We start from the raw sequence: 54,667 nt of genomic DNA, 5'->3' as shown, positions 1-54,667 counted from the left end.
GCGAGGCTGCCTGCACGCTGGGCATCAACGAACTGCCGGTTGGCATCAAGTCGATCGAGCACGCGATCATCGACAAGGCCTGGGAAGAAGGCTGGGTGGCGCCGCAGGTGCCGAAGCACAAGACCGGCAAGACCGTGGCCGTGGTCGGCTCGGGCCCCGCCGGCATGGCAGCCGCGCAGCAACTGGCGCGCGCCGGCCACGACGTGACCGTGTTCGAGAAGAACGACCGCATCGGCGGCCTGCTGCGCTACGGCATCCCCGACTTCAAGATGGAGAAGGACCTGATCGACCGCCGCATCGAGCAGATGCAGGCCGAAGGCGTGACCTTCCGCGCGGGCGTGATGGTGACCGACGGCGCGCTGCCGGCCGGCATCAAGAACTACGCGCGTGAAACCATCTCGGCACAGGCGCTGATGGACCAGTTCGACGCCGTGGTGCTGGCGGGCGGATCGGAAGTGCCGCGCGACCTGCCCGTGCCGGGCCGCGAGCTGGCCGGCGTCCACTACGCGCTGGAATTCCTGATCCCGCAGAACAAGGAAGTGGCCGGCGACGGCGCCAACGACATCCGTGCCGAAGGCAAGCACGTGATCGTGATTGGCGGCGGCGATACGGGTTCGGACTGCGTGGGCACGTCGAACCGCCATGGTGCCGCATCGGTCACGCAGTTCGAACTGCTGCCGCAGCCGCCGGAGGAAGAGAACAAGCCGCTGGTGTGGCCGTACTGGCCGATCAAGCTGCGCACGTCGTCGTCGCATGACGAGGGCTGCTCGCGCGACTGGTCGGTGGCCACCAAGGAACTGATCGGCGAGAACGGCAAGGTCACGGCGCTGAAGGCCTGCCGCGTGGAATGGAAGGACGGCAAGATGCAGGAAGTGCCGGGCAGCGAATTCGTGCTGAAGGCCGACCTGGTGCTGCTGGCCATGGGCTTCACCAACCCGGTGGGCTCGATGCTGGAAGCCTTCGGCGTGGACACTGACGCGCGCAAGAACGCCAAGGCATCGACCGAAGGCGAACGCGCCTACCAGACGAACGTGCCGAAGGTCTTCGCCGCCGGCGACGTGCGCCGCGGCCAGTCGCTGGTGGTCTGGGCCATCCGCGAAGGCCGCCAGGCCGCCCGCTCGGTGGACGCATTCCTGATGGGTCACTCCGAACTGCCGCGCTAAGCCGCTGGTTCCGGCCCTTGCTGGAAAGCACCCCCGCACGCCGGAAGGCTGCGGGGGTTTTTTGTTCTGGCCTGCGGGTTCGGCAAGCTTCGACCTACAGCACACACCCCATCAACACCGCACCCTCGCCATACGCTGCCAGCTTGTCTGCATGGCTGCCGGCTGCCAGCGGTGCGTACCCGAGCCTGCGCCAGTATGCATCGGCTGACTGGACGGCGATGAGGCGCGATGACCGTAGACCGTTCTTCATCGCCACGTTGCGTGCCGCCTCGTGGAGGCGGGCAGCGAGCCCTGCGCCGCGGCCGATCGGTGCCACGGCCATGTCATGAACGAACCACGTGAGCGGCTCGGTTTCGGGCCAGTCGCGGGCAAGCCGGCCGTTCCAGGGTGGCAGCGACCCCTCTGGCCATGCATGGGTGAACAGGTAGGCGGCCAGGGCTGGGGCGGAATGGCCGTTTTGCGATGGCGTGACCAAGGCGGCGACCCAGCAGGTAGCGGGAGACAACGTGAGCCGGCTTTCCAGGGCATCGGCAGACTCGACCAGCGCATCGCCATAGCATTGCGCCTGGATGGCCAGCACGGCGGGCAGGTCGGCCGCACGCATGGGCCGCAGGGTGAATTCAAACATCGGCCGATTATACGGGCGCTCACATTGGGGTCCGCCCGGAGAGCGTTTACGCGGTCTGTGCGCTGCCAGGCAATGTCCTTACAATTTTCTCAAACTAGATAAAAAGAGACTGCCTCGAAATCCCTTTCAGCCGATTTGGCGCCGTAACGGTGGGTACGGCCCGGAGGAAATTGATGCCCGAAGTACGCAATTGCATGCGGCTTTGGCGAGGTATAGCGAAGTTGCCAATACTCGCTGCAAGATGGACGGGGTGTGTGGTTGCCGTTGCGCTATGCACGGCGACGGCCCTCGCTCAGCCTCCCGCGGTCGCCCAGCTTGCCAGCATCCCGTCTGCCGCGCGCGCGGAATCGCCGGCCCGTCAGGTCTCGTTCCCGGCCCGGCCGCTGCGCATGATCGTGCCGTTTCCGGCCGGTGGCGTTGCCGATGCCGTTGCGCGACTGCTGGCGGAACGGTTATCCCAGCGGCTTGGCGTGCCCGTCGAGGTGGACAATCGCCCGGGCGCGGCCGGCACCATGGCCGGCGACCTCGTGGCCAAGGCCAGTTCCGACGGCCACACGCTGCTGTTCCATCAGGCCAACATGCTGATCCAGCCCGGACTGGAACCGGTGCCCTATGACGTGATGCGCGATTTCACCCCCGTCGCGCGGGTGGCCGCTACGCCGGTGTTCCTGGTGATCGATGGTCATTTGCCGATGACGACACCCCAGCAGTGGGTCACGGCCGTGCGGTCGAACCCGGCGTCGTACAACTACGGCTATGGCCAGCCGGGCAGCCCGTCGCATCTATATGCCGAATATGCGGTGCGGGGTATGCCAACCAGCGTGCCGCTGGTGATGGCCAAGGGCGAAAGCGCAGTGGTGCAGGAAATGCTCGCCGGCCGGATCAGCGCCTGTTTCTGTTCCTGGGCCGCGGTGCAGACCCATGTGCGCTCGGGTGCGCTGCGGATCCTGGGCGTGACCGGGCCGGTGCGTTCGCCGCTGTCGCCCCAGGTGCCGACGCTGCAGGAGACCGGCATGGAGGGCTACGGGGCGCTGGCCTGGTATGGCGTGATGGCCCCGGCCAAGACGCCCCGGGCAATCGTGGCGCGACTGGCCACCGAACTGGACAGTGTGACCAGCGAGCGCGGCGTGCAGGCCCAGTTGATGGCCGCCGGCCTCACGCCCGTTCGCGATTCCCCCGACGCCTTTGCCACCGCCATCCGCTCGGAATCTGTGCAATGGCAGGCCATTCTGCGCCAGGCGGGACCGCGCGCCGAACCCTGAGTGTGATCTAGTGAGTATGTGTATTAAGCCGGCGCCACACCAATGCGTCGCGATTGTTGTCGGTCATGCAATGGTGAGATCACCACACGGGACGGCGACCGATAGGTAGTAGCCCTTATAATGGCGGCCTGTCCAAATCCGGTGACATTGTGACCGCTACCGTGCCGAACCCGTCTGGCCAGGCTTTTACAGGCCCCAACGTCGTCGAACTCGCGGATGTCGATTTTGCATACGCGGCCGGCGACAAGCCCATCCTATCCGGCCTTTCCATGCGCTTTCCGCGCGGGAAAGTGGTGGCCGTCATGGGCGGTTCGGGCTGTGGCAAGACCACGGTGATGCGGCTGGTGGGCGGCATGGTGCGCCCGCAGCGCGGCCGCGTGACATTCAACGGCGCCGACATCGACGCCATGGACCAGGCCGCGCTCTACGCGGTGCGCCGCCAGATGGGCATGCTGTTCCAGTTTGGCGCGCTCTTCACTGACCTGTCGGTATTCGACAATGTCGCATTTCCGCTACGCGAGCACACCGACCTGCCTGAATCGATGATCCGGGATCTGGTGCTGATGAAGCTCAACGCGGTGGGGCTGCGCGGGGCACGGGACCTGATGCCGGCGCAGATCTCGGGCGGCATGGCGCGGCGCGTGGCGCTGGCGCGGGCCATTGCGCTGGACCCGGCCCTGCTGATGTACGACGAGCCGTTCGCCGGCCTGGATCCGATCTCGCTCGGCCTCACGGCCAACCTGATCCGCGACCTCAACGACGCGCTGGGTGCCAGCACCATCATCGTCTCGCACGACGTGCAGGAAACCTTCCAGATCGCCGATTACGTGTATTTCATTGCGAACGGCAGGATTGCCGCCGAAGGGGCGCCCGACGACCTGCGGGCGTCCAGCGACCCGTTCGTGCGCCAGTTCGTGCACGCCGAGGCCGACGGCCCGGTGCCTTTCCACTACGCCGGCCCCACGCTGGCCGAAGATTTCCTGGCCGGAGGCGCGCGTTGACCGGCTTCTTCACTACCATCGGCGCGGCGGTGCGCCAGTTCGTGGGCGGCCTGGGCCGTGCCACGCGCATGTTCCTGGCCGTGCTGGCGCTGTCGCCGGCGCTGCTGCGCCGGTTCCGGCTGATCTCGGACCAGGTGTTCTTCGTCGGGAACCTGTCGCTGGTGATCATCGCCGTGTCGGGCCTGTTCGTCGGCTTCGTGCTCGGCCTGCAGGGCTACTACACGCTGAACCGCTATGGGTCCGAGCAGGCGCTGGGCCTGCTGGTGGCGCTGTCGCTGGTGCGCGAACTGGGGCCGGTGGTGTCGGCGCTGCTGTTCGCGGGCCGCGCCGGCACGTCGCTGACCGCTGAAATCGGACTGATGAAGGCCGGCGAGCAGCTGACCGCCATGGAAATGATGGCCGTCAACCCCTTGCAGCGCGTGATCGCGCCCCGATTCTGGGCCGGTGTCATCGCCATGCCGATCCTGGCGGCGATCTTCAGCGCGGTGGGCATCCTGGGCGGTTACCTGGTTGGCGTGCAGCTGATCGGCGTGGATGCCGGCGCGTTCTGGTCGCAGATGCAAGGCGGCGTGGACGTGCGTGCCGACGTGCTGAACGGCGTGATCAAAAGCTTCACTTTTGGCATTGCGGTGACGTTCATCGCGCTGTACCAGGGGTTCGAGGCGAACCCGACGCCCGAAGGCGTTTCACGCGCCACCACGCGGACCGTGGTGATGGCGTCGCTGGCCGTGCTCGGCCTGGATTTCCTGCTGACCGCGCTGATGTTCAGCTGACAAGCATTCGACAAGAGACTCGCATGAAGAAAAATTCGCTCGACTACTGGGTGGGGTTGTTCGTGGTGGTGGGCTTCGCCGCCCTGCTGTTCCTGGCGCTGAAGGCCGGCAACATGAGCAGCCTGTCGTTCCAGGACACCTACGCGGTGACCGCGCAGTTCGACAATATCGGCGGACTGAAGCCGCGTGCGCCCGTGAAAAGTGCCGGCGTCGTGGTGGGCCGCGTGGCGTCGATCAACTTCGACGACAAGCAATACCAGGCCACGGTGACGATGAATCTGGATAAACGGTACGAGTTCCCGCGCGACACGTCGGCCAAGATCCTGACGTCGGGACTGCTTGGCGAGCAGTACATCGGGCTGGAAGCCGGCGGCGACGACAAGATGCTGGCCCAGGGCAGCAAGATCACGATGACGCAGTCGGCCGTGGTGCTGGAAAACCTGATTGGTCAGTTCCTGTACAACAAGGCGGCCGATGCCGGCGCCGGCGGCGGCAACAGCGGCAACGGCAACGCGTCCGCCCCGGCCCCGTCTCCTTCCCCTTCTTCGTCGAATGCGTCCGGCTCGGGTGCGGCGGCCTTGCCGGCCGCGCCGGGAATGGGCGGTAGCAAATGAGCACTTTTCATCGCCTGACCGCGGTTTCGCTGGTCGCGCTGGCCCTGGCCGGCTGCGCCACCGGACCCAACGCCAATCCGGCAGACCCGCTGGAGCCGTTCAACCGTGGCGTTTCCACGTTCAATGACAATCTCGACAAGTACGCGCTGAAGCCGGTGGCCGAGGGCTACCAGGACTACATCCCGTCGCCGGTGCGCACGGCGGTGGGCAACTTCTTCTCGAACGTCAGCGATGTCTACTCGGCGGCCAACAACCTGCTGCAAGGCAAGCCGTCGCGGGCAGCGGAAGACACGATGCGCGTGGCCATCAACAGCGTGCTTGGCCTGGGCGGCCTGATCGATATCGCCACGCCGGCCGGGCTGCCGAAGTACAAGGAAGACTTCGGCCAGACCATGGGCGTGTGGGGCGTGCCGCCGGGCCCGTACCTGGTGCTGCCGCTGTTCGGACCGAGCAGCGTGCGTGACGGCACCGGCATGGTGGTGGACCGCTTCATGGACCCGACCACCTATATTTCGCCGTGGTACGCGAGCCTGTCGGTGTCCACCGTGCGCGTGGTCGACGGGCGGGCCCAGCTACTGGGTGCCACCAGCCTGATCGAGGCGGCCGCGCTGGACAAGTACGCGTTCCTGCGCGATTCATACCTGCAGCGACGCGAATACCTGATCCACGACGGCAATCCGCCGTCGCAGGACGACGAGGACGCGCCGCAGCAACCCCAGCAGAAGGCGCCGCAGGATCAGGATGGCGGCAAGCCCGCGCCGGTCGGATCCGATACCAAAGAGGGCTGATGCGCCGTGGGCAGCCCGCAAGGTCTGCACCGCCAGCCTAGTCACGACAATGCCTGGCCGCGCCTGTGAGCGCGCTGTGAGGCCTGAAACAAAGTGTATGAAAGTGGCGTTTAATGCATGTACGGGTACCATGCCCGGCTGACGCCTGTGTTTCAATGATTTCCGATGGCGGTGCGTTGTTGCCCTGTCGGATGGGCGCGAACCTGCCGATACCCTGCAGGTGACGTCCCCGGAAAGAAAGGAAAAAATTCACATGATCAAGCGACTGCTGCTTCCCTTCCTCACTGTTGTTGCCTTTGCCGGCGCCGGCGCCGCGCAGGCGCAGCAGGCCGACGCCTCGACGCCGGACGGCCTGGTCAAGGGCGTGGTGAACGACGTGATGTCCACCGTGCAGTCCGACAAGGACATGCAGGCCGGCAATATCGGCAAGATCACCCAGCTCGTCGAGCAGAAGATCCTGCCGCACGCCAACTTCACGCGCACCACGCAGATCGCCATGGGCCGCAACTGGTCGAAGGCCACGCCGGAACAGCAGAAGGTGATTACCGACGAGTTCAAGACGCTGCTGATCCGTACCTACGCGGGCGCCATTGCCCAGATCCGCGACCAGAAGGTGCAGTTCCGTCCCTATCGCGGCACGGCTGACGACACCGACGCCACGATCCGCACCCAGGTCATCAACAAGGGCGAGCCGATCCAGATGGACTATCGCCTGGAAAAGACGCCCGAGGGCTGGAAGGTCTATGACATCAACGTGCTGGGCGCCTGGCTGACCGAGGCGTACAAGGGCAGCTTCAACACCATCGCCAACCAGCAGGGTGTGGACGGCGTCATCAAGACGCTGCAGGACCGCAACCGCCAACTGGCCAACGCCAAGAGCTGAGCGGCCGATCGGCGCGATTCTGGTTGCGCCGCAGCACGGCGCGGCCAAACTGGTCTACAATGGCCAGACGCTCCCGCCTCCGGGCGGGAGTTTTCATTTCGATAAGCCCGTTTCACGTTTCCAGCATCCATTCATGCCTGCCCTTGGCTCCTCGCTGACCAACCGCAACGCCGCCATCGTGCTGCGTGACGGCCTGTCGCGCGTGCAGCAGGGCGACGTGACGGTGGATTGCAGCGCGCTGACGCAGGTGGATTCCTCCGCCGTCGCCGTGCTGCTGGCCTGGCAGCGGGCTGCCGCCGAGCGCGGCCAGTCGCTGGCTATTGCCGGTGCGTCGCCGCAGTTGCGTTCGCTGGCCACCCTCTATGGGGTCGAAGGCCTGCTGGGCCTGGCTACCGCCACGGCTACCCACCCGGAACACCACCACCACCGACATTGAACCGGCATCCGTCGCCGCGCGCGCCATTGCGTGCGGCCATGCGATGCCACGGCGTCGGGCCGAGGGCCTGGCGCCGCGCCGGGCAGAGCGGGGGAACCCCCTCATCCCCTATAATTCCGGGTTGTTCGTCCCCAAGTCGCCCCCAAGTGCCCTGACACGATCCACAGGTGCTGCGCGGCTAACCTCAGGGGCGCCCCCCAAATCCAGGTAAGGCTGACCGCCAAGCGGCCCCATCCCAAGACATTCGGCCATGAAAGCCATCGAAATTACCGATGTCCGCAAGCGTTACCGCAACCTGCAGGCGCTCAAGGGTGTCAGTTTCAGCGTCGAGCGCGGCGAATTCTTCGGCCTGCTCGGCCCCAACGGCGCGGGCAAGACCACGCTGATTTCCATTCTGGCCGGTCTGAACCGCGCCGATTCGGGTACGGTCAGCGTGCTCGGCCACGATGTGGTGGACGACTACCGCATGGCGCGCCGCATGCTGGGCGTGGTGCCCCAGGAGCTGGTTTTCGATCCGTTCTTCACGGTGCGCGAGACGCTGCGGCTGCAGTCGGGCTATTTCGGCCTGCCGCGCAACGACGACTGGATCGACGAGATCATGGCCAACCTCGATCTCACCAACAAGGCCGACAGCAACATGCGCCAGCTGTCGGGCGGCATGAAGCGCCGCGTACTGGTGGCCCAGGCGCTGGTGCACCGTCCGCCCGTGATCGTGCTGGACGAACCCACCGCCGGCGTGGACGTGGAGCTGCGCCAGACCCTGTGGAAATTCATTTCGCGCCTGAACCGCGAAGGCCACACGATCATCCTGACCACCCACTACCTGGAAGAAGCCGAGGCACTCTGCGACCGCATCGCCATGCTCAAGTTCGGCGAGGTGGTGGCGCTGGACCGCACCAGCAGCCTGCTCAACCAGTTTGCGGGCCTGCAACTGGTTCTGACCCTGTCGAAGGGTACCCTGCCGGCCGAGCTCGACGCACTGCGCACGCCGGGCAATCCGGGCGAGCGCGCGCATCGCCTGCGGCTGTCGGGCTACGAGGCTGTGGAGCCCATCCTGGCCGCGCTGCGCGCAGCCGGTTGTGAAATCGAAGACATGGAAATCAGCAAGGCCGACCTGGAGGACGTGTTCGTGCAGATCATGCGCCGCGAGGGCGAGATGCCCGGCAGCACGCCGAACGCCGCCATGGAGGCCGCGGCATGAAGAATCCCGTCGAGGTCAATGTGGCCCAGCGCGAGGAACAGCGTCTGGCATCGATGAAAGTCGGCGGCCTGATCGGCTTCCGCACGCTGCTCTACAAGGAAGTGCTGCGCTTCTGGAAGGTATCGTTCCAGACCGTGGCCGCGCCGGTGCTGACCGCCGTGCTGTACCTGCTGATCTTCGGCCATGTGCTCGAAGACCGCGTGCGCGTCTATGACCAGATCAGCTATACCGCTTTCCTGGTGCCAGGCCTGGTGATGATGAGCGTGCTGCAGAACGCGTTCGCCAACAGTTCGTCATCGCTGATCCAGTCCAAGATCACCGGCAACCTGGTGTTCATCCTGCTGCCGCCGCTGTCGCACTGGGAGATGTTCGGCGCCTATGTGGCGGCGTCGATCATCCGCGGGCTATGCGTGGGCCTGGGCGTGCTGCTGGTGACGGCATGGTTTGCGCACCTGCATTTCGCGCATCCGCTGTGGATCCTGGTGTTCGGGCTGGCCGGCGCGGGCATCCTGGGCACGCTGGGCCTGATCGCCGGCATCTGGGCCGAGAAGTTTGACCAACTGGCCGCGTTCCAGAACTTTCTGATCATGCCGGCCACGTTCCTGTCCGGCGTGTTCTATTCGATTCATTCCTTGCCGCCGTTCTGGCAGGCCGTGTCGCACGCCAACCCGTTCTTCTACATGATCGACGGCTTCCGCTTCGGCTTCTTCGGCGTGTCCGACGTGCCGCCGCTGCACAGCCTGGCCGTGGTGGTCGTGGCATTCGTGGTGCTGGCCGCGCTGGCGCTGCGCCTGCTGCGCAAGGGTTACAAGCTGCGGCACTGATTTGCCGCAAATCACCGAATTCACAGAGACAGACATGCTGCCTACTCCGGAACAAGTCAGGGATTACATTGCCCAAGGATTGCCCTGCGAACATCTGCACGTGGAGGGCGACGGCCAGCACTTCTTCGCCACGATCGTCAGCGGAGAGTTCGAGGGCAAGCGCCTGATCCAGCGGCACCAGCGCGTCTACGCGGCGCTGGGCGACCGCATGCGGGCCGAGATCCATGCGCTGTCGATGAAAACGCTGACGCCGGCCGAATGGCAGGCCGACGGCGCCAAATAAGGCGTCGACACCTCACAAGACAACACACCGGCGGAAGCAACCCCGCCGGCTGACAAGACAGAAACATGGACAAATTCCAGATCCAGGGCAACGGGCCGCTCAAGGGCGAAGTCCGCGTCTCGGGCGCCAAGAACGCCGCGCTGCCCATCCTGTGCGCCGGCCTGCTGACCGCCGACACCGTATCGCTCTCCAACGTGCCCGACCTGCAGGACACGCGCACCATGCTCAAGCTGCTGCGCCAGATGGGCATGCAGGCCGACATGGTCGATGGCGTGGCCACGCTGAACGGCGCCGACATCAATTCGCCGGAAGCTTCCTACGACCTCGTGAAGACCATGCGTGCGTCGATCCTGGTGCTCGGCCCGCTGGTGGCCCGCTTCGGCGAGGCCCGCGTGTCGTTGCCCGGCGGCTGCGGCATTGGCGCACGCCCCGTGGACCAGCACATCAAGGGCCTGCAGGCCATGGGTGCGGAAATCAACATCGAGCACGGCTTCATCCATGCCCGGGCCAGCCGCCTGAAGGGCGCCCGCGTGGTGACGGACATGATTACCGTGACCGGCACCGAGAACCTGCTGATGGCCGCCACGCTGGCCGAAGGCGAGACCGTGCTGGAAAACGCCGCGCGCGAGCCCGAGGTGACCGATCTGGCCGAACTGCTGGTCAAGATGGGCGCGAAGATCGAGGGGATCGGCACCGACCGCCTGATCGTGCAAGGCGTGGACAAGCTCCACGGCGCGCAGCACAGCGTGGTGGCCGACCGTATCGAAGCCGGCACGTTCCTGTGCGCGGCCGCCGCGTCGCTGGGCGACATCGTCGTGCGCGACATCCCGCCGCTGATCCTGGACGCCGTGCTGGTCAAGCTGCGCGAGACCGGCGCCACGGTGGAGACCGGCGACGACTGGATCCGCCTGGCCATGCCGCAACGCCCGCAGGCCGTGAGCTTCCGGACGTCGGAATACCCGGCCTTCCCGACCGACATGCAGGCCCAGTTCATGGCCCTGAACGCGGTGGCCGACGGCACGGCGCGCATCACCGAGACGATCTTCGAAAACCGCTTCATGCACGTGCAGGAGCTGAACCGTCTGGGCGCGAACATCACGGCCGAGGGCAACACCGCGGTGGTGACCGGCGTGCCGCGCCTGTCGGGGGCCAACGTGATGGCCACCGACCTGCGCGCGTCGGCCAGTCTCGTCATTGCCGGCCTGGTGGCCGATGGCGAAACGACGATCGACCGGATCTACCATCTGGATCGCGGCTACGACCGCATGGAAGACAAGCTGTCGGCCGTCGGCGCGAAGATCCGCCGGATCGCCTGAGCCAGAAGCCGCCGCCCCAAGCCGCCCCGAACCTAGAAGAACTGACGATGAGTCCCGCTTTCAACGCCTCGCCCAACCAGCTGACGCTGGCACTGTCCAAGGGCCGCATCTTTACCGAAACGCTGCCGCTGCTGGCCGCGGCCGGCATTCAGGTGACCGAGGACCCCGAGACCTCGCGCAAGCTGATCCTGCCGACGTCGGACCCGGCCGTGCGCGTGATCATCGTGCGTGCGTCGGACGTGCCGACCTATGTGCAGTATGGCGCGGCCGACTTCGGCGTGGCCGGCAAGGACGTGCTGATGGAGCACGGCATGACCGGCCTGTACGCGCCGATCGACCTGAACATCGCGCGCTGCCGCATGTCGGTGGCCGTGCCGGCCGGGTTCGACTACGCCAACGCGGTGCGACAGGGTGCGCGCCTGGCCGTGGCCACCAAGTACGTGCAGACCGCACGCGAGCACTTCGCCAAGAAGGGCGTGCACGTGGACCTGATCAAGCTGTACGGATCGATGGAGCTGGGCCCGCTGGTGGGACTGTCCGATGCCATCGTCGACCTGGTCAGCACCGGCGGCACGCTGCGTGCGAACAACCTGGTCGAAGTGGAAGAGATCGTGCAGATCTCGTCGCGCCTGGTGGTCAACCAGGCGGCGCTGAAGCTCAAACGGGAACGGCTGACGCCGATTCTGGAAGCATTCGAACGGGCCTCGGCGGCGCTCGCCTGAGGCACGCACAAGTTGAACCCGACCGGGAATCCGTCAGGGATTCCTCGAGGACAAGCAGTCATGAACGAAACCGATATGGAAAACCTGTCGATCCGCCGGCTCGACTCGACCGAGCCCGGTTTTGCCGATGCCCTGCGCCAGGTGCTGGCGTTCGAGGCGTCGGAAGACGAGGCCATCGATCGCGCCGCTGCCGATATCCTGGCCGATGTGCGCCGCCGTGGCGATGAGGCCGTGCTCGAATACACGCGCCGTTTCGACCGCGTGGAGGCCGCCTCGATGGGCGCGCTGGAGTTGTCGCAATCCCAGCTGGAGGCGGCGCTGGAAGACCTGGAGCCCAAGCGCCGCGCCGCGCTGGAGGCTGCCGCCGCCCGCGTGCGCGCCTACCACGAGAAGCAGAAGATCGAATGCGGCAGCCATAGCTGGGAATACACCGAGGCCGACGGCACGATGCTGGGCCAGAAGGTGACCCCGCTGGACCGCGTGGGCCTGTACGTGCCCGGCGGCAAGGCCGCGTATCCGTCGTCGGTGCTGATGAACGCGATCCCCGCGCGCGTGGCCGGCGTCAAGGAAGTGATCATGGTCGTGCCCACGCCTGGTGGCGTGCGCAACGAACTGGTGCTGGCCGCCGCGCAGATCGCCGGCGTGGACCGCGTGTTCACGATCGGCGGGGCGCAGGCCGTTGGCGCGCTGGCGTTCGGTACTGCCACGCTGCCGCAGGTCGACAAGATCGTCGGCCCGGGCAATGCCTATGTGGCCGCCGCCAAGCGCCGCGTGTTCGGCACGGTCGGCATCGACATGATCGCCGGCCCGTCGGAGATCCTGGTGATCTGCGACGGCACGACCGATCCGGACTGGGTGGCCATGGACCTGTTCTCGCAGGCCGAGCACGACGAGCTGGCGCAGTCGATCCTGCTGTGCCCGGACGAGGCCTACCTGAACCGCGTGGAAGAATGCATCCAGCGCCAGCTGCCGACGATGCCGCGCCGCGAGGTGATCGCCGCCTCGCTGGCCGGACGCGGTGCGCTGGTCAAGGTGCGCGACATGGAAGAAGCCTGCGAGATCGCCAACGCCATCGCGCCGGAGCACCTGGAGATTTCCGCCGAGAATCCGCGGCAGTGGAGCGAGAAGATCCGCCACGCGGGCGCCATCTTCCTGGGCCGCTATACCAGCGAGTCGCTGGGCGACTACTGCGCGGGCCCGAACCACGTGCTGCCCACCTCGCGCACCGCGCGCTTCTCATCGCCGCTGGGCGTGTACGACTTCCAGAAGCGTTCGAGCCTGATCGAGGTCAGCGAGGGCGGGGCGCAGATGCTGGGCCAGATCGCCGCCGAACTGGCCTATGGCGAGGGGCTGCAGGCCCACGCGCGCAGCGCCGAGTACCGATTCAAGCGTTAAGAAATACCTGAAAAGCACGAAACCAGCACGAAACCATAGGACCATCATGTCAGCCGTAGACCCATCCCTGATCGAACGCATCATCCGTGACGACGTGCGCGCCATGGGCGCTTACCATGTCGCCGACTCGCACGGACTGGTGAAGCTCGACGCGATGGAGAATCCGTACCGGCTGCCGCCCGACCTGCGCGCGCAACTGGCCGCGCGGCTGGGCGAGGTGGCCCTGAACCGCTACCCGGTGCCGAGCAGCGAGGCACTGCGCGCGCAGCTCAAGTCGGTCATGAAGGTGCCGGCCGGGATGGACGTGATGCTGGGCAACGGTTCGGACGAACTGATCAGCATCATTTCGCTGGCCGCATCGAAGCCGGGCGCCAAGGTGCTGGCGCCGGTGCCGGGCTTCGTCATGTATGCGATGTCGGCCCAGTTTGCGGGCCTCGGGTTTGTCGGCGTGCCGCTGCGCGCGGATTTCACGCTGGACCGCGCCGCCATGCTGGCCGCGATGGCCGAGCACAAGCCCGCCATCATCTATCTGGCCTACCCGAACAACCCTACCGGCAACCTGTTCGATGCCGCCGACATGGAAGCGATCGTGCGCGCCGCGCAGGGCGAGGTGTGCCAGAGCCTGGTGGTGGTGGACGAGGCCTACCAGCCGTTCGCGCAGGAAAGCTGGATGCCGCGCCTGACCGGGTTCGGCAACCTGCTGGTGATGCGCACGGTGTCGAAGCTGGGCCTCGCCGGTATCCGCCTGGGTTACATGGCGGGGTCGCCGGAATGGCTGTCGCAACTGGACAAGGTGCGGCCGCCGTACAACGTCAACGTACTGACCGAAGCCACCGCGCTGTTCGCGCTGGAACATGTGGATGTGCTGGATGACCAGGCCGCGCAGCTGCGGGCCGAGCGCGCGAAGCTGGCCGACGCCATGGCAGCCATCCCGGGCGTGACGGTCTACCCGAGCGCCGCCAACTTCCTGCTGGTGCGCGTGCCGGATGCGGCACAGACGTTCGAGCGCGTGCTGGCGCGGAAGGTATTGATCAAGAACGTGAGTAAAATGCACGCATTGCTGGCCAACTGTCTGCGCGTGACGGTCAGCACCCCCGAAGAAAACGCGCAGTTTCTTGAGGCATTCCGTGCCTCATTGCAGGATTAACCCCACCATGCGTGTTGCAGAGGTCACCCGCAATACCTCGGAAACGCAGATCCGCGTTTCGCTGAACCTTGATGGCACCGGCCGCCAGAAGCTGGCTTCCGGCGTGCCGTTCCTCGACCACATGCTGGACCAGATTGCCCGGCATGGCATGTTCGACCTGGAGGTCGAGGCCACGGGCGACACCCATATCGACGATCACCATACGGTGGAGGACGTCGGCATTACGCTGGGCCAGGCCGTGGCGCGCGCCATCGGCGACAAGAAGGGCATCACCCGCTACGGCCACAGCTACGTGCCGCTGGACGAATGCCTGTCGCGCGTGGTGATCGACTTCTCGGGCCGTCCGGGGCTGGAATTCCACGTGCCGTTCACGCGCGCCCGGGTGGGCAGCTTCGACGTCGACCTGACGATCGAGTTCTTCCGCGGCTTCGTCAACCACGCCGGAGTGACGCTCCATATCGACAACCTGCGCGGCATCAACGCCCACCACCAGTGCGAAACGGTATTCAAGGCCTTTGGCCGTGCGTTGCGCATGGCGGTGGAGCTGGATCCGCGTGCGGCCAACCAGATTCCATCGACCAAGGGTACGCTCTGACCCATACTGGTGTCTGACCTGAAACACTGACCTGCGCCCCCATATAGCAGGCGAGCCGGCTGGTTGCGGCGACGCTGACAACCCCGACACACCCGCATCCGATGGATACGCTCAAGTCTTTCATCTCGCTGCTGGCGCTGATCAATCCGATCGGGGCGATCCCGTTCTTCATCAGCCTGACCAGCCAGCAGACCGAGACGGAGAAGCTGAAGACGATCAAGACGGCGTCGATTGCCGTGGCGATCGTGGTGGGCCTGTCGGCGTTGCTGGGCCAGCAGATCATCGAGTTCTTCAATATCTCGGTGGCGTCGCTGCAGGTGGGCGGCGGGCTGATCATGATCATGATGGCGATGAACATGCTCAACGCCCAGACCGGCCGGACCAAGGCCACGCCCGAGGAAGAGGACGAGGCGGAGGCCAAGACCAGTATCGCGGTGGTGCCGCTGGCGCTGCCGTTGCTGACCGGACCGGGTTCGATCAGCACCGTGATCGTTTATGCGGGCAAGACGCACCACTGGTACGAGCTGCTGATCCTGGTCGGGATCGGCGTACTGCTGGGGCTGGTGGTGTATGGCACATTCCGTGCGGCGGACCCCATCGCACGGGTGGTTGGCAGGACCGGGATCAATATCGGCACGCGCCTGATGGGGTTGATCCTGTCGGCGCTGGCCGTTGAATTCATTGTGGACGGGCTGAAGACATTGTTGCCTGTTTTGAAATCATGACTACCATAGCAATTGTGGATTACGGCATGGGCAACCTGCGCTCGGTGGCGCAGGCTCTGCGTGCCGCGGCACCGGAAGCGGACGTGCAGGTTGTGGACCGCCCCGAGGCGATCCGCGCGGCCGACCGCGTGGTGCTGCCGGGGCAGGGTGCGATGCCCGACTGCATGGGCGCCCTGGGGGATTCGGGGCTGCAGCAGGCCGTGCTGGAAGCCGCGGCGTCGAAGCCGATGCTGGGTGTGTGCGTTGGCGAACAGATGCTGTTCGAACGCAGCAGTGAAGCCAGGTCGGGGGCGGCCAGCACTCCGGCCCTGGGCCTGATGCCGGGCGAGGTGATCCGCTTTGAACTGGAAGGGATGACGCAGCCGGATGGCTCGCGTTTCAAGGTGCCGCAGATGGGCTGGAACCGCGTGCGGCAGGCACTGGCCCATCCGATGTGGCAGGGCATCCCGGACAACAGCTGGTTTTACTTCGTGCACAGCTATTATGTGCAGGCGCAGGAGCCGGCGCATATTGCCGGCGAGACGGACTATGGCGTCGTGTTTACCAGTGCGGTGGCACGCGATAATATTTTCGCCACGCAGTTCCACCCGGAGAAGAGCGCCGCGATGGGTTTGCAGCTATACCGGAATTTCGTGCACTGGAATCCGTAAAGCGTCAGAAGCACCTGTTACCAGAAGCGCCACAAGATCAACAGCGATACCTGTCGTTCAGAGCCACCGACCCAGACTGCATCCACTGCAAAACTGACATGACCTGAGCGCCCGCGCAGCCGCGCTGGCATCGCTGCCCTTTTCCTTTTACACAACCACCACGCTCGTTACGCTATGTTGCTCATTCCGGCCATCGACCTGAAGGACGGTCAGTGTGTACGCCTCAAACAAGGCGATATGGACCAGGCTACCGTCTTTTCCGAAGATCCCGCCGCCATGGCACGTCACTGGGTGAACCAGGGCGCGCGTCGCCTGCATCTGGTCGACCTGAACGGCGCCTTTGTTGGGAAGCCCCGCAACGAGGCCGCCATCAAGGCCATCATCGCGGAGGTCGGCGACGAGATTCCCGTGCAGCTCGGCGGGGGCATCCGCGACCTGAACACGATCGAGCGCTGGCTCGACGACGGCCTGTCGTACGTGATCATCGGCACCGCCGCCGTGAAGAGCCCCGGATTCCTGAAGGACGCCTGCTCGGCGTTCGGCGGCCACATCATCGTCGGGCTCGACGCCAAGGACGGCAAGGTGGCCACCGATGGCTGGAGCAAGCTGACCGGCCATGAAGTGGCGGATCTGGCACGCAAGTACGAGGACTACGGCGTGGAAGCCATCATCTACACCGATATCGGCCGCGACGGCATGCTGCAGGGCATCAACATCGATGCCACGGTCAAGCTGGCCCAGTCGATGTCGATCCCGGTGATCGCCAGCGGCGGCCTGTCGAACATGGCCGACATCGACCAGCTCTGCGCCGTGGAACACGAAGGCGTGGAAGGCGTGATCTGCGGGCGCGCCATCTATTCCGGCGACCTGGTCTTCGCTGACGCCCAGGCGCACGCGGACAAGCTGACGGCTGAGTAACTGACGGCCGAATCTCGCCGCCAGGCAGGACGCCATAACCAGCCGTGCCCCGGGCGGGCGCGGCAGGCAAGGAATCACATGCTAGCCAAACGTATCATCCCCTGCCTCGACGTGACCAACGGGCGGGTGGTCAAGGGTGTCAACTTCGTCGAACTGCGCGATGCGGGCGACCCTGTTGAAATCGCTCGCCGCTACGACGAGCAGGGTGCCGACGAAATCACATTTCTCGACATCACCGCGACCAGCGACGGCCGCGACCTGATCCTTCATATCATCGAGGCCGTGGCTTCGCAGGTGTTCATCCCGCTGACCGTTGGCGGCGGCGTGCGCGCCGTCGAAGACGTGCGCAGGCTGCTCAATGCCGGGGCGGACAAGATCAGCGTGAATTCGTCCGCCATCGCCAACCCGCAACTGGTTTCAGACGCGACTGGCAAGTACGGCTCGCAGTGCATCGTGGTGGCCATCGATGCCAAGCGCAGTTCGGCACCGGGCGAACCGGCCCGCTGGGAAGTGTTTACCCACGGCGGACGCAAGGCGACCGGCCTGGACGCCGTGGAGTGGGCCCGCGAGATGGCGCGCCGCGGCGCCGGAGAAATCCTGCTGACCAGCATGGACCGTGATGGCACCAAGAGCGGATTCGACCTGGAACTGACGCGCGCGGTCAGCGACGCCGTGCCCGTACCCGTTATTGCATCAGGTGGCGTGGGCGGCCTGCAGGATCTGGCCGACGGCATCAAGCTGGGTCACGCCGATGCGGTGCTGGCCGCCAGCATCTTCCACTACGGGCAGCACACCGTTGGCGAAGCAAAGGCATTCATGGCCCGCGAGGGCATCCCCGTCCGGATCTGATCATGGCAAAGAAGTGGTTGAACAAGGTGAAGTGGGACGACAACGGCCTGGTGCCGGTGATCGTCCAGGAGACGGGCTCCAATGACGTGCTGATGTTCGCGTTCATGAACCGCGAGGCGCTGCAGCGCACGGTTGAGCTGGGCGAGGCCGTGTTCTGGTCGCGTTCGCGCAAGCGCCTCTGGCACAAGGGCGAGGAGTCCGGCCACGTGCAGAAGGTGCACGAAATCCGGCTGGATTGCGACGAGGACGTCGTGCTGCTGAAGGTCACCCAGATCGACAGCATTGCCTGCCATACCGGCCGGCACTCGTGTTTCTTCCAGAAGTTCGAAGGCGACGTCGAGTCGGGCGACTGGCATACCGTCGAACCGGTGCTCAAGGACCCGTCGACGATCTACGCGGCCAAGCCATGAGCCAGGACACGCAAACGACTGGCCTGGCCGACTCGGCAGACGTGCTGGCCCGTGTGGCCGCCACGCTGGAATCGCGCAAGCCCGAAAACGGCGGCGACCCCGACAAATCCTATGTGGCCAGGCTGTTCAGGAAGGGCGACGACGCCATCCTGAAGAAGATTGGCGAGGAAGCCACCGAGACCGTGATGGCGGCCAAGGACGCCCGCGCGGCCGGCCTCGGCGATGAAGCGGTGGGCAAGGTGGTGTACGAAGTGGCCGATCTGTGGTTCCACACGATGGTGCTGCTCTCGCATATCGGCGCCACGCCGGCTGATGTGGTCAACGAACTGGCGCGCCGCGAGGGGCTGTCGGGGCTGGTCGAGAAAGCCAGTCGCAAGGAGTAGCATTGAGCCTACGGCCGCTCCGGAAATTTCCGGGCCCGGCATAACGCGGTGCAACGCTGGAGGGCACGATGGCGACGGACTACACCACGCAGGTGACGACAACCGCTGATGCGGACAAGCTCGACGGATTGCGCAAGCTGACGCACATCCTTTACGCGCTGTATGCAATTCACTGGTTCACGGGCGGCATCACGGCGCTGATCGCGATCATCGTCAACTACGTAAAGCGGGACGACACCCGGGGAACGGTTTATGCCACGCACTTCGCGTGGCAGATTCGCACTTTCTGGTGGTCGATCGTCTGGTACGTGGTGGGCGGCATCATGTTCGCGACAGTGTTGCTGCTCCCGGTGGCAATCGCCGTTTTCTGCATTTTGTCACTGTGGATACTGTATCGTATCGTCAAGGGCTGGCTGTACCTGAACGACCGCAGGCCAATGTATCCGGGCGAGTCGTTCTGAGGCCGGACCGCAGGATCACGATAAAGTGGCAGCGGGACGGCACAATTTCGTGCAGTGTGCTGACAGGCTGCAACAAGAACTTCATGAAATCCCAGGACAATTGCATTTTCTGCAAGATCGTGGCCGGTCAGATCCCGTCCAGCAAGCTGTACGAGGACGACGATATGCTGGCGTTTCACGATATCCATCCCAAAGCGCCGGTACACTTTCTGGTAATTCCGAAATCGCATGTCGATTCGCTGGCGGAATGCGGACCCGGCGATGCGGATGTGCTTGCTAGAATAATGCTCAGGGTGCCTGAACTGGCGCGCCTTGCCGGCTGCAACAACGGGTTCCGTACGGTGATCAACACCGGCACGGACGGCGGACAGGAGGTGTTCCATCTCCATCTCCACGTACTCGGCGGCCCGCGCGACCAGTGGAAGTCACCGGCGTTCTGAACGCGAGTTCGGGACAGCCTGGGCATGAGAAAGGGGCTGGGACAGCGATGTCCCGGCCAGATGTTGCGTCGGGTACCGTCGCCCCGACGCGGCCTTTGAAGGACGGAACTACGGGGCCGGGCGATCATATTCCGATGCCCGCGGCTTTATCAGGAGCAAGAAATGGGTTCGTTTAGCATTTGGCACTGGCTGATCGTGCTGGTGATCGTCATGCTCGTCTTCGGTACCAAGAAGCTGCGCAATATCGGCCAGGATCTGGGTGGCGCGGTGAAGGGCTTCAAGGATGGCATGAAGGACGGCAACGCCGAGGAACCTGGCGCCAAGCCAGCCGCGGCCAAGGAACTGCGCGACACCACCACGATCGACGTGGAAGCCAAGGAAAAGCAGCGCCAGGAATAATCCGCCGGCCGATTTTTCCTTGTCAGTCATCCTCCCGGCGGCCGCGCACGGCGCGGCCTGCCTGTCCTGTGTCTCAGTCCCGGTTTTCGCATGATCGATCTCGGCATTTCCAAGCTGGCACTGATCGGCGCCGTGGCGCTGATCGTGATCGGCCCCGAGCGTCTGCCGAAGGTGGCGCGCACGGTCGGCGCCCTGGTCGGTCGCGCACAACGCTATATCAATGACGTAAAGGCCGAGGTCAGCCGCGAGGTGGAACTCGAGGAACTGCGCAAGATGCGCACGGAATTCGAGAACGCCGCGCGCGACGTCGAGCAGACCATCCACAAGGAAGTCAACGAACACACCCAGGCGCTGAACGAGGCACTGGGCGGTGTCGAGGCTTCCGGCACGGCGGAATCCGACGCAAGCGGCGTCAGCGCCGGCTACGTGCCCAGCTGGGACAGCGCGCACAAATCCCATAACGGCCGCAAGAGCTGGCGCGTCAAGCAGGGCGCCCGGCCGATCTGGTTCAAGCGCCAGCAGAACGTGCGCGTGTGGGTGCAATCAGGCGCCGCCCGCGTCAAGCGTCATCGCCCGGCCAGCGGCCGTAACCGTTCCTTCTTCGAGTAAGCATGGCGGGCACCCAAGACCCCAACGACTCCCACGATCCCGACGGCGAGTCCCAGCAAGAGACTTTCATTTCCCACCTGATCGAGTTGCGCGAGCGGCTGGTGAAGGCGGTAGCCGGGGTCATCATCGTCTTTCTCGGCCTGGTCTACTGGGCGGCGGAGATTTTCAACCTGTTCTCCGCACCGCTCACGCAGTCGCTGCCCAAGAACGGCCGCATGATCGTGACCGATGTCACCGGTTCGTTCTTCGTGCCGATGAAGGTCACGATGCTGGTGTCGTTCCTCATCGCGCTGCCGTGGGTGCTCTACCAGATCTGGCGTTTCGTCGCGCCGGGCCTGTACCAGCATGAGAAAAAGCTGATCCTGCCGCTGGTGAGCAGTAGCTACGTGCTGTTCCTGTGCGGCGTGGCCTTCGCGTACTTCCTGGTGTTCCCGACGGTGTTCCACTTCATGGCGCACTACAACGCGCCACTCGGGGCCGAGATGTCGACCGACATCGACAAGTACCTGAGCTTTGCCATGACGACCTTCCTGGCATTCGGCATCACGTTCGAGGTGCCGGTGGTGGTGATCGTGCTGGTGAAGTTTGGCGTGGTGGAACTGGAAAAACTCAAGCAGATCCGCCCGTACGTGATTGTTGGCGCATTCATCATCGCCGCCGTGGTCACGCCGCCTGATGTGATGTCACAACTGTTGCTGGCCGTACCGCTGGTCGCCCTGTACGAACTGGGCCTGCTGATGGCTCGTTTTGTGACAAAACAGCCCCTCGGCGCCTCTGCCGAAGGCGAAGCGCAAGCAGATTGAGTTCCCCGAGAGATGTTAACGGCCTGTATCCCGGTGGGCTGAATGCGCTGTTTTGCACCAAAGTGGTGAAATCCTCCCTGTTTGCTGTTGCTTCGTCACAACAAGACGCGTCGGTAAACCGTGTTTACGGCGAAAAAGACTTCTGACGCGCTGGGGGGGTGACACATAATACGACGCAGACGTGAAGGTTAATGCGTCGCCCAAGCACTTGGGCAACCAAGATTTCCCAATCAGTTGACAAGGAAAGTGTCGATATGAAGATGAAACTGTTTGCAGCTGCCGTTGCCGCTCTGGCCGCCGGCGGTGCCTATGCCCAGTCGAGCGTGACCCTGTACGGTGTGGTTGACGCTGGTATTGAGTACCAGAACCACCAGCCGAACCAACTCGGCCAAACCGGTAGCCACGACGTAGTCCGTCTGAACTCGGGCAACATGTCCGGCAGCCGTTGGGGCCTGCGTGGCGTGGAAGACCTGGGCGGCGGCCTGAAGGGCGTGTTCGTCCTGGAAAGCGGTTTCAGCGTTGACACCGGTACGTCGGGGCAAGGTAACCGCCTGTTCGGTCGCCAAGCCTTCGTTGGTGTGCAAAGCCAGTTCGGCACGCTGACCCTGGGTCGCCACCAAACGCCGTTCTATGACTTCGGTCTGGCCTTCGACCCGATGGCAATCTCGTCGAACTACTCGATCACCTCGCAAGGTACCGAGTTCCAGTCGCGCGCCGACAACTCGATCAAGTACACCGGCACGTTCGGTGGCCTGACCGCCTCGCTGCTGTACAGCCAAGGTTCGAACACCGGCGGCACCGCTTCGACGGTTGGTACGACCCTGTACCAAGGTACCGGTGGCGAATTCCCGGGTTCGTACAAGACGGGCCGTGAGTACAGCGCAAGTCTGATTTACAACGGTGGCCCGTTCTCGATCGGTGCCGTGTTTGACGAAACCAACATCGGCGCGAACCCGTACACGACGGCTCTCGGCGATGCCAAGATTCAACGTGCTTCGGTTGCAGGTACGTACGCATTCGGCCCGGCCAAGGTGTTCGCTGGCTACCGTTACGCTCACGCTCTGAATGGCGCTGTTCTGCCGGGCGGCGTGAACACGCTGAACACCACGGTCGCCAGCGTTTCGAATCTGTACTGGCTGGGTGCTGGCTACCAACTGACGCCGGCTCTGTCGCTGACCGGCGCAGCTTACTACCAGGACTTCCGCAACACCGGTGCTGATCCGTGGAGCTTCGTGGTGTCGACGGACTACGCTTTCTCGAAGCGTACCGACGCATACTTCAACGTTGCCTACGCAAAGAACAAGGACGGCTCGACCCTGGGTCTGTCGGGTACCGGCGCAGCAGGTTCGGGCTTCGGCGCGACCCGCGGCTCGTCGAACCAGTTCGGCGCTGTGGTTGGTGTTCGCCACAAGTTCTAATTTGACGCGGGTGTAAGCCCGCTTCAGATTCGGCTTGATCAAAACGCCGGCATCCGCAAGGATGCCGGCGTTTTGTTATTGGTGTGACGCATAGGGCCGCGCGTCACGGCTCTCGCCTTCCGTACTGGTCCCTGGCTGGCGAGGATGAAATGCGGAGTGGGCCGAAATGGTGACGCGGGACGCCCCGCATCACAAGGGACGCGCTCGGCGTCAGCCGTGGCTGATCGTTCCCGATGGCATTTGTACAGCATTGGGCGGGAGGGAAGATCCGCGCGCAATTCGGTCTCGTGTTGCGTTCCTGTCCTGCGCCGTTGTCGCAGGCCTCCTTCCAGAGGGTGCACAGCTGGTGCGAGGCGAGATCGATTGCCGCGACCGTGGTCGCATCATCGGTTCGCAGCCCATATTGCAGGTCGTATCAATTACCGGCAGGCACCTGCCAGAATACAAAAAAGCCCCGGCCATCACTGGCAGGGGCTTTTGCAATGAAGCTGTAACGCTATGGTTCGGCTGACCGTCAGCCAGCCGAAGGGCGGCTGCGAAGCCGCCTGCAAACCATCACTCTTCCTCGTCCAGCGGCATGGCGCGGCGCGGCGGAGGCGGGCGCTTGCCGATCATCACGGCGAGTTCGGCAGGCTTGCCGCGGCGAATGACCTTCATCTTCACTTCGGCGCCGGGCTTGAGCTGGGCGATGGCATTGAGTAGCGCCGTCGTATCGGAAATCACCTGGTTGTCGACCGATACCAGTACGTCGCCGGGCTTCACGCCGGCCTTGTCGGCCGGGCCGCCCTGGACCACTGCGGCGATCAGCGCGCCTTCCTTCGCGTCCAGGCCAAACGACTCGGCGATCTCCGGGGTCAGGTCCTGGGGCTCCACGCCTATCCAGCCGCGCGTCACGCTGCCGGTCGAAATGATCGACTCCATCACCTGCTTGGCCGTCGAGACGGGGATAGCGAAACCGATACCCAGCGAACCGCCGGAGCGCGAATAGATGGCAGTGTTGATGCCCAGCAGGTTGCCCTGGGCATCCACCAGCGCGCCGCCCGAGTTGCCGGGGTTGATCGCCGCGTCGGTCTGGATGAAGTTCTCGAACGTATTGATGCCCAGGTGGCTGCGTCCCAGCGCCGAGACGATACCCATCGTCACCGTCTGGCCCACGCCGAACGGATTGCCGATGGCCAGCACCACATCGCCCACCTTCACGTTCTCGATGCGCCCCAGCGTAATGGCTGGCAGATCCTTGAGCGTGATCTTGAGGACGGCCAGATCGGTCTCGGGATCGGAGCCCACGACCTTGGCGTTAGCCTTGCGGCCGTCGGTCAGCGCCACCTCGATTTCATCGGCGCCATCCACCACATGGTGGTTGGTTAGAATGTAACCCTCGGCGCTGACGATCACGCCCGAACCCAGGCTGGACACGGGCTCCTGGCGTTCCGGCAGCCGGTCGCCAAAGAAGAACCGGAACCACGGATCTTCCGCCTGCGGATTGGGCGACCGTTTCGTGCCGTTCTTGCTGGTGAAAATGTTGACCACCGCGGGCATGGCTTCCTTGGCGGCATCGCTATAGGAACCCTGGGCTGCGGAGCCAGCCACGCTTGGCACGACTTCCTTCAGTGCCACGATAGGCGACCCCGACTGCACGGCCACCCGACCGCGTTGCAGCCACTCGGGTTTGAGCGTGGCTATCACAAACCACACGGCCAGCACGACCGTGACGGCCTGAGCGAAGAACAGCCAGAATCGGCGCAACATATCGGAGTTTTGACCAGAAAATGAAAACCAAAGAGCTGGAATTGTACTTGAACGACCTGCTGGAAGTTTCCCGCTTCAAGGACTATTGCCCGAATGGGCTCCAAGTGCAAGGTCGCCCGGAAGTCACCCACGTCGTCACTGGCGTCACCGCGAGCCTGGCGCTGATCGACGCGGCCATCGAAGCCGGTGCCGACGCCATCCTGGTGCATCACGGCTACTTCTGGAAGAACGAAGATGCACGTGTCATCGGTCAAAAACACGCACGATTGAAGAAACTGCTGGCGGCCGACATCAACCTGTTGGCGTTCCACCTACCGCTGGATAATCACGCGGAACTGGGCAACAACGCGCAACTGGGCCTGCAACTGGGCATCGCACCCAACGGTCGTTTCAGCGACGACCAACTCGGCTGGACGGGCACGTTGCCACAGCCGATGCCGCTGCACGCCTTCGCCGCCCACGTGGGTGGCGTGCTCGATCGCGAACCGCTCACCCTTGGCGATCCGGATCAGATGGTTCGCAGCGTGGGCTGGTGCACCGGCGGCGCGCAGGGGTATTTCGCGGCGGCCGTCGCGGCGGGCGTCGATGTTTACCTGAGCGGGGAAGTGTCGGAGCCCACCACGCATCTGGCGCGAGAGAGCGGGGTAGCCTATATCGCGGCGGGCCACCACGCCACGGAGCGATATGGCATCCGGGCCGTGGGCGAACATCTGGCGCAACGCTTCGACCTGCGCCACACCTTCATCGATATTCCGAACCCGGTCTGAGCAGCCAGGCCCGGAATTTTCAGCCAGCCAGATCCGGCGCGATCAGGCGCGCGGGGCCTTCAGGCTGTCGCGAATTTCGCGCAGCAGCTTGATGTCCTCGGGCGTTTCGGCCGGCTTCGGGGCTTCCTGCTCCTTCTCGCGCATCTTGTTGAACGCCCGGACCATCAGGAAAATGATGAACGCGAGGATGACAAAGTTGACCACAATGGTCAGGAAATTGCCGTAGGCGAACACCGGCACGCCGGCCTTCTTCAATGCATCGAGGGTGTGCGGCACACCCGGCGGCGGCTCGGCCAGCATGATGAACATGTTGGAAAAATCGAGCTTGCCCAGGACGCGGCCCACCAGCGGCATGATCAGGTCGTTGACGACAGAATCGACGATCTTCCCGAACGCAGCGCCGATGATCACACCCACAGCCAGATCGATCACGTTGCCGCGCATCGCGAAAGTTCGAAACTCGCTCATCATTCCCATCGGTTTTTCTCCAATTTGTTGTTCCAGATTAACGTTTGTATTTGACAAAGCCTGCATCATCGCAACCTCGAGTGCAAGTCTGGATGCCGCATTAGAACGCTCTGTGCTGCGATCCCACATCCGATCCCATGAACGATTATCGGCGCCACGGCTATCAGTAGTTCGCCTATCGTCGCCAGATGTGCCTCAGGTATAATTTTTTGTTGACGCAGGATTCAATTGATGACATCCCCTGGGGTTTGGAATGAGTGACCAGCAAGACGTGAAGAACGTAGACAAAGGTCGCCGCAATTGGTTGATCGCGACATCTGTCGCGGGCGGCGTAGGAGGCGTTGCAGTAGCAGTACCGTTCGTCAGCACCTTTGCCCCGTCGGAAAAGGCCAAGGCCGCCGGGGCGCCCGTCGAAGCCGACGTGGGCGGCCTGAAACCCGGCGAAATGATGACGGTTGAATGGCGCGGCAAACCGGTCTGGATCCTGCGCCGTACCCCCGAAATGCTTGCCTCGCTCAAGAAGACCGACGCAGAGGTCGCGGATCCCGGTTCGGACGTTCCCTTCACCATGAAGACGCCGGACTATTGCAAGAACGAGACCCGCTCGCGCGCCGAACACAAGGACCTGCTGGTCGTGGTCGGCATCTGCTCCCATCTTGGCTGTTCTCCCTCGGGCCCGTTCGCCTCTGGCGCCAACCCGCAGCTTGGCGCGGACCCCGGCTTCCTGTGTCCCTGCCACGGTTCCACCTTCGATCTGGCAGGCCGCGTGTTCAAGAACAAGCCTGCCCCGCAGAATCTTGACGTACCCCCGTACCAGTTCCTGTCCGACACCAAGATCGTGATCGGCAAGGACGAGAAAGGAGAAGCGTGATCATGGCGGCCGAAAAAGAAGTCAAGACTACCGGGCTGCTGGGCTGGATCGACGCCCGTTTCCCCGCAACCCAGCTTTGGGAAGACCACCTCTCCAAGTATTACGCACCGAAGAACTTCAACTTCTGGTACTTCTTCGGATCGCTGGCGCTGCTGGTGCTGGTCATCCAGATCGTCACCGGCATCTTCCTGGTGATGAACTACAAGCCGGACGGCACGCTCAACGCGGCCGGCATTCCCGTGGCGTTCGCCAGCGTGGAATTCATCATGCGCGAGGTCCCGTGGGGCTGGCTGGTGCGCTACATGCATTCCACGGGCGCCTCGGCGTTCTTCGTCGTGGTGTACCTGCACATGTTCCGCGGGCTGCTGTACGGCTCGTACCGCAAGCCGCGCGAGCTGGTCTGGATTTTCGGCTGCCTGATCTTCCTGTGCCTGATGGCCGAAGCGTTCATGGGCTACCTGCTGCCGTGGGGCCAGATGTCGTACTGGGGCGCGCAGGTGATCGTGAACCTGTTCTCGGCGATCCCGGTGATCGGCCAGGACCTGTCGCTGTTCATCCGTGGTGACTACGTGGTGAGCGATGCCACGCTGAACCGCTTCTTCTCGTTCCACGTCATTGCAGTGCCGCTGGTGCTGCTGGGCCTGGTGGTGGCGCACATCATCGCGCTGCACGAAGTCGGTTCGAACAACCCGGACGGCGTGGAAATCAAGGCCAAGAAGGACGAAAACGGCATCCCGCTGGATGGCATCCCGTTCCATCCGTACTACTCGGTGCACGATCTGCTGGGCGTGACCGGCTTCCTGATCATTTTCTCGGCCGTGATCTTCTTTTTCCCGGAAGTCGGCGGCTACTTCCTGGAAGCCAACAACTTCTTCCCGGCCGACCCGCTGAAGACGCCGCCGCACATCGCGCCGGTGTGGTACTTCACGCCGTTCTACTCGATGCTGCGCGCCACGACGTCGAACTTCCTGCCGATCCTGTGGCTGTTCTTCGCGGTCGTGCTGGGCATGGTGTTCCTGCGCACGAAGGATGCACGCATCCGCATCGGCTCGATCGCCGTGCTGGTGGTGCTGGCCGTGGGCTTCTATTTCATCGACGCCAAGTTCTGGGGCGTGCTGGTGATGGGCGGCTCGGTCATCGTGCTGTTCTTCATGCCGTGGCTCGACTGCTCGCCGGTCAAGTCCATCCGCTATCGTCCCGCTTTCCACAAGTCGATCCTGATCGTCTTCGTGGTGGTGTTCCTGGTCCTCGGCTACCTCGGCGTGCAACCGCCGTCGCCGGTGGGCGAGAAGGTGTCGCAGCTTGGTACGCTGCTGTACTTCGCCTTCTTCCTGACCATGCCGCTGTGGAGCCGTGCCGGCACGTTCAAGCCGGTGCCGGAGCGCGTCACGTTCCATCCGCACTAAGACGCTGCGCGACCCTACAAGAGGACAAGGACACAAGATGAAAAAGTTGCTTTCGATCTTCGCACTGGTCGGCGCATGCCTTGCCGCGCTGCCCGCGATGGCCTCAGAAGGCGGTTATCCGCTGGAACCGGCTCCGCTGGACACGAGCGACGTGTCGTCGCTGCAGCGTGGCGCCAAGCTGTTCGTCAACTATTGCCTGAACTGCCACGGCGCGTCGATGATGCGCTACAACCGGCTCAAGGACCTGGACCTGACGGACGACCAGATCCGCCAGAACCTGCTGTTCTCGGCCGACAAGGTTGGCGAAACGATGACGATCGCCATGCCCCCGAAGGATGCCAAGGCCTTCTTCGGTGCCATCCCGCCGGACCTGTCGGTCATCGCCCGCGCACGCGGCAACGACTGGCTCTACACCTACCTGCGCACCTTCTACCGCGACGACGCGCGCGCCACGGGCTGGAACAACCTGGTCTTCCCGAGCGTGGGCATGCCGCACGTGCTGTGGGAACTGCAGGGCCAGCGCGCGCCCAAGTACGCCGAGGTGGAAGAGCACGGCGAAAAGGTGCACAAGCTGGCCGGATGGGAGCAGATCACCCCGGGCAAGATGAGCACGCAGGAATACGATCAGGCCGTGGCTGACCTGGTGAATTACCTGAACTGGATGGCCGAACCGGCCCAAAGCCACCGCAAACGCCTGGGCGTCTGGGTGCTGCTGTTCCTGGGGGTGCTGACGGTGTTCGCCTGGCGCCTGAACGCCGCGTACTGGAAGGACGTCAAGTAAGCCCGCCGTGGCGCGAAGGCCGGCAGTTGTAACGAAATATGTAACAACGCATGACTCGCCCCCGGAAGGGCCGGCGCGGAAGTTGCAGCAGTGCAGCACCGCGCCGGCCCTTTCGTTTTGCGCTATCCGGGCAGAAAGCGCCGCGAAAGACACCTGCCGGAGAGGTCGGCTATTTGTAACTAATTTGCTTTTCGATGGGCCGTTCTGACAGAATGTTTGCCCTGTCCAGACCTAGCACCGCCAAGTTCGTCAAATTTCCATAGATTTGGCGCACTTCACACCCAAGGAATTCAACCATGATGGTGTTGTATTCGGGTACCACTTGCCCGTTTTCCCAACGTTGCCGCCTCGTCCTGTTCGAAAAGGGCATGGACTTCGAGATCCGCGACGTTGACCTGTTCAACAAGCCGGAAGACATTTCGGTCATGAACCCGTACGGCCAGGTGCCGATCCTCGTCGAGCGCGACCTGATCCTGTACGAATCGAACATCATCAACGAGTACATCGACGAGCGGTTCCCGCACCCGCAGCTGATGCCGGCCGACCCGGTGCAGCGCGCGCGCGCCCGCCTGTTCCTGTTCAACTTCGAAAAGGAACTGTTCACCCACGTCTACGTGCTGGAGAACGAAAAGGGCAAGGCCGCCGAGAAGAACCACGAGCGTGCCCGCGCCGCCATCCGCGACCGCCTGACGCAGCTTGCGCCGATCTTCGTCAAGAACAAGTACATGCTGGGCGAAGAGTTCTCGATGCTCGACGTGGCCATCGCCCCGCTGCTGTGGCGCCTGGACCATTACGGCATCGAACTGTCGAAGAACGCCGCGCCGCTGCTGAAGTACGCGGAACGCATCTTCAGCCGCCCGGCCTACATCGAAGCACTGACCCCCTCTGAAAAGGTCATGCGTCGCTAAGACGGACCCGACGCCACCGCACAAGCGTAATGCCAGAAACTTCCACCAAGCCCTACCTGATCCGCGCCATTTACGAATGGTGTACCGATAACGGCTTCACGCCGTATATCGCAGTCTTTGTCGACGGCAACACCAACGTGCCGCGCGAGTTCGTAAAAAACAACGAAATCGTGCTGAACGTCAGCTTCGACGCGACCAGCGGCCTGGACATGGGCAACGAGTGGATTACCTTCAGCGCACGCTTCGGTGGCGTTTCGCGCAAGATCGACGTGCCCGTGGAAAACGTGCTGGCGATCTATGCGCGCGAAAATGGCCAGGGCATGGCATTCCCGGTGGAACGCAGCGTCCCCGAAACCCAGGCCGCCACGGAGCGCGAAAACAACCCGCCCCCCAAACTGGCCCCGGTAGACGCCGACACGCCGGCACCGGTCACGGCGGAAGAGGGCGCTGACGGCTCGGACGACGACCCGAACCCGCCCCCCGTACCCCGCATCGGCGGCAAGAAGCCGTCGCTGAAGGTGGTCAAATAAGCCATCGCCAAGACACACCGCATGCAGTAGAATCGCGGTCTGCACCAAACATGCCGGCTTAGCTCATCAGGTAGAGCAGTTGATTTGTAATCATCAGGTGGCGGGTTCGAGTCCTGCAGCCGGCACCAGTTTCATGTGAAAAAGCCACGCGAAAGCGTGGCTTTTTTGCATTCCCGCCTCTCGCTCGGCGCCGACGTTCCGCAGCCGCAGAACGTGGCAAGCACGACAGCAAGATACGCCGCGGGTCCCCAACCCCCGCGGCGGCGTCACCTCAACGGCGCCCCGTCAAGCCCCCACCGGCTTTCCCCCCACATGCCGCACCACCACCGTCGACGACCTTGACGGCAAATTGGCGTCCGGCCAGTTGCCGCCGGCCGCTCCCGTTCCCGTCGGATGCTGGATGTTCACGAAGAACGTGGTCAAGTCGGGCGTGTAGGCCAGCCCGGTGATCTCGCAGCCGACCGGTCCTACCAGCAGGCGTCGCACTTCGCGGGTTACCTGGTCGACGTAGTGCATCGAGTTGGCGCCGAAGATGCTGGTCGTGGATGAGCCCGTTCCGGCGTCGGTTTGTACCCACAGGCGGCCCTTCGGGTCCACGCGGATGCCGTCGGGGCTGCTGAAGGTGGCGCCGGTCATGTTGCCCTTCTGGTTGGCTGCCGCGATCGATGGGTCGCCGGCCAGCAGCAGGATTTCCCACTTGAATCTCGTTGCGAGTGGCGAGTCGCCGTCCTCGCGCCAGCGGATGATGTGTCCGTGGGGATTGTTGGCGCGCGGGTTGGCGGCGTCGGTCTGTACGCGGCCGCCGTTGTTGGTCAGGGTGCAGAAGATCGTCTTGTCGAGGCCCACGGTGATCCATTCCGGGCGGTCCATCAGCGTGGCGCCCACGACGCGGGCGGCCGCCTTGGTGTTGACAAGCACGTCGGCCTGGGTGTTGAAGTCGATCGGCGCAGGCGTGGGCGCGGTGGCGAATTGCGTCCAGTTGCCGGGGTCCGATGCGCCGGCCACGAGGCCATTCCTGCCCTGGGTCAGTTCGATCCACTCCCCCGATCCGTCGGCGTTGAACTTCGCGACGTACAGCGTGCCGTCGTCCAGCAGGCTCGCGTTGTTGAGCCGGTTGGTCGTGTCGAACGCGCTGGTCGGGATGAATTTGTAGATGCAGCCGGGCGTGCCGTCGTCGCCCATGTAGAAGGCCACGCGGTTGTTGGCATCGGCCATGAACGCGGTGTTTTCATGGTCGAAGCGGCCCATGGCGGTGCGCTTCACGGGCAGGCCGGCAATCTGTTGCAGCGGGTCGATTTCGACGATCCAGCCGTAGCCTTCTTCGGCTTGCGTAGGGTCCAGGTAGTTGTCGGTGGTTTCCTCGCAGGTCAGGTATGTACCCCACGGCGTATGGCCGCTGGAGCAGTTGTTGAGCGTGCCGATGACCACCGGGCCCACGGCGGCGGCAGCCGGGCCGGAGACGCGATAGGCCGTGTTGCCCGAGTAGCGTTTGTTGTATAGCGAGTTGCGCTTGACCTGCCATTTGTCGGCAACCAGCTCGATCTCGATGACGGATACGCCCACCGATGACAGTGCGATGCGCTTCTGCTCTGCGGTGGCCGTGGCCGGATTGTAGGACCCAGCCATCAGGATGGCCGCGTCGGGCGCTTCGTGATTGATCGCGAGCAGGCCGCCCTTCTGCGGGTCGACGCCGGGGATCTCGAAAAAGTGCATGCCGTCGTGATTGCCGCCGGCCTGCTGCTCGGTTTCCATCGACGTCTGGAACGCACCCTTGTAGCCGGCCGCGCCCGCCGCCACGGGATCACCGGCGGAGAACAGCACGTACGACTGGTAATCCTTGGCCACCGTCACCTGGTTGGCTGTGATCTTCGATGGCAGCGACTGGAAGTTGACGCTGTAGTCCAGCGGCTGCTGGCCGGGAGCCGGGGCGGGGGCGGGTGCCGGGGTGGGCGACGGCGCCGGTACGGCACCGTTGTCACCGTCGCCGCCGCACGCGGCCAGCAGTGTGCCGCCGCCGAATGCGGACAGCAGTGAAACGCCGAGGCTGCCCCGCAGCACGCGGCGGCGCGCCGGATTGGCGGCGACCAACTCTTCCAGCGTTTGACCCGGGACAGTCTTGTTGCCTTCGGCCTCGCGGCGCGGGGCGCGCAGCTTGTCGGTGATGTACGACATGTGTTCCTCCAGTATTTGCGGGGGGCCCGCCGTGAATACGGTGCCGGCGGGGAATAGCCGCGGCCGATACTAGGGAACAAATGTGTCGGTTTAGTTACTGAATGACTGCTCATCCAGCCAATGGGTGCGGGTTGCAGGTCTGCGTTCGAGGGGTGCTTCAGTTTGCATGACCGCATCCGATAACGCTAAAGCGGGCAAGCCCCTGATGGGGATTGCGGAGTCCGGTGCGATGGCCGAGGCGGTCAACCTCAAGGCTATGGCGTCGGGGCCTGTCTCGCGCATAATCGGCGTCACGCCAGATCGACCCTTTCCAAAAAGGGCAAAACACAAGTGGTAGTTCTTGGTTGGGTACAACAGGAGAGGTCAAACATGCTTAGCAAACTGGCAGGCTGCCGCCCGGTGCGACTGGCCCTGGCAAGTCTCGTCGCCACGCTGGCCGCTTGCGGCGGGGGCGGTGACGATAGTGGCGGATCGGTGGTGCGCGTGTCCGAGGCATCCACGCTTTCCACGCAGGCCGTCAGCAGCAGTGTCACGGCCAGCCCTACGCGCTGGATGCCGTCGCTCACCGACACGTGGCAGCTTCAGCTGCAAGGCACGATCAACACCAGCTACAACGTGGCGGTCTACGACATCGACCTCTTCGATACACCGCAAGCCACCATCAATGCGCTGAAGGCGCAGGGCAAGCGGGTGGTGTGCTATTTCTCCGCAGGCAGCAGCGAGGACTGGCGCCCCGACTACGCGAAGTTCAAGCCGGCTGACATGGGCAACGCACTCGATGGCTGGGCGGGCGAACGCTGGCTCGATACGCGCTCGGCCAACGTGCGCGCCATCATGCAGGCGCGCATGGACCTGGCCAAGTCCAAGGGCTGCGATGGAATCGATGCCGACAACGTCGACGGCTATACCAACAACCCCGGCCTGCCGCTCACGGCCGCCACACAGCTTGACTACAACCGCTTCCTGGCCGATCAGGCGCATGCCCGGGGCCTGGCGATCGGCCTGAAGAACGCCGTCGCGCAGCTGAGCGATCTGGCGCCGTCATTCGATTTCGCGGTGAACGAGCAGTGCTTCCAGTACAACGAGTGCAGCGGCTATTCGGCCTTCACCGTGCAGGGCAAGCCCGTGTTCAACGTCGAATACCAGTCGAAGTGGAAGGATGCCGCCACGCGGCAGAAGCTCTGTGCCAAGGCCCAGGCGCTGAACCTCCGGACGCTGGTGCTGCCGCTCGCCTTGAACGACAAGTTCCGCTACAGCTGCGACTGAGGATCTGAAATTTAAAGAATCGACTACGAAGCGGTAGTCGGGGGACTCAGGGGCGGGCGGCTTCGCGGCTGTCCGCCTTTTCCATTTCCCGCCACGCCAGGAACAGGCGCGTATCGAATTCCAGCTGGTGATACTGCGGTTCCATATGTTCGCAGAGCCGGTAGAACGCCTTGTTGTGGTCCGATTCCTTCAGGTGCGCCAGTTCGTGCACCACGATCATCCGCAGGAATTCGGGGGGCGCCCCCTTGAATAGCGACGCCACGCGGATTTCCTTCTTCGCTTTCAGCTTGCCGCCCTGCACGCGCGAGATGGCCGTGTGCAGGCCCAGCGCGTGCTGCGCGGTGTCCAGCCGAGCGTCGTAGCCCACCTTGTGCAGCGGCGGGGCGCTGCGCAGGTATTCCTGCTTGATCTCGGCCGTGTACTCGTAGAGCGCGCGGTCGGTCTGGACCGTGTGATGCCCGGGGTAGCGGCGCGCGAGGTGGTCGCCCAGCGTGCCGGCCGCCATTGCGGCGCGCACCTGGTCGAGCACATTGGGCGGATAGCCGCCCAGGAATCGCATCGGGTCTTTCACGCCCGGCCGCCAGCCTTCGGTCATGTCAGTGGTGGTGATGGTGGTGATGCATCCAGCTGTTATCCATCGAATGCACGAACGACTCCACGGCATCCTTGTCGCCCAGGGCGTGGCGCATCATTTCGCCGCACTTGCAGAAGCCCTGGTACGGGGTGATGTGCGAGCACGCCGACGTCTTCTGCAGATACAGCGTGACGGGTTTCGCGCACTTCTTGCACTTGAACTTGAGGGTCAGGGCGGGTTTGCTCATGGGAATGGGGTAAAAATGCGTCGATGCGAAACCGGCCATTGTACCGGCCGCGCCCATCGGCTGCCGGGCCAGGGCCCGGGGCCGGCGATCGGGGCCGGTCCGTTTGCTACACTCCCGCCATTCCCGCATTCCAACCGAATCCAACCGAACACGCTCCATGGCACAGTACGTTTTCACCATGAACCGCGTGGGCAAGATCGTTCCGCCCAAGCGTCACATTCTCAAGGACATCTCGCTGTCCTTCTTCCCCGGTGCCAAGATCGGCGTGCTGGGCCTGAACGGCTCGGGCAAGTCCACGCTGCTGAAGATCATGGCCGGTCTCGACAAGGAGATCGAGGGCGAAGCCACGCCGATGCCGAACCTGAACATCGGCTACCTGCCGCAGGAACCGCAGCTCGACCCCGAGCAGACCGTCCGAGAATCGGTGGAAGAAGCGCTGGGCGGCGTGTTCGAGGCCCGCAAGAAGCTCGACGAGATCTACGCAGCCTATGCCGAGCCGGACGCCGATTTCGACGCGCTGGCCGCCGACCAGGCCAAGTACGAGGCGATCCTGGCCGCCAGCGACGGCAACAACGTCGAACTGCAGCTGGAAATTGCCGCCGACGCGCTGCGCCTGCCGCCGTGGGACGCCAGGATCGGCCATCTGTCGGGCGGTGAAAAGCGCCGCGTGGCGCTGTGCCGCCTGCTGCTGTCGCGCCCCGACATGCTGCTGCTCGACGAACCGACCAACCACCTCGACGCCGAATCGGTGGACTGGCTCGAACAGTTCCTGACGCGCTTCCCGGGCACCGTGGTGGCCGTCACCCACGATCGCTACTTCCTGGACAACGCCGCCGAGTGGATTCTGGAACTGGACCGCGGCCATGGCATTCCCTGGAAGGGTAACTACAGCTCGTGGCTGGAGCAGAAGGAAGACCGGCTGAAGCAGGAAGAGGCCACCGAGTCGGCCCGCCAGAAGGCGCTGAACAAGGAACTGGAGTGGGTGCGCCAGAACCCGAAGGGCCGCCAGGCCAAGTCCAAGGCGCGTCTGGCCCGTTTCGACGAACTGAACAGCCAGGAATACCAGAAGCGCAACGAAACCCAGGAGATTTTCATCCCCGTGGGCGAGCGCCTGGGTAACGAAGTCATCGAATTCGACAACGTCAGCAAGGGCTTTGGCGACCGCATGCTGATCGAGAACCTGAGCTTCAAGGTGCCGCCGGGCGCCATCGTCGGCATCATCGGCCCGAACGGCGCCGGCAAATCGACGTTCTTCAAGATGCTGACCGGCAAGGAACAGCCGGACAGCGGCGAGATCAAGATCGGGCCGACGGTGAAGATGGCATTCGTGGACCAGAGCCGCGACGCGCTGGATGGCAGCAAGACCGTGTTCGAGGAAATCTCGGGCGGGTCGGACATCCTGACCGTGGGCCGCTACGAAACGCCGTCGCGTGCGTACATCGGCCGCTTCAACTTCAAGGGCGGCGACCAGCAGAAGACCGTCGGCACGCTGTCAGGCGGTGAACGTGGCCGGCTGCACATGGCCAAGACGCTGATCGCGGGCGGCAACGTGCTGCTGCTCGATGAACCGTCGAACGACCTCGACGTGGAAACGCTGCGCGCGCTGGAAGACGCGCTGCTGGAATTCGCCGGCTGCGTCATGGTGATCTCCCACGACCGCTGGTTCCTGGACCGTATCGCCACCCACATCCTCGCCTTCGAAGGCGATTCGCACGTGGAGTTCTTCCCCGGCAACTACCAGGAATACGAAGCCGACAAGAAGAAGCGCCTGGGCGAAGAAGCCGCGAAGCCGAAGCGCATCCGCTACAAGCCGATCACTCGCTGATCGGCGACAGGTTCGGTTTTCTCCCCTATCCCATGGATGGGAGGAGGGGCGGGGGAGAGGGCCCGGCGGTTCGAATTACGGCAAGCTGGCAAGCAGAATCCCCATGCCCTCTCCCCCAACTCCTCTCCCCCAAGAGGGAGAGGGAGCAGGGAGGTCAGTGGCAGCATCAAGCCCGGACGAGCCTCACCAGCGTGATCTCCGACGGCGCGCCAAACCGCTTCGGCGGACCCCAGTAGCCCGTTCCGCGGCTCACGTAGATCCACATGCTTTCATGCCGGTTCAGCCCATGCACATAGGGCTGCTGCATCGGCACGAACAGGTTCCACGGCCAGAACTGGCCGCCGTGGGTGTGTCCGGATAGCTGCAGGTCGAATCCGGCTGCGGCGGCCGCTGGCGCCGAGCGGGGCTGGTGCGCCAGCAGTATGCGTGCCGCGGCGTTGGCCGGCGCGCCGTGCAGCGCGCGCACGGGGTCGCTGCGATGGCTTTCGATAAAGCCCCCGGCCGTGAAATCGGTCACGCCACCCAGCACCAGCGATGCGTCGCCACGTGCCACCACCACGTGCTCGTTCATCAGCACGCGCAGGCCCAGGCGGGTCAGTTCCTCGATCCACGACTCCGCGCCCGAGTAGTACTCGTGGTTGCCCGTTACCACGTAGGCGCCATGCGGCGCGGATAACCGCGCAAACGGCGCGGTGTGGGCAGAAAGCTCGCGCACCGAACCGTCGACCAGATCGCCGGTAATGGCGATGGCGTCGGGCTTCAGCCCGTTCACGCTGTCGACGATGCGGTTCAGGTAGGGCGCCTTGATGGTCGGCCCCACGTGAATATCGCTGATCTGCGCGATCGTAAAACCTTCAAATTCCTGCCGCAGGTTAGCGATCGGCACATCGACCTTCTTCACCCGCGCCAGCCCGCGCGCATTGAAATAGCCGATCGCCGACACGGCCACCGCCAGCCCAACCACCGCCGACGCGCTGTAGAAGGCCAGCCCCGCCGGCTGCCAGCGGGCCAGCATCGCCACCAGCAGGAAGATGTCGCGCGCAAAGGTCAGCACCAGCAGCGATGAGAAGAATCCCATCGCAAGCATGCCGAGCCAGCTCAGCCGGTCGGCCCAGTCGCCCGCCAGCCGCCGCGCCATCAGCGCGGCCGGAATCAGCACGGTCGAGGCGATCAGCCACAGCACGGCCAGCATATGGACGACGGCCGGCAGGGGCAGGGCGGGCAGCAGCCGCGCGCCGATATAGGCGTGCAGCGCGGCCACGATCGCGGTGGGAACCAGCAGGGAACGGCGGGAGCGCCTGGTACTCATGGCAGGGGCGTCAGAGTCGGATTCGAGTGTAGGTGAGGCTGTGCCAGCTGCGCTTCAAGGGTCTGTTTCAAACGAAACATGCACGGTGCACCACTTTGAGGCACCCATGTGATCTGTCCGGTTTCCGCAAGGCCAATGAATGTTTTTGCCGCACATTGTTCCTGCAACCGCACTAATTTAGATTCATCTGACGCCGAATGTTGGAGATTCCATGTCCTGTGCGAAGCCCGCCCGTCTGGGCCTGACCTTGCTTGCCGTGGCGCTGCTGGCCGCCCTGCCGCCGGCGGGGGTGTCCGCCAAGTCCGCGTCCGCAGCCAGTGCCGCGCAAAAGCTGGCGCCGCTGAGCTGGCCGCGTAATTTCGAGGTGGCTGGCGACCACGTGGAGCTCTACCAGCCCGAAATCGAGAAATGGGACGGCAACCGGCTGTCGGGGCGCGCGGCCGTGGCCATCGGCGCCAGGCAGGGCACGCCGGTCTATGGCGTGGCGCGCTTCTCGGCGCAGGCCGATATCGACAAGCCGTCGTCGCTGGTGCAACTGACGAATATCCAGATCGACAGCGTGGACGTGCCCACCCGCCCCGATGCCGCCGACAGGGTGCGGCAGGCGCTGATCGGCCGGCTGTCGCCCCAGGGGCTGACCGTACCGCTGGAGGAACTGCAAGCCAGCTACGCGGTATCGCAGCAGCTGGCTAAGGCGCAGCGCGTGCCGGTGAAGAACGACGCCCCGCAGATCCTGTTTGCAACCACGCCCACGCTGATGGTCCATGTCGATGGCGACCCGGCCTGGCGCCAGGTGGCCGGCACATCGTATGAGCGCGCCATCAACAGCCGCGCGCTCCTGCTGCGCGATGCCGGCGGCGAACTGTGGCTGCAGGCGGCCGGTTACTGGTATCGCTCGGAATCGGCCGGCGGCACGTGGGAGCCCGTGTCCAGCCCGCCTGCCGCGCTGCTGGGGGCGGCCGGCAAGATCACCGCATCGAAGGACGAGCCGAAGCCCGACGCGATGATGCCCGCCGACGGCAAGAAGCCACCGCGCGCCCCGGTGGTGCTGATGGCCACGCGGCCGGCTGAACTGATCCTGACATCGGGCGAACCGCAAATGACGCCCGTGGGCGGCACCGGCCTGCTGACGATGTCGAATGCCGACCACGCGGTGCTCATCGATCCGTCGAGCAACCAGACCTACGTGCTGATCTCGGGCCGCTGGTTCCGCGCGGCGATGCTCAACGGCCCGTGGGAATACGTGCCCGGTACCCAATTGCCGGCCGAGTTCGCCAAAATCTCGCCGCAGGATCCCAAGGCCAACGTGCTGGTGTCGGTGCCCGGCACGCCGCAGGCCCGCGAGGCCGAGATCGCGGCCACGATTCCGCAGACGGCCTCGGTGTCGCGCACCAAGGCCGCGACGACCGTGACCTACGACGGCACGCCCAGGTTCGAGTCGATCGCCGGCACGTCGCTGCGCTACGCGGTCAACACCGCCACGCCCGTGATCGAGGTCGATTCGTCGCACTACTTCGCGGTGGTCAACGGCGTCTGGTTCACGGCCGGCGCGGCGGGCGGCCCCTGGCAGGTGGCCACCGAGGTGCCATCGGCCATCTACACGATTCCGCCCAGTTCGCCGCTGTACTACGTGACCTACGTACGCATCTACTCGGTCACGCCGACCACGGTGGTGGTCGGCTACACGCCGGGCTACCTGGGCGTGGTGGTGAACCCGGACGGCACCGTGGTCTACGGCACCGGCTATGTCTATCCGCCGTATGTCGGCACGTACTACTACGGCTACCCGGTGACCTACGGCTATGGCGCGGGATTCGGCATCGGCGTGGCCGAAGGATTCGCCTTCGGCTTCGCGGCCGGCGCGATCTGGGGCGCGGCGGCGCCCTACTGGGGCCCGTACTGGTATGGCGGCGGCAGCTTCGTCAATATCAACCAGGCGAACTTCTACGGCCGCTGGGGGCAGGGGACCGTGACCCATGCCGAAGGCTGGAACGCCTGGACGGGCACGCAGTGGCGCGGCACGGCCGGCGCCGGCTACAACCCGGCCACGGGCGCGCGCTTCCAGGGCAGCCAGGGCGCCGCGTTCAATCCCTATTCCGGCAACTATGCGGCCGGGCGGCAGGGATCGTTCGCCAACCCATCAACGGGGCGCGAGGGCGCCGGGCGCGGCGGCGTGGCCGGCAATGAATACACGGGCAACTATGCGGCCGGCCGGCAGGCGGCCGGATATAACGCCCAGACCGGCCGCATCGGCGCCGGCGAAGCGGGCATCGCCGGCAACACGCAGACCGGCCAGTACACAGCCGGCAGCCGTGGCTTTGTCGCCAATCCGAACAAGGACAACGCCGTGGTCTGGAACAACGGCAACGTCTACGCGGGCCATGACGGCAACGTCTACCAGCACACCGACGACGGCTGGCAGAAGCACACCACCAACGGCTGGGAGCCCATGCAGCAGAACAGCGAAATGCAGGGCCGGCTGGATCAGCAGCGCCAGGCGCGGCAGGCCGGGCAGCAACGCTTCAACAGCGCGGCGGCCCAGCAGTGGCAGGGACGCTTTGCCGGCGGCGGCGGAAGGTTCGGCGGCGGTGGCGGCCGGTTCCATGGCGGGTTCCGGCGATAGCGTTGCATCGCTTCCGGCGCGATCGCTCTCGCACGCAGGAGAGAGGAAAAAGCCGGGAGCCTTGGAAACCCCGCCGTCTGCCTCCCCCCTCGCCTCAAGCGGGAGCGGGGCCGGGGCAGAGCGTAAAGCCGTTCAAACCGACTCCACCGCGGCCCGCGCCCCCAAGTCAGACAGGCCACCGGGCGGGATCGCGCGCAGGCCGTCCACCAGCCGCGACGCGCGGGTCTGCTCGGTCTTGCCGGTCCGCCGCATCAGCTACGCGGCGACCACTCCCCTTTGCGGACCCCCATCGCCGTCACCAGCCCATAAGCGGTAATTCCCAGCGCAACGCCCAGGAAATGGCCGTCGAGGCCCATCCCGGCCACATTGGCCAGCACCCAGCCGCCGCCGGCGGCCAGGCCGATTCGGCTCAGGCCGGCGACGATCGGCCAGCGCATGCGCGCGGCGCCCAGCGACGCGAAGTACAGCGCCATGCCCAGCCCGAATCCACCGAATGCCGGGCCGACCCATGACAGCGCCCGGGCCGCGATGGCGGCCACTTCGGCATCCCTGGTGAACAGCGCGGCGAACTGGGTCGGCATAAGCCCCACGGCGGCGCCGACGCTGCCCGCCAGCAGCAGCGCCAGCAACGCCCCCACCCAGGCAGTGCGGCGCGCCGTATGCCAGTCGCCGGCGCCCACCGAGCGGCCCACCAGCGCCGTGAGCGCCGAGCCCACGCCGAATGCCAGCGGAATCATCAGGAATTCCAGCCGTGCCGAAATGCCATAGGCCGCCACGGCCGTGGTGCCGTAGTGCCGCAGCTGCGCCGTGACCAGGATCGTCGTCAGGTTGGCCACCGATGCCAGCGCGCAGGCGATCAGGCCGACCGCCAGAATGCGATGGAACAGCGCGCCCGACAGCTTCACGCGCAGCGTCGGCACAAAGCCCGCACCGCCGCGCATCACGACCCAGGCCATCATCAGCGCCGCCGCCCACGATGCCGCCGCCAGCCCCGCGCCGATCCCGGCCAGGCCCATGCCCAGCCCTTCGGCAAACCACCACGCCAGCACCGGAAACACGATCCACATGCCGGCCAGCACGCGCGCGGCCAGCGCGTGCCGTCCGCCGCCGCGCAGCACCGACGCCAGCGTATTGGCCAGCCACGCCGGCACCGCACCGAGGCCGAACAGCCAGATCGCATAGGTCGCCGCCGCTTCGGCCGCCGTGCTGCCGCCGACGGCGCCGAACACCTGATGCGGGAAGCCGGCCAGCGCAATGGCGAAGGCCAGTCCGGCCGTCACCGCGATGATCATCGCGTGCATGACCAGCGACGAGGCATCGTCGCGCTTGCCCGCACCGAGCGCGCGCGCGATGGCCGACACCACGCCGCCGCCCATCGCTCCGGTCGACATCTGCTGCAGCAGCAGTGCGAATGGCAGCACCACCGCCCAGCCGGCCAGCGCCGCCGTGCCCTGGCGCGCGGCCAGCCACGTTTCGATCAATTGGGAACCGGCCTGGAGGAAGGCCACCAGGCTGGTGGGCGCGGCCAGCGCGGCAATGCGCCGGGCGATCTCGCCGTTGGAAACCGGCTCCACGGCGGCGGCCGGGCCGTTCAGCGTCAATGCGTCAGGCTTGCTCATCGGCGGCCTCCGTGGCGGGTTGCGCGCCAAAGCGTTCGCGCAGATATCGGCCGGCGCCGGGGCCGGGCCGCACACGCAGGTCATCGACGGTGATCGTGCTGCCATCGGCACGGGTCAGGCACCCGGCCACGATCTCGCCGCCGTCGCGCTTGTCTTCCAGCACGGTCAGCGGCCCCTTGCCGTCGGCCAGCCAGCGGTCGGCCCACGCCTTGAGCGACACGTAGACCGGAAAGAAGTCGCGCCCCATCTCTGTCAGCTGGTACACCTGCCGCGCGCCGCCGCCGGGTGCCGGCACCTTTTCGAGCAGCCCATGTTCGACCAGCGTCTTGAGCCGCGCGCTCAGGATGTTGGGCGCAATGCCCAGATGCTTCTCGAATTCGTCGAATCGCGAACTGCCGTAGTAGACCTCCCGCATCAGCAGGATCGCCCATCTCTCGCCCAGCATCGCCATCGACCGCGCCACCGGGCACGGCATATTGGCAAAGTCCGTGTGTGCCATCGTCTCCTCTTTTTACTTTTGATATGCAAGTAAAAAGGATAATAGCTTGCGATTTGAAAGTCGGCAGGCGATTTTTGTCAGGCTTGTGCGAATACCGGCAATCCTGTTACCGCCTCGCGCAGGAACCCGATCAGCGCCCGCGTGGCCATCGACAGGTGCGGGTTTGGCGTGGTGATGATGTACAGGCGGTTGCCGAGGCCTTCGGGCTTCCAGTCTGGGAGCACCGGCACCAGCGTGCCCCGGCGCACATCTTCCCACCCCATGTAGACCGGCAGCAGGCTGATGCCGTGCCCCTGGCGCACCGCGTTCATCAGGAACGGGAAGTGTTCGGATTGCAGGTAGGGCGTGATCTCCACATCGTGCCGCTCCGGCCCGCACGCGGAATCGCGGCCCAGGGTCAATAGGAAACGTCTCGAAGTGTAGGGCGGGCAAAGGAATCGGCAGGCCGTCAGGTCGGACGGCTTTTGCAGCGGCGGGGTCCGCGCCAGATATTCCGGCGACGCGCACAACTGCCAGCGGATGGCGCAGACCTCGCGCGCCACGGTGTCCAGCGGCGGCAGCGACGTCACCTTCAGCGCCACGTCGATCTCGGCGGCGATCAGGTCGGTCACGCGGTTGGCAAAGAACACGCGCAGCGAAATGCCCGGGTGCAGTTCGGCAAAGCGCAGCAGTAGCGGGGCGATAAAGGCGTCGCCCAGCCCGGTGGGCACGCTCACGCGCACATGGCCGCGCAGTGTCTTGCCCAGGCTGTCGATCTCGGCCTGTGCGGCGGCCATCTCCTGCAGGATGCGCAGGCCGTGCTCGTAGAGCGACTGGCCGGCATCGGTCATCTCCAGGTGGCGCGTGGTCCGGCGCAGCAGCATGGCACCGGCCTGTTCTTCCAGCTGCCCCAGCTGCCGGCTGATCTGCGACCGGGTGACGCCGCGCCGGCGTCCCGCTTCGGCCAGGTTGCCCGCTTCGACGATATCCACGAAGGCCTGCACAAGGTTGAGGTCCATGCGACGACTCTGAAAGCAATGTCAAGTTTGACGCAACATTGTGATTCGGTCAGATGGGATTGTCGATGCCGGCGTGCATCGATAAAGTGGCCAGTCATCGGTGGAAATTCGCGACCCATCGCACCCCCGGCAGCCCTACAAGGAGACCCCGCATGCCCGCAGACCTCTGGTTCGAATCGTTGCAGCGCCCCGGCGCGGAGGTGCTGGATCGCGGCATGCGGCTGGCCGGCGGGCTGAGGCGGCTGGGGCTGGAAGAGGGCAACGTGGTCGCGGTGCTGCTGCGCAACGATCCGGTGTTCGCGGACGTGGTGTTCGCGTGCCGCGCGGCCGGCACTTACTACTGCCCGGTCAACTGGCATTTCATGGCCGAGGAAGTGCGCTACCTGCTCGAAGACAGCGGCGCACGCGCGCTGATCGTCCATGCCGATCTGCTGCCGGCCGTGCAGGCGACGGTGCCTGCCGGCGTTGCGGTGCTGGTGGTGGGCGGCTCACATCCCGATGCGATCGAATACGAGCCGTGGCTGGCCGCGCAAACCGCCTACGACGGGCCGCGCGTGGCGCCGCGCGGGCATCTGGCCTACACGTCCGGCACCACCGGCCGGCCCAAGGGCGTGTTGCGCCAGGCGGTGCCGCTGGCGGACCTGGACGCGCAGCAGGACCGCCTGCGCTCGCTGATCCGGCAGGCCTACGGCATCGTGCCCGGCTGCCGTGCCCTGATGGCAGCGCCGCTCTATCACAGCGCGCCGAGCGTGTACGTGCAGAACGCGCTGCAGATGGCCGAGCGGCTGGTGCTGGCGCCGCGCTTCGATGCCGAGCAGGTGCTGGCGCTGGTGGAAAAGCACCGCATCGACGTGCTTTACCTGGTGCCGATCATGTACGTGCGGCTGCTGAAGCTGCCGCCCGAAGTGCGCGCGAAGTACGACCTCTCGTCGATCCGCTTTGTCGCGTCCACCGGCTCGCCGTGCTCGCCGGAGGTGAAGCGCGCAATGCTCGACTGGCTTGGTCCGGTGATCCACGAGACCTACGCGTCGAGCGAGGCTGGCCTGGTCACCGTGGCCACGCCAGAGGACGCCGCGGCCCGCCCCGGTACGGCCGGGCGCCCCGTGGACGAAGCCAGCGTGCGCATCATCGACGAGAACGGCCGGCCTTGCGCGCCAGGCGAGGTGGGTCTGGTCTACGTGCGGCAGCCCGCCTATCCCGACTTCACCTACCTGAACAACGACCCGGCGCGCCGGGAGATCGACATCGACGGGCGCGTCACGCTGGGCGACATGGGCTACGTCGATGCCGACGGCTATCTCTTCATCTGCGACCGCGCGTCGGACATGGTCATCTCGGGCGGCGTGAACATCTATCCGGCCGAGATCGAACATGAGCTGGTGCGCTATCCGGGCGTGGCGGACTGCGTAGTGTTCGGCGTGCCGGACGACGAGTACGGCGAACGGCTGCACGGCGTGATCGAGCCGGTGCCCGGCGCCGACGTGGAATCCGCTGCGGTGATCGAATGGCTGCGCGGCCGGCTGTCGGGCTTCAAGGTGCCGCGCTCGATCGAGATCGTGGAACGGCTGCCGCGCGACGAAACCGGCAAACTGGCCAAACGCCGGTTGCGGGACCAGCACTGGGCAGGCCGCCAGCGGCGGGTCTGATCACGACTTGCCCCACGGTGCTTGCCCTTCTGCCGCACGGCGGGAGAGGGTCGGCGGAGAGGGCAGGCGCCGGCATCGCGATTCCATTCATATAAAGCAGGAGACAACCATGCACCGTATTGCCATCAGCATCTGCGCCGCCTTGTTGGGGATCGCGTTCACTGCCCCCGCCGTGGCCGCCTATCCCGACCGGCCGATCAAGCTCGTGGTTCCGTACACCCCGGGCGGCTCGACCGACCAGTTTGGCCGTGCGATGGCCGAAGGCATGGCGCGCGAGATGAAGCAGCCCGTGGTGGTGGAGAACCGCCCCGGCGCCAACACGATGGTGGGCACGCAGGGCGTGGCACGGGCGCAGCCGGATGGCTACACGGTGCTGATGGGCAGCAGCGCCAGCATGGTCCTGAATCCGATGCTCTACAAGAAGACCGGCTACGACCCGAAGGACTTCAAGGTCATCCTGATCGGCGTCGAGGTGCCGCTGGTGGTGGTCACCAACAACCAGGTGCCGGCCAGCAGCATCAAGGACTTTGCCGCATATGCCAGGGCGGCGGGCGGCAAGCTCAACTATTCGTCGGTGGGGCTCGGCAATCCGCTGCAACTGGCCACGGAAATGCTGAAGTCGGAACTGGGCGTCGAGATGACGCACGTGCCCTACAACGGCAGTGCGCCGGCGCTGGCGTCGCTGCTGGCCAACGACACGCAGCTGATGGTGGACGTGGTCAGCACCTCGCTGCCGCATATCAAGGCGGGCAAGCTCAAGGCGCTGGCCGTGACGGGCCGCGCGCGGCTGGATGTCCTGCCCAATGTGCCGACGGTGGCCGAAAGCGGATACCCCAACTTCCATGCGGCCACGTGGTTCGGCCTGGCCGTGCCGGCCCAGACGCCGCCGGAGGCTGTCGCGAAACTGCAGGCCGCCGCATCGCACGTGCTGACCGAGACGGCATTCCGCAACACGTTCAATGCGCTCGGACTGATCGTGCAACAGCCTCGCAGCCAGGCGGAGATTGACCGCTACGTGCAAGCCGACCGCGAGAACTGGGGCAAGGTGATTCGCGCCAACAACATCAGCCTGGACTGAACCGGCGCGGCGCAACCGTATGGTGCGGAAGTTCAGGGGCGTATAGTTGAGGGCGTTTTTTACGCCCCCGCATGCTTTCCGCATCGACGCCATGACCGCCCCTGTCGAGCCGCCTGATTCGAACCTTCCTGATTCCAGTCCGCCATCGGAACCTGCCGCACGCCGCGACCGGCTCGGAGAACTCCGCGTTCATGCGCGTCGCGCGGCAAATCGCAAGACGCGCCAGGTTGGCCGTATCTCGCGCACGTCGATGCGCTATGCGGCGTTCATGTGCGGCGCTGGCGGGGTGGCGCTGTTCTCGATGGTATTTGCCTACATCGCCGAGATTGCGCTGCGCTGGAACGCGAAGCTGACCACGGCCACGCCGTGGCTGGCCTTCGTGATGCTGCCCTTCGGGCTGGCCGCGCTGCGCTGGCTGACGATCCGGCTGGCGCCGCAGGCGCGCGGCTCCGGCATTCCGCAGGTGATCGCCGCCGTGACGCTGCCGCCGGCCGGCGTGGCGCAGACCGTGCTCGTGTCATTCCGGCAATCGATGTGGAAGGTGGTGCTGACCGCCGGTGCGCTGCTGGCCGGCGCGTCGGTGGGGCGGGAGGGACCATCGGTCCAGGTGGGGGCCGCTGCCATGCTGGCCTGGGGACAGTGGTGCCAGCAGAAGCTGCGCTTCCGCATCGGCTTTCATCCCAGTTCGCTGATCGCGGCCGGCGCGGCGGGCGGCCTGGCGGCAGCGTTCAACACGCCGCTGGCCGGCGTGGTCTTCGCCATCGAGGAACTGGGGCGCGGCACGGCGGTGCGGTGGGACAGGCTGGTGCTGTCCGGCGTGCTGACAGCCGGTTTCCTGTCGCTGGCCGTGCTGGGCAACAATCCGTACTTCAGCGTGAAGGTGCCGATGCTGGTGCTGCACGACGCGTGGGGCCCGGTCATGCTGTGCGCGGTGGTCAACGGTGTGGCAGGCGGCCTGTTCGCCAAGCTGCTGATTCGCGGCGTGCCCGGCCTGGTGCCTGCGGCATGGCGCGGATGGACGACCGCCCATCCGGTCTGCGTGGCCTTCCTGTGCGGGCTGGTCGTCGCCGTGGTGGGCTGGGCCACTGCCGGCGCCACGTTCGGCACGGGCTATGAGCAGGCGTCCGGGCTGATCAACGGCGAACCGCACAGCACGCTGTGGTTCGGGCTGGCCAAGTTCGTCGCCACGGTGGTGTCGTACTTCGCGGGCGTCCCGGGCGGCATCTTCACGCCGGCGCTGGCCATCGGCGCGGGCATCGGCGCGAACATTGCCGATTTCGTGACCCATTTCATGTCCGGCATGGCCGAGCCGCGCGTCCTGGCGCTGGTGTCGATGGCGGCCTTCCTGGCCGCAGCCACCCAGGCGCCGATCACCGCCAGCGTGATCGTGATGGAAATGACGCGCACGCAGGACCTGACCATCTACCTGCTGGCGGCGTCTCTGCTGGCGTCGTTCCTGTCGCGCCAGTTCAATCCGCATCCGTTCTATCACCACATGGGCCATGCGTTTCGCCGGGAGGCGACGGCCATCGCGCGGAAGGATTCCCCGGCATGACGCCCGAAAGGCGAGTCAGATAGTGGCGCAAGCGGCCCTCGAATGCGGCCGTAACGGTCAGTTACAAACTTCCCCGGCGGGACGCTCGCGAAAGTGTGGTTTGGCAGCGAAGCGCCGTAGCGGACGCATGGGCGATGTCTTAACATCTGCTTCGCATTGAACGGCGGCAGCAGATCGGCCCGCAATGCATGTGTACCGGCGGCACAGAATTCGTCGGCAGGCATTCGATGCATTTCGGGGGAGCAGAAGATGGCCACACAACGACCGGGCGCGCCGCGCCCGACCACGCCGCGCGCCGACAAGCCGCACACCAGCACGTCACGTGACAGCGCCCAATGGCACGACCTTGGCGCGGACACCGTCATATGGCATACACGCGGCCTGCAGTCCAGCACCCGCATGCGCGCACCCGCCGCCCGGCGCACGCCGCCACAGCAATTGCCGCCGAGCCAGGTACCGAAGCTGATCCTGTGGACGGTGCTGATCGGCATCGCGCTGGTATGCTTCCATGCCGTGAAGCGTATGCTCTGACCCAGCTTGTCGACCCGGCATCACATCGTTGATGCCGCATATCCCCGGCAGGAACCCTCGGGACGGAGCCGGCTCCAATGCGGAGCCGTTTTCAGGAGTGTGTTTTGAGATTTCCTCTTGCCGGGCTGGCCGTTGCCACCCTGCTGGCGATGTCTGTCGCCCAAGCCGCCACGGCTGCACCGGCCGCACCGGCCGCGCAGCCTGCCACCAAGGCCCCGAATGCCGCCGCCGCAGCGGTCCCCGACGGCAAGGACCGTTTCTCGACGATGCTCGATACGCTCGAGATCGGCAGCCCGCTGCCCGCGTTGCCCGATTGCGCCGACCACCGGACCCCGGATGGCAAGGATGTGACCGCCTACTGCGTGGAACTGCGTGGCGACGGCGTGATGCGCCAGGTGGGCGTGCCGCGCGACCAGCGTCCGGCGTTCATGGACGGACCGCGCCTGGTGGCGCTGGTCGATGGCAATGCGTTGGTGGGCGTCATCGTGCCGACCGACGGCATCCGCTCGCAGGACGCCGCCGCGCAGGCGCTCAATGCCCGCTATGGCAAGCCGTTCCGCCAGGAAATGGTGGACATGAAGGACAAGGCCGGCAAGGACGTGCGAAGCATCCACGCGGGCTGGATGCGCAAGCCGCTGACCGTCGAGCTTTATGCGATTCCCGAGAATCCGGCGGAAGGCACGATCGAACTGCTGCTGCCGCAGGCGCGCGCGCTGATGGCCAACCGCGATGCCGAAGTGGCCAAGTCGCTGGCGCCGCCTCCCCCGGCGGCAGGCAAGGGCGGCAAGTCCGACAAGACTGAAAAGACCGACAAGGCCGAGAAGACGGACAAGGCCGACAAGGCCGACAAGGCCGAAAAGAAAGCCCCGGCCAAGCCGATCAACCCGGGCAGCTGGTAGGCCGACCGCCTGGCGGCAGGGCTGCCCGCCGTCAGGCCGGCAGAACGTCAGACCGCAGGCCCGCCAGCGTCAGAGCCCTTCCATCACCTTGTCCAGGCCGCGCACTACACCGCGCACGGTATGCACCTTGCGTATGGCCAGCAGCGCGCCGGACACATAAGGCTTGGAGCCGTCGCCGGCTTCGTGCCGGATGTGCAGGCGCTGGCCATCGGCGCCGAAGATCACCTCGACTCCCAACTGGTATCCCGGCAGCCGCACGGCATGCACCTGCGAGCCGGACATCGTCGCGCCGCGCGTCTCCCTGGGACCGCTGACCTGGTCCACGGGCACGGCCTGCGCCGCCTGCTTGACCTGGCCTAGCCGGAACGCCAGTTCGCGCACCGTGCCGGACGGCACATCCACCTTGCCCGCCTTGGCGTAGTCGATGATTTCCCAATGGTCGAGGTGGCGTGCCGCCATCTCGGCAAACTTCTGCAGCAAGACCACCGTGATCGCGAAGTTGCCGCAGGCCAGCACGCCACGGTCGGCCTTGCGCGCGGCGGCGTCGATCTCGGCATAGTCGTCGTCGGACAGCCCCGACGTGCCCACCACGACATGCGCGCCGTGCGCCAGTGCCTGCAGAATGTTGTGCTTGGCGATCACCGGCTTGGTGTATTCGACATAGACGTCATACGGCGTCTTGCCCAGTTCCTCGATGCTGGCCGCCGCCACGCCCGGCGTGTCCTTGTGGCCGGTCAGGCTGGCCAGCGTCTGGCCCGCCGCGCCGCGCGACAGTCCGGCCACCAGCGTCATGTCGGCGGCGTGGGCCACGCCGCGCGCCAGTTCGCCGCCGGCCCAGCCGGTGACGCCGCCCACGGCAACGCGAATCGTCTCGTTCATCGTTCTCTCCCGCTCCGGTTGCAAGGAGGGCAAGCATAGCGCGCCCGATTCAATCGCGCTGGCGATGCCTGGCAATGCCCGGTGTTTCCAGCCGCAACCGGCAACGGCTAGTCGGCGGCGCGCCGGCGGTCGATCTTGCGCGCCAGCACGATCGACGTGGTGGTGTGGTTCACGCCGTCGAGCATGCCGATCTCGTCCAGCAGCTTGTCCAGCCGCGCGTGGGTATCGCAGCGGATCACGGCCATGTAGTCCACCGGGCCGCTGACCGAATTCAGTTCTTCCACCTCGGGGAATCGCTGCAGCGCGCGCACCACGGCCGGCGCCGCCTTCGGCTGCACCGACAGTCCGCAGAACGCCAGGATGGCGTTGTCTTCCATCTCGCTGCCCAGCCGCACGCCGTAGCCGGCGATCACGCCCGTGCGTTCCAGTCGGGCGATGCGGGCCACCACGGTCGTGCGCGCGATACCCAGCGCGCGCGACAGGTTGGCCGCGCTCTCCCGCGCATTGGCCTGCAACAAGGCCAGCAGGTGGCGGTCGGTCTGGTCTAGGTCAGCCATGGTGTCGATGACGATTCGTCAAAATGCTATGTCAATGTGACCGATTATGCCGGGGTTTCGTCAATCTTGTGGCTATAAAACGTGCGCGCGGCTGCCCATACTTCACTCACCAACAACAAGTTCCTGACGGAGTGAGCCATGCAAGCTTCCACGCTCGGTCCCGCTGCGGTGCGCGACCTGACTCTCGCCCCCCGTCCGCTTTCGGTGGTCGTGCTTGGCGCTGGCAAGATCGGCCGCGTGATTGCCGCGATGCTGGCCAATACCGGCGACTACCGCGTCTGTCTGGTCGATCACGACGCGCACCGGCTCGATGGCGTGCCGCGCGGCGTCGACGTACGGGCCGGCGATCCGACCGAACCCGGCACCTGCGCGGCGCTGCTGGCCGGTGCCGATGCAGTGATGAACGCGCTGCCGTTTCATGCCGCCATCCACGTGGCCGCGGTGGCCGCGCGCCTGGGCGTGCATTACTTCGACCTGACCGAGGACGTGGCGGCCACCCATGCCATCCGCGCGCTGGCCGGCGGCGCGCGGTCCGTGCTGATGCCGCAGTGCGGGCTGGCGCCCGGCTTTATCGGCGTGGTGGGGCACGACCTCGCGCAACGCTTCCTGCGCGGCGGCGGCGAACTGCACGACCTGCGCATGCGCGTGGGCGCGCTGCCGCGCTACCCGAGCAACGCGCTCAAGTACAACCTGACGTGGAGCACCGAGGGACTCATCAACGAATACTGCAATCCGTGCGAGGCCATCGTGGACGGCCGCCGCGTGGAGCTTCCCGCGCTGGAAGGGCACGAGTCCTTCGCACTGGACGGCGTCGAGTACGAAGCCTTTAATACCTCTGGAGGGCTGGGCACGCTGCCCGACACGCTGGCCGGGCACGCGCGCCAGGTCGATTACAAGTCGATCCGCTATCCCGGCCACTGCGCCCAGATGAAGCTGCTGCTGAACGACCTGCGGTTGCGCGAACGCCGCGAATGGTTGCGCGAGATCTTCGAGCACGCCATTCCGGTGACGGCGCAGGATGTGGTGGTGGTGTTCGCCAGCGCCACCGGCCATCCGCCCGGCGCGCGCGGCGAGGGCACGCGCGGACCGTTGACGCAGGCGTCGTTTTCCGCGCGGATCGGCGGCATGGACGATTTCGCCGGCATCGGTCATGTCAACGCGATCCAGCTGACCACGGCGGCCGGCATCTGTACCGCGCTGGATCTGGTGGCCGCCGGGGTGTTGCCGCAGTCCGGATTCGTGAAACAGGAGGCCATGCCGCTTGACAGCTTTCTGGCCAACCGCTTCGGCCAGCATTACGCGCGGCACCCTCTTCAGGAGACGCTCGCATGAAAGCGCAGGAATTTGCCGATTGCTGGCAGGCGATGGGCCTGCCGTTGCCATGGACCTCGACGGGTGCTGCCGCCGCGGGCACGCTGGCCGTCCGTTCGCCGATCGACGGCGAGGTGTTCGGCCAGTTGCCAGTGTGTTCGCCCGCCGATGCCGACGCCCGCATCGCCCGCGCCCACGCGGCGCAGAGCGTCTGGGCGCTGATGCCCGCGCCGGCGCGCGGCGAGGTGGTACGCCGCCTGGGCGAGGCGCTGCGCGTCCACAAGACGGCGCTGGGCCGGCTGGTATCGCTCGAAGCCGGCAAGATCCTGCAGGAAGGGCTGGGCGAAGTGCAGGAGATGATCGATATCTGCGACTTCGCCGTGGGCCTGTCGCGCCAGTTGCACGGGCTGACGATTGCGTCCGAGCGTCCCGCGCATGCGATGCGCGAGACCTGGCATCCGTATGGGCTGTGCGGCGTGATCTCGGCATTCAACTTTCCGGTGGCGGTATGGGCCTGGAATGCCGCGCTGGCCCTGGTGTGTGGCAATGGCGTGGTGTGGAAGCCATCGGAAAAGACGCCGCTTTGCGCGCTGGCCGTGCAGGGCCTGCTGGACCGGGTGTTCGACGACCATGCGCCGCAGCTTGCGGGGCTGTGCTGTGTGCTGACCGGCGGGCGGCAGCTGGGGCAGACACTGGTGCAGCATCCTTCGGTGCGGTTGATGAGCGCGACCGGCTCCACGCGCATGGGCCGGGAGGTCGGCATGGCCTGCGCCGCGCACTTCAAGCGCGCCATCCTGGAGCTGGGGGGGAACAACGCGGCGATCGTCGCGCCCTCGGCCAACCTGGAACTGACCATCCGCGCGATGACGTTCGCGGCGGCGGGCACGGCGGGGCAGCGTTGCACCACGTTGCGCCGCGCGTTCGTGCACGCGGACAGGATCGAGGCCGTGACGCAGCGTCTGCGACAGGTGTATGCGCGCCTGCCGGTGGGCGATCCGCTGCAGGACGGCACGCTGGTCGGGCCGTTGATCGATGCAGCGGCCGGCGACGCCATGGCCAACGCGCTGGCCAGTTGCCGCGCGCAGGGCAATGTCGTGCATGGCGGCGAACGGCTGCTGACCGACCGCTTCCCGCGCGCCTGCTACGTGCGGCCGGCCCTGGTGCTGACCGACACCCAGCATGACACGATGCTGACCGAGACCTTCGCGCCCATCCTCTACCTGATGCCGTACACATCGCTGGACGAAGCCATCGCGCTGAACAATGCGTCATCGCATGGCCTGTCGTCGTGCATCTTTACCGAGTCGTTGCGCGAGGCCGAGATGTTCCTGTCGGCGGCGGGCAGCGACTGCGGCATCGCCAACGTCAACATCGGCACCAGCGGGGCGGAGATCGGCGGCGCGTTCGGCGGCGAGAAGGCAACGGGCGGCGGCCGGGAGTCGGGGTCCGATGCGTGGAAGGGCTATATGCGCCGGGCCACCAATACGATCAACTACGGCGACACCCTGCCGCTCGCCCAGGGCATCCGCTTCGACGTGTGAGGCGGCGGAGGGCGCTTACGTGCATGAAGTCGTTGCGAATCGTAACAAGGGTTACAGCGCCTTGACGCTGTATTACCGGACCCACCCGTATAACGTTCTTAACGACAGCGCATTGAGATGACGCAATGCCTGGGACAAAAAGGACGTTGTGATGAGAACGAAAGCGATTGTGTTGGGTCTGGCAGTGACTGGCGCGGCCATGCTTGGCGGCTGCGCGGTGTATCCCACGCCGTACGGGCCGGAGGTCGGCCCGGCCCCGGTCGCGGTGGCGCCCGCGCCGGTGTACGTGTCGCCGCCGGCCGTGGTGGTGCGGCCATCGTATGGTTACTACGGTGGCGGGTACTACGGTGGTTACTATGGGCGCCGGTACCGGCACTGGTAAGCAAGGGCGCGTCAGCGCCTGAAGGACGATTCCCCTCTCCACAGGGACGATTCCCCTCTACACAGGTGGCAGAGGGGAGAAGGCAGGGGACTTTTCTCAGTCGCTCGCGCCGCCGTTCAGCCCGCCCCATCCGGGCGCGAGCGTTTCGCCGATATCGCGCAGGTCCACCAGGTCGAGCACGCGGCCGACGGTATGGTCGACCAGCTCGGCAATGCTTTGCGGCTTCTGATAGAAGCCCGGCACTGGCGGAAATACGATGCCGCCCATCTCGGTGACGGCGGTCATGTTGCGCAGGTGGGCCAGGTTCAGCGGGGTTTCACGCACCATCAGCACCAGCTTGCGGCGTTCCTTGAGCGTGACGTCGGCCGCGCGGGTGATCAGGTTGTCCGAGAGGCCGTGGGCCACGGCGGCCAGCGTGCGCATCGAGCACGGTGCCACGATCATCGCATGGGCGCGGAACGATCCGCTGGCAATGGTGGCGCCGATATCGCGCACGTTGTGAACCACATCGGCCAGCGCCTCGACTTCCGCGCGGCCGATGTCGAGTTCGTGCTGCAGGTTCATGATGCCGGCCGGCGAC

At 65.4% G+C, this 54,667-nt stretch carries 58 protein-coding genes and 1 tRNA gene (2 of these 59 cut by a window edge); 46 read left to right on the top strand and 13 right to left on the bottom strand.

The features are described from left to right. Positions 1 to 1,163: the 3' portion of a glutamate synthase subunit beta gene (locus BLQ58_RS22315; protein WP_092602136.1), read on the top strand. Its footprint begins 301 nt before the window's first position; only the last 1,163 of its 1,464 coding nucleotides appear in the window; the start codon falls outside the window, past its left edge; its stop codon occupies positions 1,161 to 1,163. Between the two features lie 94 nt (positions 1,164 to 1,257). Here the strand turns inward: BLQ58_RS22315 and BLQ58_RS22310 are convergent, their stop codons facing one another. Beyond that, positions 1,258 to 1,791 (bottom strand): GNAT family N-acetyltransferase, encoded by a 534-nt coding sequence (locus BLQ58_RS22310; RefSeq protein ID WP_092602134.1) that lies wholly within the window; start codon positions 1,789 to 1,791, stop codon positions 1,258 to 1,260. A 173-nt stretch (positions 1,792 to 1,964) separates the two neighbouring features. On the opposite strand from BLQ58_RS22310, the gene BLQ58_RS22305 reads away from it, so the two are divergent. The 27 genes from BLQ58_RS22305 (at position 1,965) to BLQ58_RS22175 (ending at position 23,096) form a co-directional block, all read left to right on the top strand. Next, positions 1,965 to 3,053: a Bug family tripartite tricarboxylate transporter substrate binding protein gene (locus tag BLQ58_RS22305; protein WP_092602133.1), complete on the top strand. Its 1,089-nt coding sequence runs from the start codon at positions 1,965 to 1,967 to the stop codon at positions 3,051 to 3,053. Between the two features lie 149 nt (positions 3,054 to 3,202). Continuing rightward, positions 3,203 to 4,054, top strand: coding sequence for an ABC transporter ATP-binding protein (locus BLQ58_RS22300; protein WP_092602131.1), 852 nt, complete (start codon positions 3,203 to 3,205; stop codon positions 4,052 to 4,054). After that, positions 4,051 to 4,827, top strand: coding sequence for a lipid asymmetry maintenance ABC transporter permease subunit MlaE (gene mlaE, locus BLQ58_RS22295; RefSeq protein ID WP_092602129.1), 777 nt, complete (start codon positions 4,051 to 4,053; stop codon positions 4,825 to 4,827). Before BLQ58_RS22300 ends, mlaE begins: the two co-directional genes overlap by 4 nt. A 23-nt stretch (positions 4,828 to 4,850) precedes the next feature. Continuing rightward, complete coding sequence (mlaD, locus tag BLQ58_RS22290; protein ID WP_092602127.1) at positions 4,851 to 5,441, top strand: outer membrane lipid asymmetry maintenance protein MlaD; 591 nt, start codon at positions 4,851 to 4,853, stop codon at positions 5,439 to 5,441. Beyond that, positions 5,438 to 6,229 carry an MlaA family lipoprotein gene (locus BLQ58_RS22285; RefSeq protein WP_092602125.1) on the top strand — a complete coding sequence of 264 codons (792 nt, stop codon included), beginning with the start codon at positions 5,438 to 5,440 and terminating at the stop codon, positions 6,227 to 6,229. Before mlaD ends, BLQ58_RS22285 begins: the two co-directional genes overlap by 4 nt. A gap of 253 nt (positions 6,230 to 6,482) precedes the next feature. Further along, complete coding sequence (locus BLQ58_RS22280) at positions 6,483 to 7,112, top strand: MlaC/ttg2D family ABC transporter substrate-binding protein (protein ID WP_092602123.1); 630 nt, start codon at positions 6,483 to 6,485, stop codon at positions 7,110 to 7,112. Between the two features lie 133 nt (positions 7,113 to 7,245). After that, the gene (locus tag BLQ58_RS22275) at positions 7,246 to 7,548 is read left to right on the top strand and encodes an STAS domain-containing protein (protein WP_092602121.1); all 303 of its coding nucleotides are present in this window, start codon (positions 7,246 to 7,248) and stop codon (positions 7,546 to 7,548) included. Positions 7,549 to 7,798: 250 nt separating this feature from the next. Next, positions 7,799 to 8,749 (top strand): ABC transporter ATP-binding protein, encoded by a 951-nt coding sequence (locus BLQ58_RS22270; RefSeq protein ID WP_092602119.1) that lies wholly within the window; start codon positions 7,799 to 7,801, stop codon positions 8,747 to 8,749. A gap of 53 nt (positions 8,750 to 8,802) precedes the next feature. Continuing rightward, entirely contained in the window at positions 8,803 to 9,573 is a 771-nt protein-coding gene (locus tag BLQ58_RS22265; RefSeq protein ID WP_092602222.1) for an ABC transporter permease, read from the top strand. A 34-nt stretch (positions 9,574 to 9,607) separates the two neighbouring features. Then, positions 9,608 to 9,856, top strand: a complete 249-nt coding sequence (locus BLQ58_RS22260) for a BolA family protein (protein ID WP_092602220.1) — start codon at positions 9,608 to 9,610, stop codon at positions 9,854 to 9,856. A 65-nt stretch (positions 9,857 to 9,921) separates the two neighbouring features. After that, the gene (murA, locus tag BLQ58_RS22255) at positions 9,922 to 11,172 is read left to right on the top strand and encodes a UDP-N-acetylglucosamine 1-carboxyvinyltransferase (RefSeq protein ID WP_092602117.1); all 1,251 of its coding nucleotides are present in this window, start codon (positions 9,922 to 9,924) and stop codon (positions 11,170 to 11,172) included. A 47-nt stretch (positions 11,173 to 11,219) separates the two neighbouring features. Further along, entirely contained in the window at positions 11,220 to 11,894 is a 675-nt protein-coding gene (gene hisG, locus BLQ58_RS22250; protein ID WP_092602115.1) for an ATP phosphoribosyltransferase, read from the top strand. A gap of 60 nt (positions 11,895 to 11,954) precedes the next feature. Further along, positions 11,955 to 13,289, top strand: coding sequence for a histidinol dehydrogenase (hisD, locus tag BLQ58_RS22245; RefSeq protein ID WP_092602113.1), 1,335 nt, complete (start codon positions 11,955 to 11,957; stop codon positions 13,287 to 13,289). Positions 13,290 to 13,335: 46 nt separating this feature from the next. Continuing rightward, the gene (hisC, locus tag BLQ58_RS22240) at positions 13,336 to 14,436 is read left to right on the top strand and encodes a histidinol-phosphate transaminase (protein ID WP_092602111.1); all 1,101 of its coding nucleotides are present in this window, start codon (positions 13,336 to 13,338) and stop codon (positions 14,434 to 14,436) included. Between the two features lie 7 nt (positions 14,437 to 14,443). Beyond that, positions 14,444 to 15,031 carry an imidazoleglycerol-phosphate dehydratase HisB gene (hisB, locus tag BLQ58_RS22235; RefSeq protein ID WP_066731163.1) on the top strand — a complete coding sequence of 196 codons (588 nt, stop codon included), beginning with the start codon at positions 14,444 to 14,446 and terminating at the stop codon, positions 15,029 to 15,031. A gap of 101 nt (positions 15,032 to 15,132) precedes the next feature. Then, positions 15,133 to 15,756 (top strand): YchE family NAAT transporter, encoded by a 624-nt coding sequence (locus tag BLQ58_RS22230; RefSeq protein WP_092602109.1) that lies wholly within the window; start codon positions 15,133 to 15,135, stop codon positions 15,754 to 15,756. Continuing rightward, positions 15,753 to 16,406 carry an imidazole glycerol phosphate synthase subunit HisH gene (gene hisH, locus BLQ58_RS22225; protein ID WP_175459969.1) on the top strand — a complete coding sequence of 218 codons (654 nt, stop codon included), beginning with the start codon at positions 15,753 to 15,755 and terminating at the stop codon, positions 16,404 to 16,406. Before BLQ58_RS22230 ends, hisH begins: the two co-directional genes overlap by 4 nt. Positions 16,407 to 16,580: 174 nt before the next feature. Further along, on the top strand, positions 16,581 to 17,324 hold the full coding sequence (gene hisA, locus BLQ58_RS22220; RefSeq protein ID WP_092602105.1) for a 1-(5-phosphoribosyl)-5-[(5-phosphoribosylamino)methylideneamino]imidazole-4-carboxamide isomerase: 744 nt from the start codon (positions 16,581 to 16,583) through the stop codon (positions 17,322 to 17,324). A 78-nt stretch (positions 17,325 to 17,402) separates the two neighbouring features. Next, complete coding sequence (gene hisF / locus BLQ58_RS22215; protein WP_066731152.1) at positions 17,403 to 18,173, top strand: imidazole glycerol phosphate synthase subunit HisF; 771 nt, start codon at positions 17,403 to 17,405, stop codon at positions 18,171 to 18,173. Positions 18,174 to 18,175: 2 nt separating this feature from the next. After that, positions 18,176 to 18,583 (top strand): phosphoribosyl-AMP cyclohydrolase, encoded by a 408-nt coding sequence (hisI, locus tag BLQ58_RS22210; protein ID WP_092602103.1) that lies wholly within the window; start codon positions 18,176 to 18,178, stop codon positions 18,581 to 18,583. 23 nt (positions 18,584 to 18,606) lie between these two features. Further along, positions 18,607 to 18,966, top strand: a complete 360-nt coding sequence (locus BLQ58_RS22205; protein ID WP_175459971.1) for a phosphoribosyl-ATP diphosphatase — start codon at positions 18,607 to 18,609, stop codon at positions 18,964 to 18,966. 68 nt (positions 18,967 to 19,034) lie between these two features. Further along, positions 19,035 to 19,427: a DUF4870 family protein gene (locus tag BLQ58_RS22200; RefSeq protein ID WP_092602099.1), complete on the top strand. Its 393-nt coding sequence runs from the start codon at positions 19,035 to 19,037 to the stop codon at positions 19,425 to 19,427. Between the two features lie 83 nt (positions 19,428 to 19,510). Then, positions 19,511 to 19,867, top strand: a complete 357-nt coding sequence (locus BLQ58_RS22195; protein ID WP_092602218.1) for a histidine triad nucleotide-binding protein — start codon at positions 19,511 to 19,513, stop codon at positions 19,865 to 19,867. 162 nt (positions 19,868 to 20,029) lie between these two features. Next, positions 20,030 to 20,266 (top strand): Sec-independent protein translocase subunit TatA, encoded by a 237-nt coding sequence (gene tatA / locus BLQ58_RS22190; RefSeq protein WP_066731139.1) that lies wholly within the window; start codon positions 20,030 to 20,032, stop codon positions 20,264 to 20,266. Between the two features lie 90 nt (positions 20,267 to 20,356). Then, positions 20,357 to 20,875 carry a Sec-independent protein translocase protein TatB gene (gene tatB / locus BLQ58_RS22185; protein WP_092602097.1) on the top strand — a complete coding sequence of 173 codons (519 nt, stop codon included), beginning with the start codon at positions 20,357 to 20,359 and terminating at the stop codon, positions 20,873 to 20,875. Between the two features lie 2 nt (positions 20,876 to 20,877). Then, positions 20,878 to 21,678 (top strand): twin-arginine translocase subunit TatC, encoded by an 801-nt coding sequence (gene tatC / locus BLQ58_RS22180; protein WP_092602095.1) that lies wholly within the window; start codon positions 20,878 to 20,880, stop codon positions 21,676 to 21,678. 254 nt (positions 21,679 to 21,932) lie between these two features. Beyond that, positions 21,933 to 23,096: a porin gene (locus BLQ58_RS22175; RefSeq protein WP_092602093.1), complete on the top strand. Its 1,164-nt coding sequence runs from the start codon at positions 21,933 to 21,935 to the stop codon at positions 23,094 to 23,096. Positions 23,097 to 23,651: 555 nt separating this feature from the next. On the opposite strand, the gene BLQ58_RS22170 is transcribed toward BLQ58_RS22175, so the two are convergent. Continuing rightward, positions 23,652 to 24,845 carry a Do family serine endopeptidase gene (locus BLQ58_RS22170; RefSeq protein ID WP_092602091.1) on the bottom strand — a complete coding sequence of 398 codons (1,194 nt, stop codon included), beginning with the start codon at positions 24,843 to 24,845 and terminating at the stop codon, positions 23,652 to 23,654. Positions 24,846 to 24,865: 20 nt separating this feature from the next. Here BLQ58_RS22170 and BLQ58_RS22165 point away from each other — a divergent pair, with 20 nt between their 5' ends. Then, complete coding sequence (locus tag BLQ58_RS22165) at positions 24,866 to 25,612, top strand: Nif3-like dinuclear metal center hexameric protein (protein WP_092602089.1); 747 nt, start codon at positions 24,866 to 24,868, stop codon at positions 25,610 to 25,612. Between the two features lie 42 nt (positions 25,613 to 25,654). Here BLQ58_RS22165 and mscL read toward each other — a convergent pair whose 3' ends face one another. Continuing rightward, the gene (mscL, locus tag BLQ58_RS22160; protein ID WP_092602087.1) at positions 25,655 to 26,089 is read right to left on the bottom strand and encodes a large conductance mechanosensitive channel protein MscL; all 435 of its coding nucleotides are present in this window, start codon (positions 26,087 to 26,089) and stop codon (positions 25,655 to 25,657) included. 244 nt (positions 26,090 to 26,333) lie between these two features. Between mscL and petA the strand changes: the two genes are divergently transcribed. From petA to BLQ58_RS22130, 6 genes are all read left to right on the top strand, one after another. After that, positions 26,334 to 26,951, top strand: coding sequence for a ubiquinol-cytochrome c reductase iron-sulfur subunit (gene petA, locus BLQ58_RS22155; RefSeq protein ID WP_092602085.1), 618 nt, complete (start codon positions 26,334 to 26,336; stop codon positions 26,949 to 26,951). Positions 26,952 to 26,953: 2 nt separating this feature from the next. Continuing rightward, positions 26,954 to 28,357: a cytochrome b gene (locus BLQ58_RS22150; protein WP_092602083.1), complete on the top strand. Its 1,404-nt coding sequence runs from the start codon at positions 26,954 to 26,956 to the stop codon at positions 28,355 to 28,357. Between the two features lie 37 nt (positions 28,358 to 28,394). After that, positions 28,395 to 29,138, top strand: coding sequence for a cytochrome c1 (locus BLQ58_RS22145; protein WP_092602081.1), 744 nt, complete (start codon positions 28,395 to 28,397; stop codon positions 29,136 to 29,138). Positions 29,139 to 29,434: 296 nt separating this feature from the next. After that, a complete protein-coding gene (locus tag BLQ58_RS22140; RefSeq protein WP_008643086.1) occupies positions 29,435 to 30,046 on the top strand; it encodes a glutathione S-transferase N-terminal domain-containing protein in 612 nt (203 codons plus the stop codon). 29 nt (positions 30,047 to 30,075) lie between these two features. Next, entirely contained in the window at positions 30,076 to 30,576 is a 501-nt protein-coding gene (locus BLQ58_RS22135) for a ClpXP protease specificity-enhancing factor (protein WP_092602079.1), read from the top strand. A 52-nt stretch (positions 30,577 to 30,628) separates the two neighbouring features. Next, a tRNA-Thr gene (locus BLQ58_RS22130) sits at positions 30,629 to 30,704 on the top strand. A gap of 157 nt (positions 30,705 to 30,861) precedes the next feature. On the opposite strand, the gene BLQ58_RS22125 is transcribed toward BLQ58_RS22130, so the two are convergent. After that, positions 30,862 to 32,748, bottom strand: a complete 1,887-nt coding sequence (locus BLQ58_RS22125) for a PhoX family protein (protein ID WP_092602077.1) — start codon at positions 32,746 to 32,748, stop codon at positions 30,862 to 30,864. A 369-nt stretch (positions 32,749 to 33,117) separates the two neighbouring features. Between BLQ58_RS22125 and BLQ58_RS22120 the strand changes: the two genes are divergently transcribed. Continuing rightward, on the top strand, positions 33,118 to 34,014 hold the full coding sequence (locus BLQ58_RS22120) for an endo alpha-1,4 polygalactosaminidase (RefSeq protein ID WP_092602076.1): 897 nt from the start codon (positions 33,118 to 33,120) through the stop codon (positions 34,012 to 34,014). 46 nt (positions 34,015 to 34,060) lie between these two features. On the opposite strand, the gene BLQ58_RS22115 is transcribed toward BLQ58_RS22120, so the two are convergent. Together BLQ58_RS22115 and BLQ58_RS22110 are read right to left on the bottom strand one after the other, a co-directional pair. Then, positions 34,061 to 34,573, bottom strand: a complete 513-nt coding sequence (locus BLQ58_RS22115) for a M48 family metallopeptidase (RefSeq protein WP_092602216.1) — start codon at positions 34,571 to 34,573, stop codon at positions 34,061 to 34,063. A 37-nt stretch (positions 34,574 to 34,610) separates the two neighbouring features. Further along, positions 34,611 to 34,835 (bottom strand): hypothetical protein, encoded by a 225-nt coding sequence (locus BLQ58_RS22110; RefSeq protein WP_092602214.1) that lies wholly within the window; start codon positions 34,833 to 34,835, stop codon positions 34,611 to 34,613. A gap of 157 nt (positions 34,836 to 34,992) precedes the next feature. Here BLQ58_RS22110 and ettA point away from each other — a divergent pair, with 157 nt between their 5' ends. Next, positions 34,993 to 36,660, top strand: coding sequence for an energy-dependent translational throttle protein EttA (ettA, locus tag BLQ58_RS22105; protein ID WP_092602075.1), 1,668 nt, complete (start codon positions 34,993 to 34,995; stop codon positions 36,658 to 36,660). Positions 36,661 to 36,826: 166 nt separating this feature from the next. Here the strand turns inward: ettA and BLQ58_RS22100 are convergent, their stop codons facing one another. After that, positions 36,827 to 37,969: a metallophosphoesterase gene (locus BLQ58_RS22100; RefSeq protein ID WP_092602074.1), complete on the bottom strand. Its 1,143-nt coding sequence runs from the start codon at positions 37,967 to 37,969 to the stop codon at positions 36,827 to 36,829. Between the two features lie 211 nt (positions 37,970 to 38,180). On the opposite strand from BLQ58_RS22100, the gene BLQ58_RS22095 reads away from it, so the two are divergent. After that, on the top strand, positions 38,181 to 40,592 hold the full coding sequence (locus tag BLQ58_RS22095) for a carbohydrate-binding family V/XII (RefSeq protein ID WP_092602072.1): 2,412 nt from the start codon (positions 38,181 to 38,183) through the stop codon (positions 40,590 to 40,592). Positions 40,593 to 40,843: 251 nt separating this feature from the next. Here BLQ58_RS22095 and BLQ58_RS22090 read toward each other — a convergent pair whose 3' ends face one another. From BLQ58_RS22090 to BLQ58_RS22080, 3 genes are all read right to left on the bottom strand, one after another. Beyond that, entirely contained in the window at positions 40,844 to 42,211 is a 1,368-nt protein-coding gene (locus BLQ58_RS22090; RefSeq protein ID WP_092602070.1) for an MATE family efflux transporter, read from the bottom strand. Further along, positions 42,198 to 42,710: a winged helix-turn-helix transcriptional regulator gene (locus tag BLQ58_RS22085; RefSeq protein WP_092602068.1), complete on the bottom strand. Its 513-nt coding sequence runs from the start codon at positions 42,708 to 42,710 to the stop codon at positions 42,198 to 42,200. Before BLQ58_RS22085 ends, BLQ58_RS22090 begins: the two co-directional genes overlap by 14 nt. Before the next feature lie 77 nt (positions 42,711 to 42,787). Next, positions 42,788 to 43,708 carry a LysR family transcriptional regulator gene (locus BLQ58_RS22080; protein WP_092602066.1) on the bottom strand — a complete coding sequence of 307 codons (921 nt, stop codon included), beginning with the start codon at positions 43,706 to 43,708 and terminating at the stop codon, positions 42,788 to 42,790. A 152-nt stretch (positions 43,709 to 43,860) separates the two neighbouring features. Here BLQ58_RS22080 and BLQ58_RS22075 point away from each other — a divergent pair, with 152 nt between their 5' ends. The 5 genes from BLQ58_RS22075 (at position 43,861) to BLQ58_RS22055 (ending at position 49,417) form a co-directional block, all read left to right on the top strand. Beyond that, complete coding sequence (locus BLQ58_RS22075; RefSeq protein WP_092602064.1) at positions 43,861 to 45,354, top strand: acyl-CoA synthetase; 1,494 nt, start codon at positions 43,861 to 43,863, stop codon at positions 45,352 to 45,354. A gap of 109 nt (positions 45,355 to 45,463) precedes the next feature. Further along, positions 45,464 to 46,432 (top strand): Bug family tripartite tricarboxylate transporter substrate binding protein, encoded by a 969-nt coding sequence (locus BLQ58_RS22070; protein WP_092602062.1) that lies wholly within the window; start codon positions 45,464 to 45,466, stop codon positions 46,430 to 46,432. A 91-nt stretch (positions 46,433 to 46,523) separates the two neighbouring features. Next, entirely contained in the window at positions 46,524 to 47,987 is a 1,464-nt protein-coding gene (locus BLQ58_RS22065) for a chloride channel protein (protein ID WP_092602060.1), read from the top strand. Between the two features lie 249 nt (positions 47,988 to 48,236). Continuing rightward, on the top strand, positions 48,237 to 48,518 hold the full coding sequence (locus BLQ58_RS22060) for a hypothetical protein (RefSeq protein ID WP_092602058.1): 282 nt from the start codon (positions 48,237 to 48,239) through the stop codon (positions 48,516 to 48,518). A 104-nt stretch (positions 48,519 to 48,622) separates the two neighbouring features. Next, positions 48,623 to 49,417, top strand: coding sequence for a hypothetical protein (locus BLQ58_RS22055; RefSeq protein WP_092602056.1), 795 nt, complete (start codon positions 48,623 to 48,625; stop codon positions 49,415 to 49,417). Between the two features lie 69 nt (positions 49,418 to 49,486). Here the strand turns inward: BLQ58_RS22055 and dapB are convergent, their stop codons facing one another. Together dapB and BLQ58_RS22045 are read right to left on the bottom strand one after the other, a co-directional pair. Next, positions 49,487 to 50,296: a 4-hydroxy-tetrahydrodipicolinate reductase gene (gene dapB, locus BLQ58_RS22050; protein ID WP_092602054.1), complete on the bottom strand. Its 810-nt coding sequence runs from the start codon at positions 50,294 to 50,296 to the stop codon at positions 49,487 to 49,489. Positions 50,297 to 50,403: 107 nt separating this feature from the next. Then, a complete protein-coding gene (locus BLQ58_RS22045; RefSeq protein WP_092602052.1) occupies positions 50,404 to 50,853 on the bottom strand; it encodes an Lrp/AsnC family transcriptional regulator in 450 nt (149 codons plus the stop codon). A gap of 138 nt (positions 50,854 to 50,991) precedes the next feature. Between BLQ58_RS22045 and BLQ58_RS22040 the strand changes: the two genes are divergently transcribed. From BLQ58_RS22040 to BLQ58_RS22030, 3 genes are all read left to right on the top strand, one after another. Next, a complete protein-coding gene (locus BLQ58_RS22040; RefSeq protein ID WP_092602050.1) occupies positions 50,992 to 52,185 on the top strand; it encodes a saccharopine dehydrogenase family protein in 1,194 nt (397 codons plus the stop codon). Beyond that, entirely contained in the window at positions 52,182 to 53,705 is a 1,524-nt protein-coding gene (locus BLQ58_RS22035) for an L-piperidine-6-carboxylate dehydrogenase (RefSeq protein ID WP_092602048.1), read from the top strand. The genes BLQ58_RS22040 and BLQ58_RS22035 overlap by 4 nt, the downstream gene beginning before the upstream one ends. Positions 53,706 to 53,856: 151 nt before the next feature. Next, positions 53,857 to 54,087, top strand: coding sequence for a hypothetical protein (locus BLQ58_RS22030; protein ID WP_175459967.1), 231 nt, complete (start codon positions 53,857 to 53,859; stop codon positions 54,085 to 54,087). Positions 54,088 to 54,183: 96 nt separating this feature from the next. Here the strand turns inward: BLQ58_RS22030 and BLQ58_RS22025 are convergent, their stop codons facing one another. Next, positions 54,184 to 54,667, bottom strand: the 3' portion of a protein-coding gene (locus BLQ58_RS22025) for a UbiX family flavin prenyltransferase (protein WP_029050704.1). Its footprint extends 131 nt past the window's final position; only the last 484 of its 615 coding nucleotides appear in the window; its start codon lies off the right edge, out of view — the gene reads right to left on this strand; the stop codon is at positions 54,184 to 54,186.

It is taken from the genome of Ralstonia sp. 25mfcol4.1 (genome assembly GCF_900104095.1).
In the GTDB taxonomy this organism is placed as follows: domain Bacteria; phylum Pseudomonadota; class Gammaproteobacteria; order Burkholderiales; family Burkholderiaceae; genus Cupriavidus.
The sequence above is the reverse complement of the archived record's forward strand: the minus strand, read 5'-3'. Positions and strand labels throughout refer to the sequence as shown.

Excerpts from the sequence above, each read along its gene's own strand:
- BLQ58_RS22265 (WP_092602222.1), top strand. The coding sequence starts at position 8,803 with ATGAAAGTCGGCGGCCTGATCGGCTTCCGCACGCTGCTCTACAAGGAA.
- BLQ58_RS22135 (WP_092602079.1), top strand. The coding sequence starts at position 30,076 with ATGCCAGAAACTTCCACCAAGCCCTACCTGATCCGCGCCATTTACGAA.
- BLQ58_RS22095 (WP_092602072.1), top strand. The coding sequence starts at position 38,181 with ATGTCCTGTGCGAAGCCCGCCCGTCTGGGCCTGACCTTGCTTGCCGTG.
- BLQ58_RS22275 (WP_092602121.1), top strand. The coding sequence starts at position 7,246 with ATGCCTGCCCTTGGCTCCTCGCTGACCAACCGCAACGCCGCCATCGTG.
- BLQ58_RS22285 (WP_092602125.1), top strand. The coding sequence starts at position 5,438 with ATGAGCACTTTTCATCGCCTGACCGCGGTTTCGCTGGTCGCGCTGGCC.
- BLQ58_RS22060 (WP_092602058.1), top strand. The coding sequence starts at position 48,237 with ATGGCCACACAACGACCGGGCGCGCCGCGCCCGACCACGCCGCGCGCC.
- BLQ58_RS22080 (WP_092602066.1), bottom strand. The coding sequence starts at position 43,708 with ATGGACCTCAACCTTGTGCAGGCCTTCGTGGATATCGTCGAAGCGGGC.
- BLQ58_RS22175 (WP_092602093.1), top strand. The coding sequence starts at position 21,933 with ATGAAGATGAAACTGTTTGCAGCTGCCGTTGCCGCTCTGGCCGCCGGC.
- tatC (WP_092602095.1), top strand. The coding sequence starts at position 20,878 with ATGGCGGGCACCCAAGACCCCAACGACTCCCACGATCCCGACGGCGAG.
- BLQ58_RS22150 (WP_092602083.1), top strand. The coding sequence starts at position 26,954 with ATGGCGGCCGAAAAAGAAGTCAAGACTACCGGGCTGCTGGGCTGGATC.
- dapB (WP_092602054.1), bottom strand. The coding sequence starts at position 50,296 with ATGAACGAGACGATTCGCGTTGCCGTGGGCGGCGTCACCGGCTGGGCC.
- BLQ58_RS22110 (WP_092602214.1), bottom strand. The coding sequence starts at position 34,835 with ATGAGCAAACCCGCCCTGACCCTCAAGTTCAAGTGCAAGAAGTGCGCG.
- BLQ58_RS22145 (WP_092602081.1), top strand. The coding sequence starts at position 28,395 with ATGAAAAAGTTGCTTTCGATCTTCGCACTGGTCGGCGCATGCCTTGCC.
- BLQ58_RS22120 (WP_092602076.1), top strand. The coding sequence starts at position 33,118 with ATGCTTAGCAAACTGGCAGGCTGCCGCCCGGTGCGACTGGCCCTGGCA.
- petA (WP_092602085.1), top strand. The coding sequence starts at position 26,334 with ATGAGTGACCAGCAAGACGTGAAGAACGTAGACAAAGGTCGCCGCAAT.
- BLQ58_RS22140 (WP_008643086.1), top strand. The coding sequence starts at position 29,435 with ATGATGGTGTTGTATTCGGGTACCACTTGCCCGTTTTCCCAACGTTGC.
- BLQ58_RS22280 (WP_092602123.1), top strand. The coding sequence starts at position 6,483 with ATGATCAAGCGACTGCTGCTTCCCTTCCTCACTGTTGTTGCCTTTGCC.
- hisC (WP_092602111.1), top strand. The coding sequence starts at position 13,336 with ATGTCAGCCGTAGACCCATCCCTGATCGAACGCATCATCCGTGACGAC.
- hisB (WP_066731163.1), top strand. The coding sequence starts at position 14,444 with ATGCGTGTTGCAGAGGTCACCCGCAATACCTCGGAAACGCAGATCCGC.
- tatB (WP_092602097.1), top strand. The coding sequence starts at position 20,357 with ATGATCGATCTCGGCATTTCCAAGCTGGCACTGATCGGCGCCGTGGCG.
- hisD (WP_092602113.1), top strand. The coding sequence starts at position 11,955 with ATGAACGAAACCGATATGGAAAACCTGTCGATCCGCCGGCTCGACTCG.
- BLQ58_RS22100 (WP_092602074.1), bottom strand. The coding sequence starts at position 37,969 with ATGAGTACCAGGCGCTCCCGCCGTTCCCTGCTGGTTCCCACCGCGATC.
- BLQ58_RS22125 (WP_092602077.1), bottom strand. The coding sequence starts at position 32,748 with ATGTCGTACATCACCGACAAGCTGCGCGCCCCGCGCCGCGAGGCCGAA.
- hisI (WP_092602103.1), top strand. The coding sequence starts at position 18,176 with ATGGCAAAGAAGTGGTTGAACAAGGTGAAGTGGGACGACAACGGCCTG.
- BLQ58_RS22270 (WP_092602119.1), top strand. The coding sequence starts at position 7,799 with ATGAAAGCCATCGAAATTACCGATGTCCGCAAGCGTTACCGCAACCTG.
- hisF (WP_066731152.1), top strand. The coding sequence starts at position 17,403 with ATGCTAGCCAAACGTATCATCCCCTGCCTCGACGTGACCAACGGGCGG.
- hisH (WP_175459969.1), top strand. The coding sequence starts at position 15,753 with ATGACTACCATAGCAATTGTGGATTACGGCATGGGCAACCTGCGCTCG.
- BLQ58_RS22165 (WP_092602089.1), top strand. The coding sequence starts at position 24,866 with ATGAAAACCAAAGAGCTGGAATTGTACTTGAACGACCTGCTGGAAGTT.
- BLQ58_RS22200 (WP_092602099.1), top strand. The coding sequence starts at position 19,035 with ATGGCGACGGACTACACCACGCAGGTGACGACAACCGCTGATGCGGAC.
- BLQ58_RS22115 (WP_092602216.1), bottom strand. The coding sequence starts at position 34,573 with ATGCGATTCCTGGGCGGCTATCCGCCCAATGTGCTCGACCAGGTGCGC.
- mscL (WP_092602087.1), bottom strand. The coding sequence starts at position 26,089 with ATGGGAATGATGAGCGAGTTTCGAACTTTCGCGATGCGCGGCAACGTG.
- hisG (WP_092602115.1), top strand. The coding sequence starts at position 11,220 with ATGAGTCCCGCTTTCAACGCCTCGCCCAACCAGCTGACGCTGGCACTG.
- tatA (WP_066731139.1), top strand. The coding sequence starts at position 20,030 with ATGGGTTCGTTTAGCATTTGGCACTGGCTGATCGTGCTGGTGATCGTC.
- BLQ58_RS22045 (WP_092602052.1), bottom strand. The coding sequence starts at position 50,853 with ATGGCTGACCTAGACCAGACCGACCGCCACCTGCTGGCCTTGTTGCAG.
- BLQ58_RS22305 (WP_092602133.1), top strand. The coding sequence starts at position 1,965 with ATGCCCGAAGTACGCAATTGCATGCGGCTTTGGCGAGGTATAGCGAAG.
- BLQ58_RS22065 (WP_092602060.1), top strand. The coding sequence starts at position 46,524 with ATGACCGCCCCTGTCGAGCCGCCTGATTCGAACCTTCCTGATTCCAGT.
- ettA (WP_092602075.1), top strand. The coding sequence starts at position 34,993 with ATGGCACAGTACGTTTTCACCATGAACCGCGTGGGCAAGATCGTTCCG.
- BLQ58_RS22035 (WP_092602048.1), top strand. The coding sequence starts at position 52,182 with ATGAAAGCGCAGGAATTTGCCGATTGCTGGCAGGCGATGGGCCTGCCG.
- BLQ58_RS22075 (WP_092602064.1), top strand. The coding sequence starts at position 43,861 with ATGCCCGCAGACCTCTGGTTCGAATCGTTGCAGCGCCCCGGCGCGGAG.
- BLQ58_RS22085 (WP_092602068.1), bottom strand. The coding sequence starts at position 42,710 with ATGGCACACACGGACTTTGCCAATATGCCGTGCCCGGTGGCGCGGTCG.
- BLQ58_RS22195 (WP_092602218.1), top strand. The coding sequence starts at position 19,511 with ATGAAATCCCAGGACAATTGCATTTTCTGCAAGATCGTGGCCGGTCAG.
- BLQ58_RS22070 (WP_092602062.1), top strand. The coding sequence starts at position 45,464 with ATGCACCGTATTGCCATCAGCATCTGCGCCGCCTTGTTGGGGATCGCG.
- BLQ58_RS22310 (WP_092602134.1), bottom strand. The coding sequence starts at position 1,791 with ATGTTTGAATTCACCCTGCGGCCCATGCGTGCGGCCGACCTGCCCGCC.
- BLQ58_RS22170 (WP_092602091.1), bottom strand. The coding sequence starts at position 24,845 with ATGTTGCGCCGATTCTGGCTGTTCTTCGCTCAGGCCGTCACGGTCGTG.
- murA (WP_092602117.1), top strand. The coding sequence starts at position 9,922 with ATGGACAAATTCCAGATCCAGGGCAACGGGCCGCTCAAGGGCGAAGTC.
- BLQ58_RS22230 (WP_092602109.1), top strand. The coding sequence starts at position 15,133 with ATGGATACGCTCAAGTCTTTCATCTCGCTGCTGGCGCTGATCAATCCG.
- hisA (WP_092602105.1), top strand. The coding sequence starts at position 16,581 with ATGTTGCTCATTCCGGCCATCGACCTGAAGGACGGTCAGTGTGTACGC.
- BLQ58_RS22260 (WP_092602220.1), top strand. The coding sequence starts at position 9,608 with ATGCTGCCTACTCCGGAACAAGTCAGGGATTACATTGCCCAAGGATTG.
- BLQ58_RS22030 (WP_175459967.1), top strand. The coding sequence starts at position 53,857 with ATGAGAACGAAAGCGATTGTGTTGGGTCTGGCAGTGACTGGCGCGGCC.
- BLQ58_RS22090 (WP_092602070.1), bottom strand. The coding sequence starts at position 42,211 with ATGAGCAAGCCTGACGCATTGACGCTGAACGGCCCGGCCGCCGCCGTG.
- BLQ58_RS22040 (WP_092602050.1), top strand. The coding sequence starts at position 50,992 with ATGCAAGCTTCCACGCTCGGTCCCGCTGCGGTGCGCGACCTGACTCTC.
- mlaD (WP_092602127.1), top strand. The coding sequence starts at position 4,851 with ATGAAGAAAAATTCGCTCGACTACTGGGTGGGGTTGTTCGTGGTGGTG.